At 64.5% G+C, this 55,585-nt stretch carries 54 protein-coding genes, 1 tRNA gene and 1 other RNA gene (2 of these 56 only partly in view); 31 read left to right on the top strand and 25 right to left on the bottom strand.

The window, feature by feature from the left end; all coding sequences use genetic code 11:
* The 11 genes from ASD94_RS17280 to gyrA all read right to left on the bottom strand — a co-directional run.
* Nucleotides 1-1,656, bottom strand: partial view of a monovalent cation/H+ antiporter subunit A gene (locus tag ASD94_RS17280; protein WP_056645425.1) — the 5' portion only. 1,290 nt of this gene lie to the left of the window's left edge; the window shows 1,656 of its 2,946 coding nt (coding positions 1-1,656); its start codon is at nt 1,654-1,656; the stop codon falls past the left edge of the window.
* A 340-nt stretch (nt 1,657-1,996) separates the two neighbouring features.
* Entirely contained in the window at nt 1,997-2,461 is a 465-nt protein-coding gene (locus ASD94_RS17275; RefSeq protein WP_056645423.1) for a helix-hairpin-helix domain-containing protein, read from the bottom strand.
* A 37-nt stretch (nt 2,462-2,498) separates the two neighbouring features.
* Nucleotides 2,499-3,656, bottom strand: a complete 1,158-nt coding sequence (gene lapB, locus ASD94_RS17270) for a lipopolysaccharide assembly protein LapB (protein WP_056645420.1) — start codon at nt 3,654-3,656, stop codon at nt 2,499-2,501.
* Nucleotides 3,646-3,969 carry a lipopolysaccharide assembly LapA domain-containing protein gene (locus ASD94_RS17265; RefSeq protein ID WP_056645417.1) on the bottom strand — a complete coding sequence of 108 codons (324 nt, stop codon included), beginning with the start codon at nt 3,967-3,969 and terminating at the stop codon, nt 3,646-3,648. The genes lapB and ASD94_RS17265 overlap by 11 nt, the downstream gene beginning before the upstream one ends.
* A gap of 132 nt (nt 3,970-4,101) precedes the next feature.
* A complete protein-coding gene (locus ASD94_RS17260) occupies nt 4,102-4,449 on the bottom strand; it encodes an integration host factor subunit beta (RefSeq protein ID WP_056645414.1) in 348 nt (115 codons plus the stop codon).
* A 123-nt stretch (nt 4,450-4,572) separates the two neighbouring features.
* Nucleotides 4,573-6,258, bottom strand: a complete 1,686-nt coding sequence (gene rpsA, locus ASD94_RS17255; protein ID WP_056063647.1) for a 30S ribosomal protein S1 — start codon at nt 6,256-6,258, stop codon at nt 4,573-4,575.
* Between the two features lie 195 nt (nt 6,259-6,453).
* The gene (locus ASD94_RS17250) at nt 6,454-8,484 is read right to left on the bottom strand and encodes a bifunctional 3-phosphoshikimate 1-carboxyvinyltransferase/cytidylate kinase (protein WP_056645413.1); all 2,031 of its coding nucleotides are present in this window, start codon (nt 8,482-8,484) and stop codon (nt 6,454-6,456) included.
* Between the two features lie 135 nt (nt 8,485-8,619).
* Complete coding sequence (locus ASD94_RS17245; RefSeq protein ID WP_056645410.1) at nt 8,620-9,492, bottom strand: prephenate dehydrogenase/arogenate dehydrogenase family protein; 873 nt, start codon at nt 9,490-9,492, stop codon at nt 8,620-8,622.
* 12 nt (nt 9,493-9,504) lie between these two features.
* Nucleotides 9,505-10,602, bottom strand: a complete 1,098-nt coding sequence (gene pheA / locus ASD94_RS17240; RefSeq protein WP_056645407.1) for a prephenate dehydratase — start codon at nt 10,600-10,602, stop codon at nt 9,505-9,507.
* A gap of 65 nt (nt 10,603-10,667) precedes the next feature.
* Nucleotides 10,668-11,777, bottom strand: coding sequence for a 3-phosphoserine/phosphohydroxythreonine transaminase (gene serC, locus ASD94_RS17235; RefSeq protein ID WP_056645404.1), 1,110 nt, complete (start codon nt 11,775-11,777; stop codon nt 10,668-10,670).
* 94 nt (nt 11,778-11,871) lie between these two features.
* The gene (gene gyrA / locus ASD94_RS17230) at nt 11,872-14,535 is read right to left on the bottom strand and encodes a DNA gyrase subunit A (protein WP_056645402.1); all 2,664 of its coding nucleotides are present in this window, start codon (nt 14,533-14,535) and stop codon (nt 11,872-11,874) included.
* A 223-nt stretch (nt 14,536-14,758) separates the two neighbouring features.
* Here gyrA and ompA point away from each other — a divergent pair, with 223 nt between their 5' ends.
* The 4 genes from ompA to ssrA all read left to right on the top strand — a co-directional run bounded on the left by ompA (nt 14,759) and on the right by ssrA (nt 17,280).
* Entirely contained in the window at nt 14,759-15,403 is a 645-nt protein-coding gene (ompA, locus tag ASD94_RS17225) for an outer membrane protein OmpA (RefSeq protein ID WP_056645400.1), read from the top strand.
* Between the two features lie 90 nt (nt 15,404-15,493).
* On the top strand, nt 15,494-16,204 hold the full coding sequence (ubiG, locus tag ASD94_RS17220; RefSeq protein WP_056645397.1) for a bifunctional 2-polyprenyl-6-hydroxyphenol methylase/3-demethylubiquinol 3-O-methyltransferase UbiG: 711 nt from the start codon (nt 15,494-15,496) through the stop codon (nt 16,202-16,204).
* A 1-nt stretch (nt 16,205) separates the two neighbouring features.
* Nucleotides 16,206-16,880, top strand: coding sequence for an HAD family hydrolase (locus tag ASD94_RS17215; protein WP_056645394.1), 675 nt, complete (start codon nt 16,206-16,208; stop codon nt 16,878-16,880).
* 13 nt (nt 16,881-16,893) lie between these two features.
* Nucleotides 16,894-17,280, top strand: a transfer-messenger RNA (tmRNA) gene (gene ssrA / locus ASD94_RS23355).
* A gap of 76 nt (nt 17,281-17,356) precedes the next feature.
* On the opposite strand, the gene ASD94_RS17210 is transcribed toward ssrA, so the two are convergent.
* Nucleotides 17,357-17,626: a hypothetical protein gene (locus ASD94_RS17210; protein WP_056645391.1), complete on the bottom strand. Its 270-nt coding sequence runs from the start codon at nt 17,624-17,626 to the stop codon at nt 17,357-17,359.
* A gap of 30 nt (nt 17,627-17,656) precedes the next feature.
* On the opposite strand from ASD94_RS17210, the gene ASD94_RS17205 reads away from it, so the two are divergent.
* The 20 genes from ASD94_RS17205 (at nt 17,657) to ASD94_RS17110 (ending at nt 36,532) form a co-directional block, all read left to right on the top strand.
* Entirely contained in the window at nt 17,657-18,124 is a 468-nt protein-coding gene (locus tag ASD94_RS17205) for a Spy/CpxP family protein refolding chaperone (protein WP_056645388.1), read from the top strand.
* Nucleotides 18,125-18,141: 17 nt separating this feature from the next.
* A complete protein-coding gene (locus tag ASD94_RS17200; RefSeq protein ID WP_056645960.1) occupies nt 18,142-18,468 on the top strand; it encodes a hypothetical protein in 327 nt (108 codons plus the stop codon).
* A 17-nt stretch (nt 18,469-18,485) separates the two neighbouring features.
* Nucleotides 18,486-19,172 carry a response regulator transcription factor gene (locus ASD94_RS17195; protein WP_056645387.1) on the top strand — a complete coding sequence of 229 codons (687 nt, stop codon included), beginning with the start codon at nt 18,486-18,488 and terminating at the stop codon, nt 19,170-19,172.
* The gene (locus tag ASD94_RS17190; protein ID WP_056645384.1) at nt 19,169-20,551 is read left to right on the top strand and encodes a cell wall metabolism sensor histidine kinase WalK; all 1,383 of its coding nucleotides are present in this window, start codon (nt 19,169-19,171) and stop codon (nt 20,549-20,551) included. Before ASD94_RS17195 ends, ASD94_RS17190 begins: the two co-directional genes overlap by 4 nt.
* A gap of 402 nt (nt 20,552-20,953) precedes the next feature.
* Nucleotides 20,954-21,919, top strand: a complete 966-nt coding sequence (locus ASD94_RS17185) for an ABC transporter substrate-binding protein (RefSeq protein ID WP_082576937.1) — start codon at nt 20,954-20,956, stop codon at nt 21,917-21,919.
* A 21-nt stretch (nt 21,920-21,940) separates the two neighbouring features.
* On the top strand, nt 21,941-22,777 hold the full coding sequence (locus tag ASD94_RS17180) for an ABC transporter permease (protein ID WP_056645381.1): 837 nt from the start codon (nt 21,941-21,943) through the stop codon (nt 22,775-22,777).
* Nucleotides 22,774-23,553 (top strand): ABC transporter ATP-binding protein, encoded by a 780-nt coding sequence (locus ASD94_RS17175; RefSeq protein ID WP_056645376.1) that lies wholly within the window; start codon nt 22,774-22,776, stop codon nt 23,551-23,553. The genes ASD94_RS17180 and ASD94_RS17175 overlap by 4 nt, the downstream gene beginning before the upstream one ends.
* Nucleotides 23,554-23,583: 30 nt before the next feature.
* Nucleotides 23,584-24,396, top strand: coding sequence for a histidine utilization repressor (gene hutC / locus ASD94_RS17170; protein WP_056645371.1), 813 nt, complete (start codon nt 23,584-23,586; stop codon nt 24,394-24,396).
* 200 nt (nt 24,397-24,596) lie between these two features.
* Nucleotides 24,597-26,135 carry a histidine ammonia-lyase gene (gene hutH / locus ASD94_RS17165; protein WP_056645369.1) on the top strand — a complete coding sequence of 513 codons (1,539 nt, stop codon included), beginning with the start codon at nt 24,597-24,599 and terminating at the stop codon, nt 26,133-26,135.
* A 39-nt stretch (nt 26,136-26,174) separates the two neighbouring features.
* On the top strand, nt 26,175-27,908 hold the full coding sequence (gene hutU / locus ASD94_RS17160) for a urocanate hydratase (RefSeq protein WP_056645366.1): 1,734 nt from the start codon (nt 26,175-26,177) through the stop codon (nt 27,906-27,908).
* Nucleotides 27,909-28,014: 106 nt separating this feature from the next.
* Entirely contained in the window at nt 28,015-28,761 is a 747-nt protein-coding gene (locus tag ASD94_RS17155) for an IclR family transcriptional regulator (protein ID WP_235510698.1), read from the top strand.
* A gap of 32 nt (nt 28,762-28,793) precedes the next feature.
* Nucleotides 28,794-29,543 (top strand): transporter substrate-binding domain-containing protein, encoded by a 750-nt coding sequence (locus ASD94_RS17150; RefSeq protein ID WP_056063596.1) that lies wholly within the window; start codon nt 28,794-28,796, stop codon nt 29,541-29,543.
* A gap of 29 nt (nt 29,544-29,572) precedes the next feature.
* Nucleotides 29,573-30,241 (top strand): amino acid ABC transporter permease, encoded by a 669-nt coding sequence (locus ASD94_RS17145; protein ID WP_056645362.1) that lies wholly within the window; start codon nt 29,573-29,575, stop codon nt 30,239-30,241.
* Nucleotides 30,238-31,032 carry an amino acid ABC transporter ATP-binding protein gene (locus ASD94_RS17140; RefSeq protein WP_304440045.1) on the top strand — a complete coding sequence of 265 codons (795 nt, stop codon included), beginning with the start codon at nt 30,238-30,240 and terminating at the stop codon, nt 31,030-31,032. Before ASD94_RS17145 ends, ASD94_RS17140 begins: the two co-directional genes overlap by 4 nt.
* 58 nt (nt 31,033-31,090) lie before the next feature.
* Nucleotides 31,091-31,984, top strand: a complete 894-nt coding sequence (locus ASD94_RS17135; protein WP_056645357.1) for a phytanoyl-CoA dioxygenase family protein — start codon at nt 31,091-31,093, stop codon at nt 31,982-31,984.
* Nucleotides 31,984-32,610: a HutD family protein gene (locus ASD94_RS17130; RefSeq protein WP_056645353.1), complete on the top strand. Its 627-nt coding sequence runs from the start codon at nt 31,984-31,986 to the stop codon at nt 32,608-32,610. The genes ASD94_RS17135 and ASD94_RS17130 overlap by 1 nt, the downstream gene beginning before the upstream one ends.
* A gap of 72 nt (nt 32,611-32,682) precedes the next feature.
* The gene (gene hutI / locus ASD94_RS17125) at nt 32,683-33,969 is read left to right on the top strand and encodes an imidazolonepropionase (protein ID WP_056645350.1); all 1,287 of its coding nucleotides are present in this window, start codon (nt 32,683-32,685) and stop codon (nt 33,967-33,969) included.
* The gene (locus ASD94_RS17120; protein WP_056645347.1) at nt 33,966-35,351 is read left to right on the top strand and encodes a formimidoylglutamate deiminase; all 1,386 of its coding nucleotides are present in this window, start codon (nt 33,966-33,968) and stop codon (nt 35,349-35,351) included. The genes hutI and ASD94_RS17120 overlap by 4 nt, the downstream gene beginning before the upstream one ends.
* A gap of 34 nt (nt 35,352-35,385) precedes the next feature.
* Nucleotides 35,386-36,201: an N-formylglutamate deformylase gene (gene hutG / locus ASD94_RS17115; RefSeq protein WP_056645345.1), complete on the top strand. Its 816-nt coding sequence runs from the start codon at nt 35,386-35,388 to the stop codon at nt 36,199-36,201.
* 121 nt (nt 36,202-36,322) lie between these two features.
* Entirely contained in the window at nt 36,323-36,532 is a 210-nt protein-coding gene (locus ASD94_RS17110; RefSeq protein ID WP_056645342.1) for a hypothetical protein, read from the top strand.
* Nucleotides 36,533-36,562: 30 nt separating this feature from the next.
* Here the strand turns inward: ASD94_RS17110 and asd are convergent, their stop codons facing one another.
* The 6 genes from asd to ASD94_RS17080 form a co-directional block, all read right to left on the bottom strand.
* Nucleotides 36,563-37,414 (bottom strand): archaetidylserine decarboxylase, encoded by an 852-nt coding sequence (asd, locus tag ASD94_RS17105; RefSeq protein ID WP_056645340.1) that lies wholly within the window; start codon nt 37,412-37,414, stop codon nt 36,563-36,565.
* Between the two features lie 64 nt (nt 37,415-37,478).
* On the bottom strand, nt 37,479-38,192 hold the full coding sequence (locus ASD94_RS17100; RefSeq protein ID WP_056645336.1) for an ABC transporter ATP-binding protein: 714 nt from the start codon (nt 38,190-38,192) through the stop codon (nt 37,479-37,481).
* Nucleotide 38,193: 1 nt separating this feature from the next.
* Nucleotides 38,194-38,967 carry an ABC transporter ATP-binding protein gene (locus tag ASD94_RS17095; protein ID WP_056645333.1) on the bottom strand — a complete coding sequence of 258 codons (774 nt, stop codon included), beginning with the start codon at nt 38,965-38,967 and terminating at the stop codon, nt 38,194-38,196.
* Nucleotides 38,960-39,958 carry a branched-chain amino acid ABC transporter permease gene (locus ASD94_RS17090; RefSeq protein WP_056645329.1) on the bottom strand — a complete coding sequence of 333 codons (999 nt, stop codon included), beginning with the start codon at nt 39,956-39,958 and terminating at the stop codon, nt 38,960-38,962. The genes ASD94_RS17095 and ASD94_RS17090 overlap by 8 nt, the downstream gene beginning before the upstream one ends.
* A gap of 85 nt (nt 39,959-40,043) precedes the next feature.
* Entirely contained in the window at nt 40,044-40,907 is an 864-nt protein-coding gene (locus tag ASD94_RS17085) for a branched-chain amino acid ABC transporter permease (RefSeq protein WP_056645325.1), read from the bottom strand.
* Between the two features lie 111 nt (nt 40,908-41,018).
* Nucleotides 41,019-42,206, bottom strand: a complete 1,188-nt coding sequence (locus ASD94_RS17080) for an ABC transporter substrate-binding protein (RefSeq protein WP_015014404.1) — start codon at nt 42,204-42,206, stop codon at nt 41,019-41,021.
* A 543-nt stretch (nt 42,207-42,749) separates the two neighbouring features.
* On the opposite strand from ASD94_RS17080, the gene ASD94_RS17075 reads away from it, so the two are divergent.
* From ASD94_RS17075 to ASD94_RS17060, 4 genes are all read left to right on the top strand, one after another.
* Entirely contained in the window at nt 42,750-43,919 is a 1,170-nt protein-coding gene (locus ASD94_RS17075) for an HPP family protein (RefSeq protein ID WP_056645323.1), read from the top strand.
* Between the two features lie 290 nt (nt 43,920-44,209).
* Nucleotides 44,210-44,461 carry a translation initiation factor IF-1 gene (gene infA, locus ASD94_RS17070; protein WP_015014402.1) on the top strand — a complete coding sequence of 84 codons (252 nt, stop codon included), beginning with the start codon at nt 44,210-44,212 and terminating at the stop codon, nt 44,459-44,461.
* 185 nt (nt 44,462-44,646) lie between these two features.
* Nucleotides 44,647-44,723 (top strand) — tRNA-Pro (locus tag ASD94_RS17065).
* Between the two features lie 221 nt (nt 44,724-44,944).
* The gene (locus ASD94_RS17060) at nt 44,945-45,760 is read left to right on the top strand and encodes a DUF1624 domain-containing protein (protein ID WP_255357451.1); all 816 of its coding nucleotides are present in this window, start codon (nt 44,945-44,947) and stop codon (nt 45,758-45,760) included.
* Between the two features lie 101 nt (nt 45,761-45,861).
* Here the strand turns inward: ASD94_RS17060 and ASD94_RS17055 are convergent, their stop codons facing one another.
* From ASD94_RS17055 to ASD94_RS17030, 6 genes are all read right to left on the bottom strand, one after another.
* Complete coding sequence (locus tag ASD94_RS17055) at nt 45,862-46,647, bottom strand: peptidylprolyl isomerase (RefSeq protein ID WP_015014400.1); 786 nt, start codon at nt 46,645-46,647, stop codon at nt 45,862-45,864.
* 66 nt (nt 46,648-46,713) lie between these two features.
* The gene (locus ASD94_RS17050; protein WP_056645320.1) at nt 46,714-46,974 is read right to left on the bottom strand and encodes a BolA family transcriptional regulator; all 261 of its coding nucleotides are present in this window, start codon (nt 46,972-46,974) and stop codon (nt 46,714-46,716) included.
* 15 nt (nt 46,975-46,989) lie between these two features.
* Nucleotides 46,990-47,529: a septation protein A gene (locus tag ASD94_RS17045; protein WP_056645317.1), complete on the bottom strand. Its 540-nt coding sequence runs from the start codon at nt 47,527-47,529 to the stop codon at nt 46,990-46,992.
* 24 nt (nt 47,530-47,553) lie between these two features.
* Nucleotides 47,554-47,967, bottom strand: coding sequence for a peptide-methionine (R)-S-oxide reductase MsrB (msrB, locus tag ASD94_RS17040; RefSeq protein ID WP_056645315.1), 414 nt, complete (start codon nt 47,965-47,967; stop codon nt 47,554-47,556).
* Nucleotides 47,964-49,445, bottom strand: a complete 1,482-nt coding sequence (locus ASD94_RS17035; protein ID WP_056645312.1) for a YdiU family protein — start codon at nt 49,443-49,445, stop codon at nt 47,964-47,966. Before ASD94_RS17035 ends, msrB begins: the two co-directional genes overlap by 4 nt.
* Before the next feature lie 79 nt (nt 49,446-49,524).
* A complete protein-coding gene (locus ASD94_RS17030; protein WP_056645309.1) occupies nt 49,525-50,592 on the bottom strand; it encodes an AraC family transcriptional regulator in 1,068 nt (355 codons plus the stop codon).
* Nucleotides 50,593-50,777: 185 nt separating this feature from the next.
* On the opposite strand from ASD94_RS17030, the gene ASD94_RS17025 reads away from it, so the two are divergent.
* Nucleotides 50,778-52,511, top strand: coding sequence for a carboxylesterase/lipase family protein (locus tag ASD94_RS17025; protein ID WP_056645306.1), 1,734 nt, complete (start codon nt 50,778-50,780; stop codon nt 52,509-52,511).
* Between the two features lie 46 nt (nt 52,512-52,557).
* Here the strand turns inward: ASD94_RS17025 and ASD94_RS17020 are convergent, their stop codons facing one another.
* Nucleotides 52,558-53,244 (bottom strand): Crp/Fnr family transcriptional regulator, encoded by a 687-nt coding sequence (locus tag ASD94_RS17020; RefSeq protein WP_056645304.1) that lies wholly within the window; start codon nt 53,242-53,244, stop codon nt 52,558-52,560.
* A gap of 288 nt (nt 53,245-53,532) precedes the next feature.
* On the opposite strand from ASD94_RS17020, the gene ASD94_RS17015 reads away from it, so the two are divergent.
* Nucleotides 53,533-55,176 (top strand): 3-(methylthio)propionyl-CoA ligase, encoded by a 1,644-nt coding sequence (locus ASD94_RS17015; RefSeq protein ID WP_056645300.1) that lies wholly within the window; start codon nt 53,533-53,535, stop codon nt 55,174-55,176.
* A 187-nt stretch (nt 55,177-55,363) separates the two neighbouring features.
* Nucleotides 55,364-55,585, top strand: the beginning of a protein-coding gene (locus ASD94_RS17010) for a branched-chain amino acid ABC transporter substrate-binding protein (protein ID WP_056645296.1). It continues 1,011 nt past the right edge of the window; only the first 222 of its 1,233 coding nucleotides appear in the window; its start codon is at nt 55,364-55,366; its stop codon lies off the right edge, out of view.

The following is a 55,585-nucleotide window of genomic DNA, read 5'->3' as shown; positions in this document are numbered from 1 at the left end:
AGCCAACGTGGCCTCAAAGGCCCGCTGGCCGCTGATGCGGCGCATGATCGGGGGCGCATCGATGATGCCCTTTTCGCGCTGCCAGCGCAGCAGTGCGTAGAGCGCGATGCCCCCGCCCAAAGCGACCAGGCTCATCACAAAGGGGGTGTTGAAGCCATGCCAGACCGCCAGGCTGTACGTGGGCAGCTCGCCGCCCACCACCGGCCGCGCGGCAGCGGCCAAGTAGGCCCCCATCGACCATGCGGGCAACGTGCCCACCACCAGGCAGGCCAGCACCAGCAGTTCGACTGGAACGCGCATCCAATGTGGGGGCTCGTGGGGCGGTCGTGGCAGGTCGGTGGCGGGCGGGCCAAAGAACACATCCACCGTGAAGCGCAGCGAGTAGGCCACGCTGAACATGCCGGCCACCGTGGCGGCGATGGGCAGCAGCCATTCGAGCAACGGCGTGGTGTTCACGTACACCGTCTCGGCAAAGAACATTTCCTTGGACAGGAAGCCGTTGAGCAACGGCACGCCCGCCATGGCCGCGCTGGCCACCATGGCCAGGGTGGCGGTGATCGGCATCATGGTGCGCAGACCCGACAGGCGCCGTATGTCGCGCGTACCGCTTTCATGGTCCACGATGCCCACGGCCATGAACAGCGAGGCCTTAAAGGTCGCGTGGTTCATGATGTGGAACACAGCGGCCACGGCCGCCAGCGGACTGTTCAGGCCCAGCAGCAGGGTGATGAGGCCCAGGTGCGAGATGGTCGAGTACGCCAGCAGCCCCTTGAGGTCGTTCTGGAACATGGCGGCGTAGCCGCCCACCAGCAACGTGCACAGCCCCGCACCGCCCACCAGCCAGAACCACTGCTCGGTGCCTGCGAGCGCCGGCCACAGGCGCGCCAGCAGAAATACGCCGGCCTTGACCATGGTGGCCGAGTGCAGGTACGCCGACACAGGCGTGGGCGCTGCCATGGCGTTGGGCAGCCAGAAGTGGAACGGGAACTGCGCGCTTTTGGTCAGCGCGCCCAGCAGAATCAGGACAAGCGCGGTGGTGTAGAGCGGGTGGTTCTGGATGAGCTGCCCCGCAACCAGCACATGGTCGAGGTCGTAGCTGCCGACGATGTGGCCCAGCACCAACATGCCCGCCAGCATGGCCAGTCCGCCCGTGCCGGTCACCGTCAGCGCCATGCGCGCACCCCGCCGCGCATCCTTGCGGTGGTGCCAGTAGCCGATCAGCAGGAATGAAAACAGGCTGGTCAGCTCCCAGAAAAACGCGATCTGGATGATGTTGCCCGACAGCACCACACCCGCCATCGCGCCCATGAACGCCAGGAAGAACGAGAAGAAGCGCGGCACCGGGTCTGCGGGCGACATGTAGTAGCGCGCGTACAGCACCACCAAGCTGCCCACGCCCAGCACCAGCATGCAGAACATCCACGCGAAGCCATCCATGCGGATGACGAGGTTCAGGCCCAGCGCGGGCAGCCAGGCCAGTTCTTGCCGGATCACGCCGCCGTCTGCAATCTCTGGAAAGTACAGCGCCGCCTGGGCTGTGCAGAACAAGGCGATAAGGCCCGCCAGGGTGGACTCGGTATTGCGGGCGTTGGACGGCAGAACCGCTGCCAGCAGGCTGCCGATGAAGGGGAGAAGAATGAGCGTGATCAGGGGCATGCGCAAACGATTCTAGGGCGTGTCCCCCTTCAATTCCCCCACGCGCTGGCGGTGCAATGCGGATGGAAGCCCGACAAAGCAGACGCCGCATTGCGCAGCCAGCCCGAAGGGAAAGCCAGCCAGGCCGCACACTGCGTCGTTGCCCTTCGCTTGTGTAGCCAAGCTACACGGCGCTCAGGGCGCCTAGCACTGCACGGCCTGGATGGCTTTCGCGTGGGGGAATTGAAGGGGGACACGCCCTGGGGGCAGCCCCTAAAAACCCTGCCCGACCCACGCTGTTGGGTAGCCATGCTGCAAAAAACAAGCCCGCTGCAGCGGGCTTGCTGCTTGTGAAGCGTGCTTAGTTTTTGCTAGCGCTGCTTGCTGGGGCTGGAGTAGCCGGTGCTGCCTTTGCAGTCGCAGGGGTGGCTGGTGCGACCGGTGTGACTGGCGTAGCCGGCTCCTTGTCAGCGCCGGCCTGGGTTCGGCGGTCTGCTGTCTGGGTATTGCCGTGCTTCTTGTTGTTTTTCTTGGCTTCAGCCTTGGCGGCTGCCGCCGCGCTGTACTTCTTGCCGTTGACCGTCAGGCCCTCTTTGGAGAAGTTGACGGCACTCTTGTTGCCCACGCCGCCCACACGGCCAATGAAGTCGGCCCAGTCCTTGAAGGGTGCGCTTTGGCGCTCTTGCAGGATGCGGCCCGACAGGCCGGGGCCAATGCCCTTGATGCCGTCGAGTTCGGCCTCGGTGGCGGTGTTCACGTCCACGGCGGCCCAGGCGGCGGAGGCAAGCAGCGTGGCAACAAGCAGGGTCAGCAGTTTCTTCAGCATGGCAAGGGTCCTACGGCGTAGCGGGGGAGGGCCGGGGTCAGAGTTCTTCGACCCGGCGCGCGGGGTAGCTGTCCCAGGTCTGACAGCCGGGACATTGCCAGAAATGCTGACGGGCTTCAAAGCCGCAGGCCGCGCAGCGGTAGCGGGTGAGGGGTTTGACGGCATGGTCCAGTGCACGTTGGACCTGGGGGTGGAATTCTTCGTGTTCCAGCTTTTCGGTGGCCAGCCATTTGGCGGCGGCGACCAGAGAGCGTTCCTTGTCCAGGTGCTCCACATAGCGTTGGCGGGCGGATGGGTGGGTGGCCTCGTCGGCGGCCTCCATGGCCACAATGCTTTCCAGCACGTCCAGCGAAGGCGCTTGTGCATAGTGGGCCTGCAGCAGGGCGTGCACTTCCTGCGTGCGGCCAGTGGCCGTTCCGGCCTCAACCATCAGCGGGGCCGCCAAGGGCAGTGCAGCGGGGTTGCGCTCGCCCAGCGTCTTCAGGGTGGACAGCACCGCCGCGGGCTGGCCCATGAGGCGTTGCAGGCGCGCCAGTTCAATGCGCGCACGCGCCGCCTCGGGGGCAGCCACCACAGCCTGCTCCAGCAGGGCCTGGGCGCCGGGCAAGTCGCCTTGCGCGCTCAGCGCCAGGGCCTGCTCGCACAGGTAGTGGGCCTGGCGGGTGCTGAAGTCGCCCTGGTCGGCGTCGTGCATCTTGCGGGCGATGCTGGCGGCATGGGGCCAGTCGCGCGAGCGTTCGTAGATGGCCAGCAGCGCCAGGCGGGCCTGGGCCTCGAACGGGGTGCCCTCCAGGCGCTGCAACGCGTCTTCGGCGCGGTCCAGCAGCCCGGCCTTCAGAAAGTCGAGCGCCAGTGCATGCTGGGCGCGCTCGCGGTCGGTGCGGGAGAGGTCGCCGCGCGAGAGCAGATGTTCGTGAACACGCACGGCGCGGTCGTACTCGCCCCGGCGGCGAAACAGATTGCCCAGGGCGAAGTGCAGCTCGGACGTATCCGGGTCGTTCTGCACGGCCTCGATGAAGGCGTCGATCGCCTGGTCCTGCTGCTCGTTGAGCAGGAAGTTCAGGCCCTTGAAGTACGCCTTGGGCGCCCGCCGGTTCTCTGCGCGCAGCTGGCGCAGGTCAAAGCGCGATGCGAGCCAGCCCAGCACAAAGGCCAGAGGCAGGCCCAGCAGTATCCAGCTCAGGTCAAATTCCATGGATTGAAGGCAGGTCAGGAGGTGGTGGAGGCGCGGCGGGTGTGGCGCTGGTGGCGGGCGCTACAGGGGTGGGGGCAATGACCGCGGCCTGGGCGCGGCGTGCAGCGGTGCGGTGCCGCCACCAGCGCGGCACCATGCCCAGGGCCCCAACGACCAGACCTGCGGCAAAGGCGGTCAGCACCACCAGCACCAGCGGCGCGCGCCATTGCGTGCCAAAGAAGAAATGCACGGTCGCGTCCTGCTGGTTGTTCAGCGCGAAGGCGAATAGCGTAAAAAAAATGGCTGCCTTGAGCAGCCACAGGAGGTATTTCATCGGTCTCCCCAGTGGTGGGGCGATTCTAAGAGCTTGGCGCTGCGGCCCCGTGTGGAGGTGCAGTCAGACCAGCACAGGCCAAAAACGCCGCAGGCGCATACAACTCATGCGCCTATTGCTATCAATTCGATATCAAGTACCCGTGGTGCCTGTGGCAGGCTGGGTGTTTTCTTCCATTTCGGCTGTGCGTTTGTCCACGGCTTCGCGCAGGGCCTTGCCCGGCTTGAAATGGGGAACGCGCTTTTCGGGGATGGCCACGGCCTCGCCGCTGCGCGGATTACGGCCCATGCGGGGAGGGCGATGGTTCACCGAGAAACTGCCAAAGCCCCGGATCTCGCTGCGGTGCCCGCGCACCAGGGCCTCGCCCACAGCGTCCAGAATGGTCTTGACCGCGTATTCGGCATCGCGGTGGGTGAGCTGGCTGAAGCGGGCGGCCAGTTCTTCGACGAGGTCTGAGCGGGTCATGGAATCTTGGGACATAGGCAAGTCTTGGCTGAAAAAAGAGCGGGCGCCGAGGCGCCCGCTGTCTGACCGTCCAAGAGGCCTCTGCATGAATCTTCGCGTGGGTCGATTCGCGCGGAGGCTCCCTGGTGGGTCAGCGCTTTACTTTTCCGAGTTGTCCAGCTTGGCGCGCAGCAGGGCGCCCAGGCTGGTCGTGCCGGCGCTTTCGCGGCTCGATTGCTGGCTCAGGTTGGCCATGGCGCCTTGTTCGTCAGCCATGTCCTTCTGCTTGATCGACAGCTGGATGTTGCGGGTCTTGCGATCCACGTTCACCACCACGGCCGTGACTTCGTCGCCTTCCTTCAGCACATTGCGGGCATCTTCCACGCGGTCGCGGGAGATTTCCGAAGCGCGCAGGTAGCCCACGATGTCTTCGCCGAGGTCGATTTCAGCGCCACGGGCGTCCACGGTCTTGACCTTGCCGGTCACCGTCTGGCCCTTATCGTTCACGGTCACGAAGGTCGTGAATGGGTCGCCGTCGAGCTGCTTGATGCCCAGCGAGATGCGTTCGCGGTCCACGTCCACGGCCAGCACGATGGCTTCCACTTCCTGGCCCTTCTTGTAGTTGCGAACAGCGGCTTCGCCGGGTTCGTTCCACGACAGGTCAGACAGGTGCACCAGGCCGTCGATGCCGGCAGCCAGGCCCACGAACACGCCGAAGTCGGTGATCGACTTGATCGGACCCTTCACGCGGTCGCCGCGCTTCGTGTCCTGTGCGAATTCTTGCCATGGGTTGGCCTTGCACTGCTTCATGCCCAGGCTGATGCGGCGCTTGTCTTCGTCGATTTCCAGAACCATGACTTCGACTTCGTCGCCCAGCGAAACCAGCTTGGCGGGAGCGATGTTCTTGTTGGTCCAGTCCATTTCGGAGACGTGCACCAAGCCTTCGATGCCGGGTTCGAGTTCGACGAACGCGCCGTAGTCGGCGATGTTCGTGATCTTGCCGAACAGGCGCGTGCCTTGTGGGTAGCGGCGGTTCACACCCATCCATGGGTCGTCGCCCATTTGCTTCAGACCCAGCGAGACACGGTTCTTCTCGGTGTCGAACTTCAGGATCTTGGCCGTGATTTCCTGGCCAGCGGTCACCACTTCGGAGGGGTGACGCACGCGGCGCCATGCCATGTCGGTGATGTGCAGCAGGCCGTCGATGCCGCCCAGGTCCACGAACGCACCGTATTCGGTGATGTTCTTGACCACGCCCTGAACGATGGAGCCTTCCTTCAGGGTTTCCATCAGCTTGGCGCGCTCTTCGCCCATGGAGGCTTCCACCACAGCGCGGCGGCTCAGCACCACGTTGTTGCGCTTGCGGTCCAGCTTGATGACCTTGAATTCCATGGTCTTGTTTTCGTACGGCGTCAGATCCTTGATCGGACGGGTATCGATCAGCGAACCGGGCAGGAATGCGCGGATGCCGTTGACCAGAACGGTCAGACCGCCCTTGACCTTGCCGCTGGTCGTGCCAGTGACGAATTCGCCGGATTCCAGGGCCTTTTCCAGGCTCATCCAGGAAGCCAGACGCTTGGCGGTGTCGCGCGACAGGATGGTGTCGCCGTAGCCGTTTTCGATGGAGCCAATGGCCACCGACACGAAGTCACCCACTTGGACTTCGACTTCGCCCTTGTCGTTCTTGAACTCTTCCAGCGGCACGTAGGCTTCGGACTTGAGGCCAGCGTTCACGACCACGAAGTTGTGCTCGACGCGCACGACTTCAGCGGTGATGACTTCGCCTGGTCGCATTTCCGTGCGCTGCAAGGATTCTTCAAAAAGGGCGGCAAAAGATTCGGACATGTGTTTCCTTGCCACAAACAGGATTCCGGTAGCACCATTGCTACCGTTTTTATAGCTGCTTGCGGTGGTTTTTTGCGGCAGAGCCGCGGGTTAGGTTATCGATCCACACAACCTGTGCGCTGACGCGCGAGAGGGGTTGCGTGGGCCTGTGGCAAGGCCTTTCGGCACTGCCTGGAGCCCGAGGGCTCCACATTGTCAGCGCTGCGCAGAAGCTGCGAAGGGCTGACGCTCCTGCCACCAGGCCAATACCTGTTCGACGGCTTGTTCAATCGTCAAATCGGAGTTGTCCAGGACCAGAGCGTCCTGCGCGGGCTTGAGAGGCGCAACGCTGCGGGAACTGTCCCGGGCGTCGCGCGCTTCCAGATCCGCACGAAGGTCTTCGATACTAGCCGAAAAACCCTTAGAAATCAACTGCTTATAACGGCGCTCCGCGCGGCAGGCGGCGCTGGCCGTGAGATACACCTTCAAGGGGGCCTCGGGGAAGATCACGGTGCCCATGTCGCGCCCGTCGGCCACCAGTCCCGGCAGGCGCTGGAAACTGTGTTGGAGGTCCACCAGCGCTGTGCGCACGGCCGGCAGGGCGGACACGCGGGACGCGTTCATGCCGGCTTCTTCGGTGCGGATGGCCTCGGTCACGTCGTCGCTGCCCAGCCACACCTTGCCGCCTTCAAAGCGCACGGGCAGGGTCTGGGCCAGGGTGGCGATACGGGCTTCGTGGTCAGCATCGATGGCGAGACCCGCCCGCAGAGCGGCCAGGGCGGTGATGCGGTACATCGCGCCTGAGTCGAGGAAGCGATAGCCCAGCCGCTGCGCCACCGCCGCGGCCACCGTGCCCTTGCCCGAGGCCGTGGGGCCGTCGATGCAGATCACCGGGATGTGGGCGGTCTCGACCTGGGCGACCGAGAACAGGGCCTCGAAGTAGTCCGGGAAGGTCTTGGCCACGCACTTGGGGTCTTCGATGCGCACCGGCAGACGCGCCGGGTTGAACGCGGCCAGCGAGAAGCACATGGCCACGCGGTGGTCGTCGTAGGTGTGGATGCTGGCGGCCTTCCAGTCAGCGGGTTGGGCCGGGGGCGTCACCCGGATGTAGTCCGCACCTTCCTCTACCGTGGCGCCGAGCTTGCGCAGCTCGGTGGCCATGGCGGCGATGCGGTCGGTTTCCTTCACGCGCCAGCTGGCGATGTTGGTCAGCGTGGTGATGCCTTGGGCATACAGCGCCATCACCGCCAGCGTCATGGCGGCGTCGGGGATGTGGTTGCAGTCCAGATCAATGGCCTTCAGGGGCCAGGCACCGCGTTCGATCTGCAGCCAGTTGGGGCCACCCGTGACCACAGCACCCATGGCGCGTGCGGCCTCGACAAAGCGGATGTCGCCCTGGATCGAATCCAGGCCCACGCCCTGAATCTTGATGCCTTTTTGGCTGCTAGTGCTAGAAGTAATTGCGCCAAGCGCTATGAAATAGCTAGCAGATGAGGCGTCTGCCTCCACATGGATGCTGCCGGGCGACTGGTAGCGGCTGCCTACCGGGATGGTGAAACGCTGCCAGTTCTGGTGCTCGACCACGATGCCAAAGCGCGCCAGCAGTTGCAGCGTGATGGCGATGTAGGGTTTGGAGATCAGCTCGCCCACCACCTCGATCACAATGGCCTGCGTGCCCGCCGCCAGCGGCAGTGCCATGAGCAGGGCAGTGAGGAACTGGCTGGACACATCGCCGCGCACGCGGATGGGCTCCGCTACCGCCAGCGGAGGCACGCCCTGACCATGGGCGATCTTGAGCGGCGGGTAGCCGTCGTTGCCCAGGTAGTCGATCTGGCAGCCCAGCTGGCGCAGCGCATCGATGAGGTCGCCAATGGGGCGCTCGTGCATGCGCGGCACGCCAGACAGCTCGAATTCGCCGCCCAGCAGCGCAAGTGCGGCCGTCAGTGGGCGCATGGCCGTGCCTGCATTGCCCAAGAACAGCTTGGCGGGGGATTGAGGCAGGCGGCCACCCAGGCCGGTGATGTGCACGGTGCTGCCCGCTTCATCCACTGTGCACCCGATCTGGCGCAGGGCGTCCAGCATCACGCGCGTATCGTCGGACGCCAGCAGGTCGTGCACGGTGGTGGTGCCGTTGCTCAGCGCGGCCAGCAGCAGCACCCGGTTGGAGATGCTCTTGGAGCCTGGCAGGTGGACTTCGCCTGCAGCGGCTTGCAAAGGGGGGAGATCGAGGAATGCGGTGCTGTACATCAGTGTCTTTCGTCCATTGGTGCAAGCGCCCGTCATGACTGGCGCAGGCCCATCCCAGTGCACCCGTGGAACTGGCTTTGCCAGGCCACCGGGTGCGTCCCCCTTGGGGGAAGACGCCGTAGGCGACTCAGGGGGTTATTTTCTCTTTGCGCCCATGCGCCAATGCGCACGGGTTTCGCTGGCCAGGGTCAGCATGTCTTCAAGCGCCTGGGCATTGCCTTTTTCCATGGCCTGCTCGATGTTGCGCAGGGCCTGCTGGAACAGCTTGGACTGGGCAATCAGCTCGTCGCGGTTGGACAGCAGGATGTCGCGCCACACCTTGGGGTCGCTGGCGGCAATGCGGGTGAAGTCGCGGAATCCGGGGCCTGCGAGGGACAGAAAGTCGTCACCGTGCGTCTGGCCGGTGATGCTGTTCATCATTGCGAACGCCAGCAAATGGGGTAGGTGGCTGACGGCGGCAAAGGCCGCGTCATGCGACTCCGGCGACATGCTGGTCACGCGGCAGCCCAGCGCAGTCCAGATCTTTTCAGCGTCCTGCAACTGGGCGGTGAGTGTGCGTTCGGTGGGCGTCAGGATCACCTGGCGCCCGCTGTAGAGGTCGGCTTCGGCATGTTCCACGCCCGACACCTCGCGCCCGGTGATGGGGTGCGCGGGCACGAAGGAGCCCACTTGGTCACGCAGCGAGCGCTGCGCTGCCTGGACCACGTCGGACTTGGTGGAGCCCACGTCCATGATGAGCATGCGGGGGGTGACCAGGTGTTTGATGGCCTTGAGGGTGGCTTCGGTGGCCGCTACCGGCACAGCCACCAGGACAACGTCGGCGCCTGCCACCGCCAGCAGAGCGGAGGGCGCCTCGACATCGATCACGCCCAACTGGCGCGCACGGTCGGTGGTGGAAGGCGACTTGCTGTAGCCCACCACACGCTTGACCAGTCCCGCCTTCTTCATGGCCAGGGCGAACGAGCCTCCCATGAGTCCGCAGCCGATCAGCCCCAATTGTTCGAACATGGCGACGGCTCCTTATGCCGAGACGGGGTAGGTCCCCAGGACCTTGTAGAACGCGCACAGGCTGCGCAGCTCTTCAAGGGCCCGCGCGACGTGGGGCTGGGCGGGGTGGCCGTCGAGGTCGATGTAGAAGTAATACTCCCACTGGCCCGTACGCGCGGGGCGCGATTCAAAGCGCGTCATGGACACGCCGTGCGTCTTGAGCGGCACTAGCAGGTCGTGCACTGCGCCAGGCTGGTTGGGCACCGACACCACCAGGCTGGTGCAATCCTTGCCCGAAGGGGGTGGCGTCTGCAGTGTGTGCGGCAGGCAGATGATCGCGAAACGCGTGCGGTTGTACGCGTCGTCCTGAATGGCATGGGAGACGATGTGCAGGCCGAACTGGGTGGCTGCACGCTCGCTGGAGAGGGCCGCCCAGGCGGGGTTGGTGGTGGCCAGGCGCGCGCCTTCGGCATTGCTCGACACCGGGCGGCGCTCGGCGTGCGGCAGGTGCTTGGACAACCAGGCCTGGCACTGGGCCAGGGCTTGCGGGTGCGCAAGCACCACCTCGATGCCGTCCAGCGAATTGCTGGTGCGCAGCAGGTTGTGGCGTACCAGCAGGCTGACTTCGCCCACCACGTGCGTGGGGGTGTGCAGGAACAGGTCGAGCGAGCGCGTGACCACGCCTTCGGTGGAGTTCTCCACGCCCACCACGCCGTATTGCGCGCTGCCCGCCGCCGTGGCGTGGAACACCTCGTCGAAATTGGCGCAGTACATGAGGTCAGCCGCACCGCCGAAGAATTCGATGGCGGCCTGTTCGCAGAATGTGCCCTCGGGACCGAGCACGGCCACGCGCTGCGGCGATTCGAGGGCGAGGCAGGCCGACATGATCTCGCGCCAGATGGCGGCCACATGCGGGCCCTTGAGCGGGCCGGGGTTGGCGTTGGTGATTTTGTCGATGACCTGGGCCACGCGGTCGGGGCGGAAGAAGGGCGTGCCCTCACGCTTCTTGACCTCACCCACCTGCTCGGCCACCAACGCTCTCTGGTTCAGCAGCGTGAGCAGTTGCTGGTCGATGCTGTCGATCTGCACGCGCAGGCTGGCGAGGTCGGGTGAGGCTTGCGGATTGTTCATGGACGGTGGGGTCGCGGTGCGTGCTCTGGGAGCCGTTTTCTGTTGTTGTCGTGTCGAATGCGCGCTCAGGCGTGCTTTTGCTCAAATTCTCGCATGTAGTCCACGAGCGCCTGCACACCCGCCAGTGGCATGGCGTTGTAGATGCTGGCTCGCATGCCGCCCACAGACTTGTGGCCCTTGAGCTGCAGCAGCCCGCGCTCCTTGGCCCCGGCCAGGAAGGCATCGTTACGGCTTTCGTCACGCAAGAAGAACGGGATGTTCATGCGCGAGCGGCAGTTGGCCGCCACTTTGTTCACATACAGCTGCGATTGGTCGATGGCGTTGTAGAGCAGCGTGGCCTTGGCAATGTTGCGCTGCTCCATCGCGGCCACGCCGCTCAAGCCGCCTTCCGTCTGGCGCTTGAGCCACTGGAAGGTCAGCCCGGCGATGTAGATACCCCAGGTGGGCGGCGTGTTGTACATGGACTGGTTGTCGGCCACGATTTTGTAGTCGAAGGCGCTGGGGCAGGCGGGCAGGGCGTGGCCCAGCAGGTCTTCGCGCACGATCACCAGCGTGAGGCCAGCGGGTCCCAGGTTCTTTTGCGCGCCGCCAAAAGCCAGGCCCACGCGGCTCCAGTCCACGGGCCGCGACGCCACATGCGACGAGAAATCGATCACCAGCGGCGCATCGCTGCCCAGCGCCTTGAGGTCGGGCAACTGGTGGAACTCGGTGCCGTTGATGGTTTCGTTGCTGCACAGGTGCAGGTAGCTCGCGCCCCGGCTGACCGTCCAGGCGGCCGGGTCGGGCACGGTGGTGAAGCCCGTGTCTTCGGTGGTGGCGACGATGTTGACTTCTGAAGCGTACTTGCGCGCTTCCTTTTGTGACTTCTGGCTCCAACTGCCCGTCACCACAAAATCGACCACCCCTGCACGCGACAGATTGAGTGGAACGATGGCGTTCTCGGCCAGGCCTCCGCCTTGCATGAAGAGGATTTTGAAATGTGAAGGTACGGCCAGCAGCTCGCGCAGGTCGGCTTCTGCCCTCTCGTAGATGGACAGAAACTCCTTGCCGCGATGGCTCATCTCCATCACGCCCATGCCACTGCCGTGCCAGTCCAGCATCTCGGAGGCGGCTTGTTGCAGGACTGCGGAGGGGATGGCGGCGGGGCCAGCGGAGAAGTTGTAAGGGCGTGTCATGTTCAAGGCTAAAAATGCATCAGGCGCTATTCAATAAGCGCCTGATGCTCCGCTTTTGATAGCGTTTTCGGGGCGTCTTCACGCCCTGCGGTGGTCAGGCGTCGGGGGCTTCAGGTGCGGAGGAGTCACCACTGTCAGCACCTCCTTCGCCATCGGTCTCTGCATCCGTCATATTGGCGTCGTTCTCAACAATGCGCTGCAAGCCGCTGAGCTTGGAGCCCTCGTCCAGCGCGATCAGCGTCACGCCCTGCGTGGCGCGGCCCAGCTCGCGAATCTCGCTCACGCGGGTGCGCACCAGCACACCCTTGTCGGTGATCAGCATGATCTCGTCGTCCGCGTGCACCAGCGTGGCGGCCACGACCTTGCCGTTGCGCTCGCTTTGCTGGATGGCGATCATGCCCTTCGTACCACGGCCGTGGCGGGTGTATTCGACGATGCTGGTGCGCTTGCCGTAGCCATTTTCGGTGGCGGTGAGCACGCTCTGCGTCTCGTCCTCGGCGACCAGCATGGCGATCACGCTCTGGCCGTCTTCCAGCATCATGCCGCGCACACCGCGCGCTGCACGGCCCAGGGGGCGCACGTCGTTTTCGTCGAAGCGCACGGCCTTGCCGCCGTCACTGAACAGCATCACGTCGTGCTTGCCATCGGTGAGGGCTGCGCCGATCAGGTAGTCGCCGTCATCCAGGTTGACGGCAATGATGCCGCCCTTGCGCGGATTGCTGAATTCGTCCAGCGCTGTCTTTTTGACGGTGCCCATGCTGGTGGCCATGAACACGAAGCGGTCGGCCGGGAAGCTGCGCATGTCGCCGGTGAGCGGCAGCACGACGTTGATCTTCTCGCCGTCCTGCAGCGGGAACATGTTGACGATGGGGCGACCGCGCGAGCCGCGCGAGCCTGCGGGCACTTCCCACACCTTGAGCCAGTACAGGCGGCCGCGGTTGGAGAAGCACAGGATGTAGTCGTGCGTGTTCGCGATGAAGAGCTGGTCGATCCAGTCGTCTTCCTTGGTCGCCGTGGCCTGCTTGCCGCGGCCGCCGCGCTTCTGGGCGCGGTACTCGGACAGGGGCTGGCTCTTGATGTAGCCGGTGTGCGACAGCGTCACCACCATGTCGGTGGGCGTGATCAGGTCTTCGGTGGAAAGATCCTGCGCACTGTACTCAACGATCGAGCGGCGCGCACCCAGCTTGTGCTGGCCGAATTCCTGTTTGATGGACGTGAGTTCGTCGCCGATGATGACCGACACGCGCTCGGGCTTGGCCAGGATGTCCAGCAGGTCTTCGATGACCGCCATGACTTCCTTGTACTCGGCCACGATCTTGTCCTGCTCCAAGCCTGTGAGGCGCTGCAGGCGCATTTGCAGGATTTCCTGGGCCTGCGTTTCCGACAGGCGGTACAGGCCGTCCTGGCCCATGCCGAATTCCTTTTCGAGGCCGTCGGGGCGGTAGTCGTCGGCATTGATCACACCACCGTCGGCGCGCGTGCGGGTGAGCATCTCGCGCACCAGCTTGCTGTCCCAGGGGCGGGCCATCAGTTCGGCCTTGGCGACGGGCGGTGTGGGTGCATTGCGAATGATGGCAATGAAGTCATCGATGTTGGCCAGGGCCACGGCCAGGCCTTCCAGCACATGGCCACGGTCGCGTGCCTTGCGCAGCTCGAACACCGTGCGGCGGGTGACCACTTCGCGGCGGTGCTGCAAGAAGACGCTGATCAGGTCCTTCAGGTTGCACAGGCGGGGCTGGCCGTCGATCAGCGCCACCATGTTCATGCCGAACGTGTCCTGCAGCTGCGTCTGCTTGTACAGGTTGTTCAGCACCACCTCGGGCACTTCACCGCGCTTGAGTTCGATCACCAGGCGCATGCCCGACTTGTCGGACTCGTCCTGGATGTGGCTGATGCCTTCGATCTTCTTTTCGTGCACCAGCTCGGCCATGCGCTCCTGCAGCGTCTTCTTGTTGACCTGGTAGGGCAGCTCGTCCACGATGATCGCCTGGCGCTGACCGCGATCAATGTCCTCGAAGTGGCACTTGGCACGCATCACCACCTTGCCGCGCCCGGTGCGGTAGCCATCCTTCACACCGTTGATGCCGTAGATGATGCCGGCCGTTGGGAAGTCGGGGGCCGGGATGATTTCCATCAGCTCGTCGATGGTCGTCTCGGGGTTGCGCAGCATGTGCAGGCAGGCATCGACCACTTCGTTGAGGTTGTGGGGCGGAATGTTGGTGGCCATACCCACCGCAATACCTGCCGATCCATTCACCAACAAATTGGGCAGCTTGCTGGGCAATACCAGCGGTTCTTTCTCGCTGCCGTCGTAATTGGGTCCGAAATCGACAGTTTCCTTGTCGATATCTCCCAGCATTTCATGCGCAATCTTGGCCAGGCGGATTTCGGTGTATCGCATAGCGGCAGCGTTATCGCCGTCCACCGATCCGAAATTGCCCTGTCCATCTACCAGCATATGGCGCAGCGAAAAATCCTGCGCCATCCGCACGATGGTGTCGTACACCGCCGAGTCACCATGCGGGTGGTATTTACCGATCACGTCGCCAACGATACGGGCCGACTTTTTATAAGGTCGATTCCAGTCGTTGTTGAGCTCATGCATCGCAAAAAGTACGCGACGGTGCACCGGCTTCAAGCCGTCGCGCGCGTCGGGCAGTGCACGGCCCACGATCACGCTCATCGCGTAATCGAGGTAACTGCGCCGCATCTCTTCTTCGAGGCTGATCGGCAGGGTTTCTTTGGCAAACTGGGTCATTGGGACGGCGGGGACGGCAAAGGAGAGCCATTTTAGGCGTAAGACCGTGTAGCGACGGCGCAACATATCGAAGCAATTCAGGTTTTGTCCTACGGGCCCCGACCAGCACGCGCAGCTTTTGCCCTGTTACGTATGGCACAATCGTTTGAACGCTTAGGGTGGTGGTCACCCCAGGCGTCCTGATTCGCAGCGCGGCTGCGGCTTTTTCCCCAAGAGGAGAACCATGAAGAAACTGAACAAAGTGGCGATGTTGTTTGCCTCTGCAGCGCTCGCAACCGCCGCTGGCGCACAAACCGTTGACAACTGGCGCGATGCTTCTGGCCAACTGGTCTGGAAGAACGGTACCAACGAATACTGCTGGCGCGATGCCAACTGGACGCCTGCTACGGCTGCCGCTGGTTGCGATGGCGCTATCGCTGCGCCCGCACCTGCCGCTGCACCAGCTCCTGCTGCTGCTCCAGCACCCGCTGCCGCCCCTGCACCCGCACCAGCACCAGCTCCTGCAGTCGCCACCAAGGTGACCTACGCCGCTGACGCCTTCTTCGACTTCGACAAGTCGGTCCTCAAGCCAGAAGGCAAGGCCAAGCTGGACGACCTGGTTTCCAAGGTCAAGGGCATCAACCTGGAAGTGATCATTGCCGTGGGTCACACTGACTCCGTCGGCTCCGATGCTTACAACCAGAAGCTGTCGGTGCGTCGTTCTGAAGCCGTGAAGGCTTACTTGGTGTCCAAGGGCATCGAAAAGAACCGCGTGTACACCGAAGGCAAGGGCGAAAAGCAACCTGTGGCTGACAACAAGACCGCCGAAGGCCGTGCGAAGAACCGTCGCGTGGAAATCGAAGTGGTCGGCACCCGCGCCGCGCAGTAATCTTCGGATTGCTTCACAAAAAAGCCCCGTTCGCGGGGCTTTTTTGCGTCTGGGGATTTTCATCCCCTACCTTCATGGACAATCAGCGACATGATCGAAACCGTCAATGCAGATCCGGCCGAACTGGCCAAGTTTTCGGAACTGGCCCACCGGTGGTGGGATCCCGATAGCGAATTTCGCCCTTTGCACCAAATCAACCCTTTGCGGCTTGACTGGATCCATGGACTGAGCGCCTTGACCGGCAAACGTGTGCTGGACGTGGGTTGTGGCGGTGGCATTTTGGCTGACTCTATGGCACGTAAAGGTGCCGATGTGGTCGGTATCGATCTGGCAACCAAGGCGCTGCGTGTGGCGCAACTTCATGCTCTGGAGGCCGGAACCCAAAACGTGCAGTACCGCGAAATCAGCGCTGAGGCGATGGCCCTGGAGCAACCCGCTGGGTTTGACGTGGTGACCTGCATGGAAATGCTGGAGCATGTGCCTGATCCCGCCTCGGTGGTTCGCGCTTGCGCCACCCTGGTCAAGCCCGGTGGCTGGGTGTTCTTCTCCACCATCAACCGCAATGCCAAAGCCTTTATGCTGGCCATTGTGGGTGCGGAGTACGTGCTCAATATGCTGCCGCGTGGCACCCACGAATACGCCAAGATGATCCGCCCCAGTGAGCTTGCCGGCCATTGCCGCAATGCGGGCCTGGACGTTCTGCACACCCGGGGGCTGGAGTACAACCCCCTGACACGTCGCTATTGGCTCAGCGCCAACACCAGCGTCAACTACCTGTTTGCCGCGCGTCGCGTGGGCTGATATGGCTACCGTTTTTCATGGCATTCGCGCAGTCCTGTTTGATCTGGACGGCACCCTGATCGACAGTGCCCCTGACTTGGGGGCGGCCGCAGACAAGATGCGTACCGACCGAGGCTTGCCTTCGTTGCCTCTGGATCGATATCGTCCCATGGCGGGGGCGGGGGCCCGTGGCATGCTCGCAGAAGCCTTTGGCATGGGGCCGGATCACCCTGAGTTTGCCGTTATGCGCGAAGAGTTTTTTGTGAACTACGAATCCCGCATGACAGCGCAGACCACCATTTTTGAAGGTGTGCCTGAATTGGTCCGTCAGATTCTCGGGCGGAACATGGCGTGGGGCGTGGTAACCAACAAGGCTGCCCGCTTTACCGAACCCCTGACCCAGGCCATTCCGCTGTTTGCCACCGCGTCGGCGGTGGTCAGTGGCGACACAACGCCACATGCCAAACCCCACCCTGCACCGCTGCTCGAAGCTGCTGCGCGCTTGAGCGTGCCCCCGGCGCATTGCATCTACGTGGGCGATGACGAGCGGGATATCGTGGCGGGCCTGGCGGCAGGTATGGGTACAGTGGCTGCCACCTACGGCTACTTGGGCGCCAAGGCCGACCCTGCGGAGTGGGGCGCGCACGCCGCAATTAAATCTCCAGCCGAGCTCTTGCAATTGCTCGCGAGCGCCTAAAATAGGAATCATGGGGGCTGTCCTGGTTTCGACGTGGGTTCGGGATCAGTGTGGTGCATGTCGAGCTTGAGTCACGCTCGTAAATCTCGATTTAACAAACTAACTGCAAACGACGAACGTTTCGCACTCGCTGCTTAATTGCCAGTGAGCCTTGCAACAGTTGGCCGATGGGCTGGGCAAGGGGGTTCTGAGCAATCAGTGCCTCCCGGCTGCAAGGATAATTACATGGGCTGGCTTCCATCCGGGTACCTTGGATGGGAGCGAGAAAATAGGGTGCTGGCGGCCCATGTAGCGTGCGACTGCGCGACATGGGTAGCGAGATCCAAATCAGACCGCTAAACATGTAGATCTGCCTGACGAAGGCTTGCGGACGCGGGTTCAATTCCCGCCAGCTCCACCAAATACAAACCCCCAACCGGTCACGGTTGGGGGTTTTTCTTTTCCCCAATTTTTCCTGCATAGCAAGGTTTTCGCCGTCATTCGCCTCGTTGGCACAGCGCAAATTGCTTTCTGCCTTCCAAAATGGCCTCGCCTGTGAGGCACTGGCTCCATATCGCAATGATGCTGTTGCCGTATATCCAGGGCGTCGCGCTGCGATCCCTGGGCGAAATCGGATAGCACTCTCCCATCTGCATGTCCGAATACCGGCCAGCGTATCTCGCCGGGGCGGCCAAGAAACAAAATGAAATAAACCGAAACTGGGTCGAGACGACGTTCTGGGCCGCCGCGGGCACCATCAGGGTCATGTTCCATACCGTCTTTGAAAGGACTGCATCATGAAACCCTGGATCAAGAAAACCCTGATGGGCATTTTTGGTGCGTCTATTGCGGTGGGGGGGCTGACGGCCTGCTCCAGCGGGCACCACCAGCGCGGCCCGATGAGCGCAGAAAGGATGGCGGAAGTGCGCGGCAAGGTGGTAGATCGGGTGAGCAGCAAGCTGGATCTGAACGAGGCGCAAAAGACCAAGCTCAATGCATTGGCTGACCAACTGGAAGCGCAACGTGCTGCGTTCATTGGCAAGACCGCAGACCCCAGAGCCGAGGTGCAGGCCATTGTGGCTGGCGACAAGTTTGATCGGGCGCGGGCGCAGTCTCTGCTCGAAGACAAGACGCGTGCGGTGCAGGCCCATAGTCCCGCCGTGGTCAATGCAATGGCTGACTTCTATGACAGCCTGAACCCGGACCAACAGCAAAAAGTGCGCGAGCTGATGCAGCGGCGCAAGGGCTGGATGGCCCGCGGGTGATGGGCGAGGAGCATCGCATGTCACCCACGCTGGAACCTATTCACCGCTTGGCCCAGGGCGTGCGTGTGCACGGGCCTGCGCTGCTGTCGGGCATGCCGGAGCCTCACGATGAGCTGATGTCGCTCGTATGGGGACCACGCTTTGACCGGGAGCATGCGATGGGCCTGGTGGCCCGCCAACCCTCCGTGGCGGCCCACACCCTGCCGGCCCTGCTGGCGGCCGCCGACCATTTTGATGCGCTCCACGCCGGCGCGCAGGGCCGTTTGCGCCGACTCATCGTGCGACACCGCGCATTGTGCGGGGTGGGCGCTCCGCTCGAGGTGGCGTATGGAGAGCGCGCCTGACGGTGTGAGAATGGCTCATGCACCGCATCTTGCTGATTGACGACGACGCGCAACTGGGCGCTCCCCTGGCCACGTATTTCCAGCGTTTTGAACTGGAACTGATCCACGCCCTGCGGCCCAGTGATGGCCTGGCTCAATTGACGGGGGGCGGCTTTGACGCCGCCATTCTCGACGTGATGCTGCCTGAAATGGATGGATTCGAGTTGTGCCGCACCATCCGCAAGCAGGGCGACCTGCCGATCGTGATGTTGACCGCACGCGGCGAGGTGATGGACCGGGTGGTGGGGCTGGAACTGGGGGCAGATGACTATCTGCCCAAGCCCTTTGAGCCGCGTGAGCTGGTGGCGCGCCTGCAGACGGTGCTGCGCCGCCGCAGGGCGCCAGGGCAAGGCGCTGCAGTTGGCGCGCTGGAGTTCGAGGGCCTGTCCATCGACGCAGCCCGCCGCAGCGTGCAGCGCCAAGGCGTGGTGGTGGAGCTGACAGGTACGGAGTTCGACCTGTTGCACCTGCTGGCGCGTGAGCCAGGCAAGGTCTTCAGCCGCGACGACATCCTGAACCAGCTGCGCGGCCATGAGGCCGAGCTATATACCCGCGCGGTGGACATTGTGGTGAGCCGGTTGCGCAAGAAGCTGGAGCCGCTCGACTGCATCAAGACGCTGCGCAACGTCGGCTATTCCCTGGCATTGCGCCGCGCTGCTCCATGAGAAAGATTTGTACCCCACCCCACGATCCGAACTGTCCCTGGCATCGCCGTGCGCGGCACGCTGTAGGGCATTCGCTGCGCATTCGGCTGGTGCTGGTGTTCATGGCGCTGGCAGTGACCGTGGCTGTGACCTTCATGGGGGGCGTGCAAAAGGCTGTGTCTGTGGGCTGGCGCGAGGCTGCGCGGCCGCTGCTGATGGACTATGTGGACCGCTTGGCGGCCGAGATCGGCAGCCCGCCGAGCATTGAGCGCGCGCAGGCAATTGCCAACCGCCTGCCGCTGACCTTGCGCATCGATGGCCCGCAGATCCATTGGGCATCGCACCCCGACCAGCAGAACCCCGACTGGATGAGCAACAAGTTCCGGCAGGAAGACCGCTGGGCTGGGGACGACAATGGGCACAGCCTGCTGCGCCGCACGACGGCCGATGGGCACCACATCGAGTTCGGACTGAACGCATTGTCGTGGGACAAGCGCCCGCGCATTGCGTGGGGCACGCTCACGGTGCTGCTGCTGCTCACGGCGCTGGCCTATGTATACGTGCGGCATCTGCTGCGGCCGCTGGACGACATTCGCCAGGGGGCGCAGCGTTTTGGCAACGGCAACTTTGCCCAGCCCATACCGGTGCGGCATGCCCACCGGCCGGACGAGCTGGGCCAGCTGGCCGAGACCATCAACACCATGGGGGACGACATCCACCAGATGCTGGAAGCCAAGCGTGCACTGTTGCTAGCCATGAGCCATGAGCTGCGCAGCCCGCTCACACGGGCCCGCCTGAACACCGAGCTGCTGCCCGAAACGGCCGATGTGCAACCCCAGCGCCTGGCGCTGATGCGCGACCTGGGCGAAATGGCGGGCCTTATCACCGACCTGCTGGAAAGCGAACGCCTGGCGGGCCGCCATGCAGCGCTGCACCGCGAGCCCACCGATGTCGCCGAGCTGGCGCGCGAAGTGGTGGCCGACCTGTGCTCCCGCCATGCGGGCGCCGCCGACATTGCCTTGCACGCAGCGCCGGACTTGCCTGCGGTACGGCTCGACCGGTCTCGCCTGCGGCTTTTGCTGCGCAACTTGCTGGACAACAGCCTGCGCCACAGCGAGTCGGGTGCCTTCCCGCCCGAGCTGCATCTGCGGCTGGTGGATGAGGGCAGGGTGCTGGAGCTGGAAGTGCGCGACCATGGGCGCGGTGTGCCCCCCGAGCACCTGCCCCACCTGGCCCAGGCGTTCTACCGCCCGGACACCGCACGCCAGCGCGCCACCGGCGGTGTCGGGCTGGGCTTGTACCTGTGCCGCCTGGTGGCGCAGGCGCACGACGGGCAGTTGAACATGCGCAATGCAGAGCCCGGCCTGTCGGTCACCGTGCGTTTGCCGGTGGTGGAATAGGTCGCTGGCCTGTGGCATAGACAGGCTGGCCTCTTGGCAGCCGGGTTGCGTTGCACCGGGCGGGTTCGGCCGGCGCACAGGCCTGGTGCAAGAGGAGGTGGCCGCGCCACGGCCATGGATGGCCTCTCAAGGTAAATCCACAGCCATTTTGCTCGGTAATGCCGATATTTATTGCCCTGATAGCTATCAAATCAGGAGTAATTTGCATCACCTGAGGCGACTGACGGAGTCGTCGTCTCCCCTGGCCCCGTTCTTGCTGAAGATGAGCACCCCTCGCATGAGTCGGCTTTTTAGTGTTTACCCTGTATATACAGGTATGCTGAAGCTGTCATCATGGCCCCCGGTACGCAGGCGCGTTCCAGTGGGCTGGGCCAAGGTACTTTCTTCAAACAGGAGCAGATGATGACTCGATCGGTTGTGAAATGGACGTCGCTGGCAGCGGCAACGGCATGCATGATGGCCCTGGCCGCACCGGCCCAGGCGCAGGACACCAAAATCGTGCTGGGCATGTCCGGCTGGACAGGTTTTGCACCGCTCACGCTGGCCGACAAGGCCGGCATCTTCAAGAAGAATGGCCTGGATGTGGAGATCAAGATGATCCCGCAGAAGGACCGCCACCTGGCCCTGGCCTCCAAGTCCATCCAGTGCGCCGCCACTACGGTCGAGACGCATGTGGCCTGGAACGCCAACGGCGTGCCGATCGTTCAGATCTTCCAGATGGACAAGTCCTATGGTGCTGACGGTATCGCGGTGCGCGGCGACATAAAGGGCTTTGCCGACCTCAAGGGCAAGACCATCGGCGTGGACGCGCCCGGCACCGCACCGTACTTCGGCCTGGCCTGGATGCTGAGCAAAAACGGCATGAGCCTCAAGGACGTGAAGACCACCACGCTGTCGCCCCAGGCGGCCGCACAGGCCTTCGTGGCGGGGCAGAACGATGCGGCCATGACGTACGAGCCTTACCTCTCCACCGTGCGCGACAACCCTGCGTCGGGCAAGATTTTGGCCACTACGCTCGACTACCCCATGGTGATGGACACCGTGGGCTGCGACCCCACCTGGCTCAAGGCCAACGGCAAGGCCGCACAGGCGCTGGCCAACTCGTACTTCCAGGCGCTCGACATGATCAAGGCCGACCCCGTCAAGTCCAACGAGATCATGGGCGCTGCGGTCAAGCAGACGGGCGAGCAGTTCGCCAAGTCCTCGTCCTTCCTGCGCTGGCAGGACAAGGCCGCCAACCAGAAGTTCTTTGCGGGCGAGCTGACCACGTTCATGAAGGACGCCACGGCCATCCTGCTGGAGGCCGGCATCATCCGCAAGGCGCCTGAGGACCTGGCCGTCACGTTCGACGCGAGCTTCATCAAGTAATAGCAGGAAGAAGAACGCGCCATGTCTGCTGTGCAACCCCTGTCTGTGACCACGCCCAAAGCCCCGGTGCGCCGGCGCTCGCTCGCTCCGCTGGAGCCTGTGAGCGCCCGTGCACGCTGGCTGCTGGGTTTCGGGTTTTTTGTGTTGTTCGTGCTGGTGTGGGCGTTCTTTACGCTGGGCGGCTTCGTGTCGCCCACGTTCCTGGCCAGTCCCGTCACCATGGCCAAAGAGGGCTGGTTGCTGTTCAGCGAGTACGGCTTTCACAAGGACATCGGCATGACGGTGTGGCGCGTCTTCGGCGGCTTCATCCTGGCCGCCGTCATCGCCGTGCCCCTGGGCATCGCGATGGGTGCGTACAAAGGCATCGAAGCCTTCTTCGAGCCCTTCGTCTCGTTCTGCCGCTACCTGCCTGCGTCGGCCTTCATTCCGCTGCTGATTCTGTGGGCCGGCATCGGCGAGACGCAGAAGATCCTGGTCATCTTCATCGGCTCGGTCTTCCAGATCACGCTGATGGTGGCCGTGACGGTGGGCGGTGCGCGGCGCGACCTGGTGGAGGCCGCCTACACGCTGGGCGCGGGTCACCAAGGCATCGTCACGCGCGTGCTGATCCCGGGCGCAGCGCCCGAGATCGCCGAGACCCTGCGCCTGGTGTTGGGCTGGGCCTGGACCTATGTGATCGTGGCCGAGCTGATCGGCTCGTCCAGCGGCATCGGCCACATGATCACCGACAGCCAGTCGCTGCTTAACACCGGCCAGATCATCTTCGGCATCATCATCATCGGCCTCATCGGGCTGGTGTCCGACTTCGCCTTCAAGGCGCTCAACCACCGTCTGTTTGCCTGGAGTTTTGTGCGATGAGCAGCGTATCCATCCAAGCCGTCTCGCGCGTCTTCGAGACCGCCAAGGGCCAGCGAACGCAGGCGCTGCAGCCGGTTGATTTTGAAGTGCGTGATAACGACTTCGTGACCATCCTCGGCCCCTCGGGCTGCGGCAAGTCCACGCTGCTGCGCATCGTCGCGGGGCTGGACCACGCCACCAGCGGCCGAGTGCTGCTGGACGGTGTGCCAGTGGAAGGCCCTGGCGCCGACCGCGGCATGGTGTTCCAGAGTTACACGCTGTTCCCCTGGCTCACCATCGAGCAGAACATCCGCTTCGGCCTGCGCGAGCGCGGCATGCCCGAAGCAAAGCAAAAAGAGCGCGCCGCGTACTTCATCGCCAAGGTGGGCCTGCGCGGTTTCGAGCAGCATTTCCCTAAGCAGCTGTCGGGTGGCATGCAGCAGCGCACCGCCATTGCGCGTGCGCTGGCCAACGACCCCAAGATTTTGCTGATGGACGAGCCCTTCGGCGCGCTCGACAACCAGACCCGCGTGCTCATGCAAGAGCTGCTGCTGGGCATCTGGGAGGCCGAGCGCAAGACGGTGCTTTTCGTCACCCACGACATCGACGAAGCCATCTTCATGGCCAACCGCGTGGCCGTGTTCAGTGCCCGGCCCGGCCGCATCAAGACCGAGCTGGCAGTGGACTTGCCGCACCCACGCCATTACACGATCAAGACCAGCCCCGAGTTCATGGACCTCAAGGCGCGCCTCACCGAAGAGATCCGCGCCGAATCCATGGCGGCGGACCTGCACTGATCTGAACCTGCACCAGCCCCGCATCCACCCATGAGCGCCCGTCCATCCCGCCGTACCACCGCTGCTGCACCGCGCAGCACCACGCCCGCCAAGGCAGTGGCCGCAGTGACGGCGCCCGCGCAGGCCATGGCGCTGTACGAGCAGGTCAAGGACCACATCTCGCGCAAGATCCAGGAAGGCATCTGGCGCGCGGGCGACCGTCTGCCGTCCGAAAACGAGCTGGTCACCCAGTTCGGCATCTCGCGCATGACGGTGAACCGCGCGCTGCGTGAGCTGGTGGAGCAGGGCCGCATCGTGCGCGTGGCGGGCGTGGGCAGTTTTGTGGCCGAAGACAAGCCTCAGTCCACGCTGCTGCAGATTGCCAACCTGGCGAGCGAAATCCGCCAGCGTGGGCACGACTACCGCTGCGACGTGCTCGCGGTGGAGCGCACCTCTGCCACGCTGGAAGTGGCGGCCGCGCTGGACCTGCGCACGGGCGAGTCGGTGTTCCACTCGCTGTGCATCCACCGCGAAGACGGCTTGCCCGTGCAGCTGGAAGACCGCCACGTGAACCCACGCCAGGTGCCCCAGTTCGCCGCGCAGGACTTCACGCAACTGCAACCTTCCGAATACCTGGTGCGCAACGTGCCCTTCGACCAGATCGAGCATGTGGTCGATGCCGTCATGCCCACCGCCGAGCAGGCCGCGCTGCTGGAGATGTCTCCGCAGGAGCCTTGCCTGCTTCTTACCCGCCGCACCTGGTCGCGCGGCGTGCCGATCACCGTGGTGCGCTGCCTGCACCCCGCCACCCGTTACCGCCTGGGCAGCCGCTTCCGAGCCGACGGCAACCCCGTCGCCGGTTGAATATGAAGCACCCCCTGAGTCGCTTCGCGCCTTCCCCCTCAAGGGGGACAACACCCTCGCTGCGGGCGGCTCTTGCTCGGTGTCTCTCGCGGAGGCACTGGCAGTTGCAACCGCAGCGGGATTGACAGTCCGCATCTGACGAACAAACTGACGCTCGCTATTTTTTGCTTGTACCTACTTGTATATACAGGATCAACGCCATGACACAGAACGCATCACCCATCACCCTGCACCCCGGCCGCGTCACGCTGACCGAGCTGCGCCGCATCCACGCTGGCCCCGTGCAACTGGTTCTGGATGCTTCGGCGCGCGCGGGCTTGCAGAAATCCCTGGCCACGGTGCAGCGCATCGTCGATGAAGACCAGGTGGTCTATGGCATCAACACTGGCTTTGGCAAGCTGGCCAGCACCAAGATTGCGCACGACCGCCTGGCCGAGCTGCAGCGCAACTTGGTGCTGTCGCACAGCGTGGGCACGGGCGACCCGCTGTCCGACGATGTGGTGCGCCTCATCCTGGCGACCAAAGCCGTGAGCCTGGCGCGCGGCCACTCGGGCGTGCGGCCCGAGCTGGTGGATGCCTTGCTGGCGCTGGCCAACGCCAACGTGCTGCCCGTGATCCCGGCCAAGGGCTCGGTAGGTGCATCCGGCGACCTGGCGCCGCTGGCGCACATGGCCTGCGTGCTGATCGGCGAAGGGCAGGCCAAGGTGGACGGCAAGGTGGTGCCGGGTGCCGAGGCCATGCGTTCTATCGGCCTGCAGCCCTTTGTGCTGGGCCCCAAGGAAGGGCTGGCGCTGCTCAATGGCACGCAGGTGTCCACCGCGCTGGCGCTGGCCGGGTTGTTCGGCGCCGAGAGCGTGTTTGCTGCCGCGCTGGTCGCAGGCTGCCTGTCGCTCGAAGCCATCAAGGGCTCGGTCAAGCCGTTTGATGCGCGTATCCACGAAGCGCGCGGCCAGGTGGGGCAGATTGCCGTGGCAGCGGCCGTGCGCGCGCTGCTCAACGGCAGCGCCATCGACCCCTCGCACCCGAACTGCGGCCGTGTGCAAGACCCGTATTCCATCCGCTGCGTGCCGCAGGTAATGGGCGCGTGCCTGGACAACCTGCACCACGCCGCCCGCGTGTTGACCATTGAGGCGAACGCGGCCTCTGACAACCCCCTGGTGTTCGACAACGGCGACGTGATCTCCGGCGGCAACTTCCATGCCGAGCCCGTGGCCTTTGTGGCCGACATCATCGCGCTGGCGGTGGCTGAGATCGGTGCCATCTCGGAGCGCCGCCTGTCGCTGCTGCTGGACCCGGGCCTCTCCGGTCTGCCCGCGTTCCTAATCCGCGACAGCGGCGTGAACTCCGGCTTCATGATCGCGCAGGTGACGGCCGCCGCGCTGGCCGCCGAGAACCAATGCCTGGCCAACCCCAGCAGCGTGACCAGCCTGCCCACCTCGGCCAACCAGGAAGACCATGTCTCCATGGCCACCTATGGCGCGCGCCGCTTGGGTGACATGGTGCGCAATGCAGCGGTGATGGTCGGCATTGAAGCCATGGCCGCCGCCCAGGGCATGGAGTTCGACCGAAGCCTGAAGTCTTCACCTTTGGTGGAGGAGCAATTCGCCGCCATCCGCGAGCGCGTGGCCTATCTGGAGCAGGACCGCTACCTCGCCCCCGACATCGAAGCCATGCGCGCCTGGGCCCAGCAGTCCACATGGCCTGCAGCGCTCACGCAATGCCTGCCCAGCTTCGCCTGATTTTTTCCACGCACACCCACTGATTCACAGGAGCCCACCATGAACGCCAACGACGCCATCATCGCTGCCGCCACTTCGTCCGCCAGCACCGCCCCCCGCCACGACGCCAGCCGCGTGATCCGTGCGCCACGCGGCAGCCAGCTCACCTGCAAGAGCTGGCTCACCGAAGCCGCCTACCGCATGATCCAGAACAACCTCGACCCCGAGGTGGCCGAGCGCCCGCAAGACCTGGTGGTGTACGGCGGCATCGGCCGCGCCGCGCGCAACTGGGAATGCTTTGACCAGATCCTCGCGTCGCTCAAGGACCTGAACGACGACGAGTCGCTGCTCATCCAGTCCGGCAAGCCCGTGGGTGTGTTCAAGACCCACGCCAATGCACCCCGCGTGCTGCTGGCCAACTCCAACCTGGTGCCCAAGTGGGCCAACTGGGAGCACTTCAGCGAACTGGACCAGAAGGGCCTGTTCATGTACGGCCAGATGACCGCCGGCAGCTGGATCTACATCGGCACCCAGGGCATCGTGCAAGGCACCTACGAGACCTTTGCCGAGGCAGGCCGCCAGCACTTTGGCGGCTCGCTGGCGGGCAAGTGGATTCTCACGGCGGGCCTGGGCGGCATGGGCGGCGCGCAGCCGCTGGCGGCCACGTTTGCGGGCGCGGTGTCGCTCAACATCGAATGCCAGCAAAGCAGCATCGACTTTCGTCTGCGCACGCGTTACGTGGACAAGCAGGCGCGCGACATTGATCACGCCATCGAACTCATCCAGCAACACACGGCGGCCAAGGAGGCCATCTCCATCGCGCTGCTGGGCAACGCGGCCGAGGTGTTGCCCGAACTGGTCAAACGTGCCAAGGCAGGCGGCTTGAAACCCGACCTGGTGACGGACCAGACATCGGCCCACGACCTGGTCAACGGCTACCTGCCCGCTGGCTGGACGGTGGCGCAGTGGCGTGCCGCGCAGCAGGACGTGGGTCAGCATGAAGTGCTGAAGAAGGCCGCCGCCAAATCCTGCGCCGTGCACGTTCAGGCCATGCTCGACTTCCAGGCCATGGGCATCCCTACCGTGGACTACGGCAACAACATCCGCCAAGTGGCGTTTGACGAAGGCGTGAAGAACGCGTTCGACTTCCCTGGCTTCGTGCCTGCCTACATCCGCCCGCTGTTCTGCGAAGGCAAGGGCCCGTTTCGCTGGGTGGCGCTGTCTGGCGACCCAGAAGACATCCGCAAGACCGACGCCAAGATCAAGGAGCTGTTCCCCGAGAACAAGCACGTGCACCGCTGGCTCGACATGGCGAGCGAACGCATCGCCTTCCAGGGCCTGCCCGCACGCATCTGCTGGCTGGGCCTGGGTGAGCGCCACATCGCGGGCCTGGCCTTCAACGAGATGGTGAAAAACGGCGAGCTGAAGGCACCCATCGTGATCGGCCGCGACCACCTGGACACGGGCAGCGTGGCCAGCCCCAACCGCGAGACCGAAGCCATGAAGGACGGCACCGACGCCGTGAGCGACTGGCCGCTGCTCAACGCGCTGCTTAACACCGCAGGCGGCGCCACCTGGGTCAGCCTGCACCACGGCGGTGGCGTGGGCATGGGCTACTCGCAGCACTCGGGCATGGTCATCGTGGCTGACGGCACCGACGCCGCAGCCGAGCGCCTGGCGCGCGTGCTGGTCAACGACTGCGGCAGCGGCGTGATGCGCCATGCCGACGCGGGCTACGAACTGGCTGTGGAAACGGCCAAGAAACAGGGTCTGAAGCTGCCCATGGTGAAGTGACCCGTCGAAAGTGAGGAAATGACAGGGATGTGAAAAAGGGAACTGCATTCCCATTCCGTGGGAATGCAGGGTTTGAATGCCGCAGCAATCCTTTGATACTGAGTCCATGCCCACCCGTGGACCGACTTCCGTTGCCGCCGCCGACCGTGTTCTGCACGTGCTGGCGGTACTGGCGCAGCACGGCCAGCCCATGTCGGCGGCTGAGCTGATGGAGGCCACGGGTCTGGCGCGCAGCACGTTGTACCGGCAGCTCGCGCGGCTCAAGCTGTGGGGTTTTGTGCTGGAGGGCAGTGGGCACTACGCGCCCGGCCCACTCAGCCTGCAGCTGGCTCTGGGCTTTGACATGGCGTCGCACCTGGTGCACCACGCACGGCCAGACATGCAGGCGCTGGCCCGGCAGTCCCACGAAAGCGTGGGGCTGGTGGTGGCCGTGAACGACAGCGTGGTGTGCCTGGACATGGTGGACAGCACGCAGGCCCTGCGCTGCTCGTTTGAAAAAGGGCGCAGCGTGCCGCTGCGCGCGGGGGCCTCCGCCAAGTGCCTGCTTGCCCATGTGGCCCCGGCCACGCGCAATGCCATTCTGGACCTGCACTACGGCGCAGACACTGCTGAGCGCCAGGCGGCGCTGACCGAGCTTGAAGGCATTGCCAAGGCGGGTTACGCCGTCAGCTCCGGCGAAGTGGATGCCGGTGTCTGGGGCGTCAGCGTGCCCGTGTTCGGTTCTCCCCGGCAGGCCGCCGGAGCCATCACCCTGATGGCCCCGATCTTGCGAGCCCAGGGGCAGGAGGCCGCGCTCACCGGCATGACCGTCGTCGCCGCAGCGCGCATCTCCCGCCAGCTCACCCCTCCCTGAATTCCCTCACCCCTCCCCAAGGAGCTTTCCCCATGAACCTTCGTCGCAATCTTCTTCTGGCCAGCCTGGCCGCCGCAGCCTTTTGCACCACGGGTGCACAGGCGCAGGACAACGTGCTGCGTGTGGGCACCGATGCCACGTTCCCGCCCATGGAGTTTGTCGAGAACGGCAAGCGCACGGGTTTTGACGTCGAACTGGTGGAGGCGATTGCCAAGACCATGGGCAAGCAGGTCGAGTGGGTGGACATCGACTTCAAGGGCCTGATCCCCGGCCTGATCTCCAAGCGCTTTGACATGGCCGTCTCGGCCATCTACATCACGGACGAGCGCAAGAAGGTGGTGGACTTCACCGATTCGTACTACGCCGGTGGCCTGGTGGTGATGGTGAAGGCCGACAACAAGGCCATCAACAAGCTGGCCGACCTGGATGGGAAGAAAGTCAGCGTGCAGGTGGGCACCAAGTCGGTGGCGTACCTGACCGAGAAATTCCCCAAGGTGCAACGTGTCGAGGTCGAGAAGAACCAGGAGATGTTCAACCTGGTGGACATCGGCCGTGCCGATGCCGCTGTGACCGGCAAACCCGCCGCCTTCCAGTATGTGCGCACCCGCCCAGGCCTGCGCGTGCTCGATGAGCAGCTCACCACTGAAGAGTACGGCATGGCCCTGCGCAAGGATACGCCCGAGCTGACGAAGGCCGTGAACGGCGCCATCACCAAGCTCAAGGCCGATGGCACGTACGCGGCCATCGTCAAGAAGTGGTTCAGCAACAGCGCTGCCAAGTAAACAACAGCCTCCCGTAGCCGAACTGAGCCATGGAACTCGATTTTTCTCCTGTCTGGGCCGGATTGCCCCAGTTGCTGGCGGGCGCGCTGGTCACCGTGGAAATCACGGCCGCCTCGCTGCTGCTGGGCTGCGTCATGGGCCTGCTGGTGGGCATTGGCCGCCTGAACCCCAAGCGCCGCGTGGTCTACGCCCTGTGCACCGCCTACGTGGCTGCGATCCGCGGCACGCCGTTGCTGGTGCAGCTGTTCATCCTGTTCTTTGGCTTGCCGCAGTTCGGCATCTTGCTGCCCGCGTTTGTGTGCGGCGTGATTGGCCTGGGCATTTACTCGGGTGCCTATGTGTCCGAGGTGGTGCGCGGTGCCATCCAGTCCATCGACAAGGGGCAGATGGAGGCTGCGCGCTCCATCGGCATGTCCTCAGGTCTGGCCATGCGCACCGTGGTGCTGCCGCAGGCAGTGGTGCGCATGATTCCGCCGCTGGGCAATGAGTTCATCGCGCTGATCAAAAACTCCGCGCTGGTGTCGCTGCTCACCATCCACGATCTGATGCACGAGGGGCAGAAGATCATCAGCGTGTCTTACCGCTCGCTGGAGGTGTACCTCGCGATTGCGGTGGTGTATTTCATCCTCACGGGTGTCACGACGCTGGTGCTGCGTCGCATGGAGTTGCGCCTGCGTGCCGGAGGGATGGTGCAATGAAAAAAGAATCTGCAATGAACGGAGCAGGCCAGTCCGCCGAGCCCATCGTGCGCATCCGGGGGCTGCGCAAGTCGTTTGGCAGCCATGTGGTGCTGAACGGCATCGACTTTGATGTGCTGCCTTCGCAGGTGGTGGTGGTCATCGGGCCCAGTGGCTCAGGCAAGAGCACCTTCTTGCGCTGCTGCAATGGGCTGGAGCAGCCAGAGGGCGGCACGGTCGAGATCTGTGGCCGCACGCTGGTGCAGGACGGCCGCATGCTGCCCGACCATGACCTCAACGCCCTGCGCGAAGAGGTGGGCATGGTGTTCCAGTCGTTCAACCTGTTTCCGCACCTGTCGGTGCTCGACAACGTCACGCTGGGCCCGCGCAAGCTGCGCGGCCTCTCGCGCGAGGACGCCGAGGAGCGTGCGCAGGCCTTGCTGGCCAAGGTGGGCCTGGCGCACAAGGCCGCGGCCATGCCCGCCAGCCTGTCGGGCGGGCAGAAGCAGCGGGTGGCCATTGCCCGCGCGCTGGCCATGGAGCCGCGCGTGATGCTGTTCGACGAGCCCACCTCGGCGCTGGACCCGGAGCTGGTGGGCGAGGTGCTGCAGGTCATGAAACTGCTGGCCAGTGAAGGCATGACCATGATGGTCGTGACCCACGAAATGGACTTTGCGCGCGAGGTGGGCGATGTGGTGGTCGTGATGGATGGCGGCGGCATCATCGAATCCGGCCAGCCCGCCACCATCTTCACCAACCCTACGCAGGAGCGCACGCGTTCTTTCCTGCAGGCGGTGCTGACCCGCGCCTGAGCCAGGGGGCGGCATGGTGCACGACAACGGTCAACAACCTACAAGGAGACAGCCTCGCATGCCCCCGTTCTCACCCGGCAATGACCGGCGCCAGCGACAGCACTTTCAACAGCGTTTGCAAGAGCGCCTGACCGCAGACCACATTGCCCGCTTTGATCGGGATGGTGCGCTCTGCATCAAGCAACTGCTCACGCCTGAAGAGGTTGCGCTGCTGCGCGATGGCATCGACGCCAACCTGGACGCGCCCAGCCCGCGCGCCAAGGTGGCCAGCCGGCCGGATGACCCGGGCCGTTTCTTCGAGGACTTCTGCAACTGGCAGGACATCCCGCAGTTTGGCCGCTTTGTGCGCGACACGCCGCTGGCCTTGGCTGCGCAGCGCCTGATGCAGTCGCGCACCGTGCGGCTGTACCACGACCATGTGCTGGTCAAAGAGCCGGGCACGCGCCAGCGCACGCCCTGGCACCAGGACCAGCCGTACTACAACATCGACGGCATGCAGAACATCAGCATGTGGATTCCGGTGGACCCGGTGTCCCGCGCTGCGACGCTGGAGTTTGTGGCCGGTTCGCACAAGGGGCCGTGGCTCATGCCGCGCACCTTCATGGACAACCAGGCCAAGTGGTTCCCCGAGGGCAGCCTGCAGGACTTGCCCAACGTCGAGGCCGACCGCAACGCCTTCCCCATCGTGGGCTGGGAGATCGAGCCGGGTGACGTGGTGTGTTTTCACATGCTCACGCTGCATGCGGCCGGCGGGGTGGAGGGCAGCAACCGCCGCCGTGTGTTCTCGGTGCGCTTTCTGGGCGACGACACGCGCCATGCGCCCCGGCCGTGGAAGACCTCGCCCGAGTTTCCGGGCCTGGCCGACGAGCTGCCTGCCGGGGCTGAGATGGACCACCCGCTGTTCCCGCTGCTGGTGGACGGAAACGACGTGCCACAGGGGGAACGGGCGTGATGCAGTTTCTGGACCTGGCCGCCACACCTTCGGTGCCATGGAAGAACGGGGGCGGCAGCACGCGAGAACTGGCGTGCTGGCCGCCCGGCGCGGGCATGGACGGTTTTGGGTGGCGCGTGAGCGTGGCCACCATTGCGCACCCTGGGCCGTTCTCGGCCTTTCCGGGCGTGGACCGGCAGATCATGCTGCTGGAGGGCGATGGCGTGCACCTGCAGGGCGCCGCAGGGCATTGGCAGCACGCGCTGGAGCGCTGCTGGCAGCCGTTTGCTTTCTCTGGCGACGAGCCGGTGGACTGTCGCATGCTGGGCGGTGTTTCCACCGACTTCAACCTCATGCTGCGCCGGGGTGCGTGGAACGGCAAGCTAGAGGTGGTGCACGATGTGCCGCCGCCCGCTGGAGGGGCTGCGGCCGGCCTGTGCATGGTGTTGCAAGGCGCCTGGCGGTGCGAGGCTGGCGACACGCACCCCGCGCAGGTGCTGACGGCAGGTCAGGGCGTGTGGTGGGTGAACGAGGGCACCGCAGTGGCGCCGTCGATCACCCCTGCGCGCGCCACCAAAGGCGCAGGGTCTGCCGACGATGCACCGGTGCTGGCCTGGGTGGCCCTGCACACGGTCTCCGCACCATAATTCGAATCAAATAGGCTGTATGCGCTAGTGGAATATGCGCTGACAGCTATAGAAAATATAGCAAATCAACCCATGGACACAACAGCAGACGGCAACAGGCAGGGCGTGGTCCCGAAGATGTCTTGCGCGCCCAGCGCCGATGGCGTGTGGCTGAACCTGCGGCCCGTGGCCGCGTTGTGGGTGGCGGATGTGCCGGTGCCCGAGGGCGCGCCGGCATGTGTGGTGGTGCAGGGCGGCGCCGTGCAGTGGGTGGGCCCGCAGGCCCAGGTGCCAGCGGCCTTTGCCGCCTTGCCCCGCTTTGATGGCAGGGGTGCCATCACCACCCCCGGCCTGGTCGATTGCCACACCCATCTGGTGTACGGCGGGCAGCGCGCCAACGAGTTTGCGATGCGGCTCGCAGGCGCCACGTATGAAGAGGTCGCGAAGGCGGGCGGGGGCATCGTGTCGTCTGTTCGCGCTACGCGCGAGGCGTCTGAGGACGAATTGTTCGCGCTGGCCGCGCCGCGCCTGCAGGCGCTGCTGGATGAAGGTGTGTGTGCCATCGAGATCAAGTCTGGCTATGGCCTGGCGCTGGAGCATGAACGCAAGCAGCTGCGCGTGGCCCGTCGCCTGGGCGAGGCCTTTGGCGTCACGGTACGCACCACCTTCCTCGGCGCGCATGCGCTGCCGCCCGAGTATGCAGACCGCAGCCAGGACTACATCGACCTCGTCCGCTACGAGATGCTGCCCGCACTGGCAGCCGAAGGGCTGGTGGATGCGGTGGACGTGTTTTGCGAGCGCATCGCCTTCACGCTGGCCGAGACCGAGCAGGTCTTCCAGGCCGCGCGCAAGCTCGGCATCCCCGTCAAGCTGCATGCCGAGCAGCTCTCGGACATGGGCGGTTCGGCACTGGCTGCGCGCTACGGCGCGCTGTCGTGCGACCACATCGAGCACCTGTCGGCCGACGGCATCGCCGCCATGAAGGCCGCAGGCACCGTGGCCGTGCTGCTGCCCGGCGCCTACTACACACTGCGCGACACGCACCTGCCACCCATTGCGCAACTGCGCGCGGCGGGCGTGCCCATGGCCGTCTCTACCGACCACAATCCCGGCACTTCACCCGCGCTCAGCCTGCTGCTCATGGCCAACATGGCCTGCACGCTGTTTCGCATGACGGTGCCCGAGGCGCTGGCGGGCATCACCACCCACGCTGCGCGCGCGCTGGGCCTGCAAGATACCCACGGCCTCATTGCCTCCGAGCGGCCCGCCAATTTTGTTCTCTGGCCGGTGGGTGAGGCGGCCGAGCTGGCCTACTGGCTGGGCCACAAGCCCGCTTGCACCATCGTGCGGCAAGGTCACATTCACGGAGTCTTGGCATGATGAACCAGTTGTTCGCCACCGATGCATTGCTGCCCACCGGCTGGGCGCGCAACGTGCTGGTCGCGTGGGATGGGGCAGGGCGCATTACCCAGGTCACCCCCAACAGTGCCGTCCCTGCCGGGGTCGCGCAGGCGCCTGGCCCGCTGCTGCCCGGCATGCCCAACCTGCACTCGCACGCGTTCCAGCGCGCGTTTGCGGGCCTGACCGAATACCGCGCTGAGAGCCAGGACAGCTTCTGGAGCTGGCGCAACCTGATGTACCGCTTTGCCGCGCGCATCACGCCCGCGTCGCTGGAGGCCATCGCCACCTGGCTGTACGTGGAGATGCTGGAGGCGGGCTACACCAGCGTGTGCGAGTTCCACTACGTGCACCACGACCAGGGGGGCGCACCGTATGCCGACGATGCCACCTTGTCGCTGGCCCTGCTGCGCGCTGCGCGCAATGCGGGCATGGGCATCACGCTGCTGCCCGTGCTGTACCAGACCAGCGGTTTTGGTGCCAAGCCACCCCGTGCGGACCAGGCACGCTTCATTCGCAGCACGGACAACATGCTCTCGTTGTTGGAGCGCCTCGCGCCCTTGGCGCAGGCGCAAGGAGCGAGTTTGGGCCTGGCACCGCACTCGCTGCGCGCGGTACCGCCCGACAGCCTGACCGCCGCCGTGCGGGGCCTCACGGCGCTCAACCCCCAGGCGCCCATCCACATCCACATTGCCGAGCAGACGCAGGAGGTGGACGACTGCTTAGCCTGGAGCGGCCAGCGCCCCGTGCAGTGGCTGCTGGAGCACGCACCCGTGGACGAGCGCTGGTGCCTGGTGCATGCCACCCACATGACGCCGCAGGAATACCAGGACGCAGCCCGTACGGGCGCCGTGGCGGGCATCTGCCCCACCACCGAGGCCAACCTGGGCGACGGCATCTTCGACATGCCGCTGTGGCTGCAGCATGGCGGGCGCTGGGGCGTGGGCTCGGACAGCCATGCCTGCGTGAACGCAGCGGAGGAATTGTTGATGCTGGAATACGGCCAGCGCCTGTCGCTGCGGCAGCGCAATGTGCTGGCCACCCCAGCCCAGTCCGAGGTGGCCGCTGCCATGACCCTGCAGGCCGTGCACGGCGGGGCGCAGGCTGCAGGCCGCGCCATTGGCGGCCTGGCCGTGGGCCAGCAGGCCGATCTGGTGGCGCTGGATGCGCAGCATGTGGCTCTGCGCGATCTGCCTGCGCACAGCATGTTGTCGGCCCATGTGTTTGGCAGCCACCGCACTTCTGCCATCGACAGCGTGTGGGTAGCGGGCCAGCGGCGCATCACGGGCGGCCGGCACACGCTGCATGATGCGGCGGCCCAGGCGTTTGTGGCCGCGCGCTCGGCCACCATTGCACCCGATTGAAGCACCCGATTGAATTCATACCCGTGAGCTCGTGATGACCGATACCTCTCCACCCCCCTTTGTGTTTTATCCCGGCACTGCGCCGCTGCTGGTGTCCATGCCTCATGCAGGCACCTACGTGCCGCCCGCGCTGGCCGCGCGCTTTACCGATGAGGCACGCCAGGTGCCCGACACCGACTGGCACATGGAGCGCCTCTATGCATTTGCCAAAGACTTGGGCGCGTCCATCCTCGTGGCCACGCACTCGCGTTATGTGGTCGACCTGAACCGCCCGCCGGATGGCGCGAGCCTGTACCCCGGGCAGAGCGTCACAGGCCTGTGCCCGGTCGATACGTTCGACGACACGCCCATCTACGCTAAGGGCGACGTGCCCGATGACGCCGAGATCGCCGCGCGCCGCGATGCCATCTGGGCGCCGTACCACGCGCAGCTGCGTGCCGAGCTGGATCGCATCCGCGCCCAGCATGGTTTGGCCGTGCTGTGGGACGCTCACTCGATCCGCTCAGTGCTGCCGCGCTTTTTTGAAGGCAAGCTGCCCGACCTGAACCTGGGCACGGCCAACGGCGAAAGCTGCGACCCCGCACTGGCGCAGGAGCTGCTGGCGATTGCCCAGTCGGCGCCGGGCTACACCGCCGCGCTCAATGGCCGCTTCAAGGGCGGGCACATCACGCGCCACTATGGGCAGCCCGCGCAGAATATTCACGCGGTGCAACTGGAGATGACCCAGTGCAGCTACATGCAGGAGGCTTTGCCTTTTGACTACCTGCCCGATGTGGCAGCTGGTGTGCAGCCGCACCTTCAGCGCATGCTGCAGGCCGCGCTCGCCTTTGCGGCAGCGCAATCGGTGTGAATCGGGCGCCACGCCCCCTTCGGGGTTATCGGTGCTAGTATGGGTCGGTCGGTCCGCCATGGACCGCCGTCTGGGCCAGCATTCACGCATGAGCCCGTTGTAGCGGGAGGAGCCGCGCCCCATGGACCCCACCGCTTATTACTACATGCCCTTGTTCAAGCCCGGTGCCTTTGTGCAATGGAACCACCAGCGCGAGACCGTGAGCCATGTGGTCGTGCGCCGCAACTCTCTCATGGTGTATCTGGTGGGGCATGAGTCCCCGGTGCACCCCGACGCGCTGCATCTGGCGCCTACCGCCTTTCAGCTCACGCGCGCGCCAGACCGTCTTTGAACGCGGGCAGCCCCGCCGATGGAATGAGCGTTAACCGCCAGCGCGCTGCGCCATGGCTTCACCCAGCTGGATGGGCCGTGTGGGCGACCATTGCGGGTTGAACTGCAAAGGCCCCTGCGGGAACAACATCACGACGGTAGAGCCGAGCAAGAAGCGGCCCATCTCCTCGCCTTTTTGCAGGCGGACCTGGCCGGGTGCGTAGTCCCACTGCCGCAGCGTGCCCGTGCGCGGCGGGTTCACCTGCCCATGCCACACGGTGGCCATGCTGCCCACAATGGTGGCACCTACCAGCACCAGCACGAAGGGGCCCTGGGCCGATTCAAAAAAGCACACCACGCGCTCGTTGCGCGCAAACAGGCCGGGTACACCGCGTGCCGTGGTGGGGTTGACCGAGAACAGATCACCGGGCACATGGACCATGCGCGTGAGCTCGCCCCCGCAAGGCATGTGGATGCGGTGGTAGTCGCGCGGGCTCAGGTACAGCGTGGCGAAATGTCCGTTGTCAAAACGGGCAGCGGCAACGGCGTCGCCACCCACCAGGGCTGTGGTGGAGTACGTGTGTCCCTTGGCCTGGAAGACCTGGTCTTTGGCGATGGGGCCGAACTGGCTGATGGCGCCGTCCACAGGGCAGATCAGGTCGGCTTGGGCCAGCGGGCGCGCGCCGTCTTTCAGCGCACGTGTGAAGAAGTCGTTGAAGCTGGTGTAGCTGGCGATGTCGGGGTTGGCTGCCTCGGCCATGTTGACGTTGTAGCGGCCCACGAACCAGCGGATCACCGAGGTGGTGAGGCCGCCGAGGCGGGCCGATGCGAACTTGCCAGCCAGGGTGGTCAGTGCCTGCTTGGGCAGGAGGTATTGCGGCAGAACTGCCAGGCGATCAGACACGGGCGAACCCCTCAAAGACGAAAGCGGACGATTCTATCGGCGGGGCGCCGTTGCCCGCACGGGGTCATACCCCGAGGTATTGCTCTAGCAGCAGGGGCTGCGCATGCAGGGCGTCCGAGCTGCCCTCAAACACCACCTGGCCCTTGACCAGGATGACGTTGCGGTCGGTGATCTGCGTGACGTGCTTCCAGTTCTTGTCCACGATCACGCTGCTGATGCCGCTGTCCTTGATGAGGCTGCAGATGCGCCAGATCTCGCGCGCGATCAGGGGCGCCAGGCCTTCGGTGGCTTCGTCGAGGATGAGCACGTCGGGGTTGGTCATCAGCGCGCGGCCGATGGTCAGCATCTGCTGCTCGCCGCCGCTGAGCTGCTGGCCGCCATGGCCCAGCCTTTCCTTCAGGCGCGGGAAGGTCTCCAGCACGCGCTCGTAGGTCCAATCGCGCTGGCCGCGTGTGCCGGCGCGGGCGGCCATCTGCAGGTTCTCGACCACGCTCAGGTTGCCGAAGATGCCCCGGCCTTCGGGCACGTAGGCAACGCCCAGCCGGGCCACCTCGTAGGGCGGTTTGCCGGTCATGTCGCGGCCCGCCACGGCCACGCTGCCCGAGCGGGGTTTGACCAGGCCCATCAGCGACTTGAGCAGGGTGCTCTTGCCCATGCCGTTGCGGCCCATGAGGCCGATGGTCTCGCCCTGGCCCACGGTGAAATCAATGCCGTGCAGGATGTGGCTGCTGCCGTAGAAAGTGTGGATGCCCTTGGCATCGATCCATGGAGTGGTCATCTCAGTGGTCCTCCCCCAGGTAGGCGGCCTGCACGGTGGCATCGGCGCGCACCTCGGGCGGTGTGCCCTGCGCAATCACCTCGCCGTTGACCATTACCGTCAGGCGGTCGGCCAGCGCAAACACGGCATCCATGTCGTGCTCGACCAGCATCATGGCGTGGGCGGGCTTGAGGCGCTGCAGCAGCTCGACCATGCGCTCGGCCTCTGCCACGCCCATGCCGGCCAGGGGCTCGTCGAGCAGCAGCACCTGCGGCTCGGTGGCCAGGGTCATCGCAATTTCGAGCTGGCGCTGCTCGCCGTGGCTCATGGCCCCTGCAATCGCGGTGCGCCGGTCTTTGAGGCCAGATAGCTCGATAGCGCTTTCAAGACGTGCGCTGGTTGCTCTGTTTTTGATAGTGCCAGAGCGGGTGTCCTGCCACCAGCGCAAGGGGTTCCAGGGCTGCCGTGCATCGCGCGACTGGGCCGCCAGGCGCACGTTCTCGTGCACGGTGAGCGGCAGGAAGATGTTGGTCTTCTGGTAGCTGCGGCCCAGGCCCTGGCGCGAGATGCGTTCGGGCGCCCAGCCGGTCACATCGGTGCCGCCCAGCAGCACCTGGCCCGAGCTGGGTGGCAGGTCGCCCGAGAGCAGGTTGGTCAGCGTGGACTTGCCCGCGCCGTTGGGGCCGATCACCGCATGGATCTTGCCCCGCCACAGGTCCACCGAGACACCATTGACAGCGGCCAAGCCGCCAAAGCGCTTGGTCACCTTCTGCGCGGACAACAGGACTTCAGCCATGGTGCAAGCCCTCCGAGGCCTGGGCCGCACGGCGCTGGGCAAACATGCCCAGCAGCCCGCGCGGCGCGGCCACCACCACCAGCACGATGAAGCAGCCCATCAGCAGTTGCCAGTGTTTGCTGATGTCCTTGAATGCGTGCAGCAGGTACTCGAAGGCAAATGCACCCACGATGGCGCCCGCAAAGTTGCCCATGCCGCCCAGAATGACCATCATGATCGCGTGTGCGCTCATGTGAAAGCCCATGAGTTCCGGGTTCACATAGCCGGTTTGTGCGCCCCACAGGTACCCCGCCAGGCCAGCCAGCGCCCCGGCGATGGTGAAGGCGGTGAGTTTGTAGCCCCGTGTGCCAAAGCCCATGGCGCGCATGCGGTGTTCGTTGATGCGGATGCCAGCCAGCGCGCGGCCCAGCGGGCTCCACAGCAGGCGGCGCAGCAGCGCGTACACCAGCACCACCAGCGCCAGCGTGAAGTAGTAGAAAGTCTTGCGTCCCTCCAGATCGAACGGCAACCAGCCGAGGATGGAGGCATCGGGCCGGAAGTTGATGTACAGCCCGTCCGAGCCGCCCAGCACCTTGTTGTCGAAGAACAGGTAGAACACCATCTGCGCAAAGGCCATCGTGACCATGATGAAGTAGATGCCGTGGGTGCGCACCACAAAGAACCCGATCACCAGCGCTACTAGGCCGGATGCGGCCACTGCCAGCGGCAGCGACCACCACAGGCTCACAGGCATGTCGGCGGGCGTGAGAAAGGCGAGGGCGTAGCCCGCTACGCCAAAGTAGGCGGCGTGGCCCAGCGAGACGAGCCCGGTCACGCCCTGCAGCAGATCCAGGCTCATGGCAAAGATGGCCATGATCATCATGCGGGTGACCATCTGCACATAAAAGTCGCTGCCCACCACAGGGAACAGCAGCAACGCAGCCAGCCCCAGTGCCAGGGCGAACTGCACGCTGCGTGGCAGCACTTCGATATTGGCGCGCGGGGTACTCATGAGCGGCCGCCGGGCCGCCCCAAGGCGGTGAAGGCCCCCTTGGGGGGCAGCGAAATACACGAAGTGATAAGCGTGGGGGGCTTTGTCATTGCTTAAAGAGGCCTTCAGGTTTCCACAGCAGCACGGCTGCCATCAGCATATAGACCAGCATGCCCGCCACCTGCGGCAGCAGCACCTTGCCAAACGTGTCGACAAAGCCCACCAGCAGCGCAGCAATGAGCGCGCCTCGCACGGAGCCGATCCCACCAATCACCACCACCACAAAGCACATGATGAGCACCGAGGAGCCCATGTTGGGGTAGACGCTCGACACGGGCGCAGCCACCATGCCCGCGACCGCCGCCAGGCCCACGCCCAGCGCGAACACGATGGCATGGATGAGCTTGATGTTCACGCCCAGCGACTCGGCCATGTCGCGGTTGAAGGCGCCCGCGCGGATCTTCATGCCCAGGCGGGTCTTGGAGATCAGCAGATACAGGGCCACGGCCAGCGCGATACAGACGCCCGATATGAACAGCCGGTACACCGGATAGGAGAGGGTGTCGGTGAGAGGAATGGACCAGTCCAGCAACTTGGGGATAGCCACGCCGTGCACGTCGTCGCCCCACAGGATGGAGCGCAGCTCTTCAAAGATGTAGATCAGCCCGAAGGTCAGCAGCACCTGGTCCAGGTGGTCGCGATGGTAGAAGTGGCGAAACAGCAGCCATTCCAATACCAGGCCAAACACCACAGCAAGCGCGGCGCCCCCCAGGATGGCCAGCGTCAGGCTACCGAACTGGCCGGAGAGCGAGTACCCCAGGTATGCGCCCAGCATGTAGAAGCTGCCATGCGCCAGGTTCACCACGCCCATGATCCCGAAGATCAGCGTGAGCCCGGCCGCCAGCATGAACAGCAGCAGGCCGTATTGCACGCTGTTGAGCAACTGGATCAGGAACGTGGCGAAATCCATGGAGGGCTGGGTTTGGAGTGCAAAAAATCAACCCGCGCAGCACGAGACCGGCGGAAGAAGCCCGGCATCCAAGCCGGGCGGTCGGGTCGGAAAATGGGCTGACCGAACGGTTTAGCCCATGCGGCAACCGGCGCCGCTGTCGGCCAGCGCCTTGGCGGCCACGCCGATCACCTTGTTTTCCTTGTTCTCCACGCGGCGCAGGTAGATGTCCTGCACGGGGTTGTGCGACTTGCTCATGGTCCACTTGCCGCGTGGGCTGTCGATGACGGCGCTTTCCATCGCCTTGATGACGGCCGGCTTGGCAGACAGGTCTCCCTTGACGGCGTTGGCACCCTGCACCAGCAGCAGGCCGGTGTCGTAGCCTTGCACAGCGTACACGTCGGGCTGGCTGCGGAAGGCCTTGGCGTATTCCAGGCGGAACTGCTTGTTGCGCGGCGTATCCAGCGAGTCGCTGTAGTGCATGGTGGTGATGATGCCGTCGGCCGCTGGGCCTGCAGCGTCCAGCACGCCTTCGGTCAGGAAGCCCGAGCCATACAGCGGAATCTTGTCCTTGAGGCCGGCCGCCGCGTAGTCCTTGATGAACTTGGCCGCGCCGCCACCGGCAAAGAAGCAGGCCACGGCATCGGGCTTGAGCGCGGCAATCTCGGTCAGCAGCGCCTGGAATTCGACGTTGGGGAAGGGCAGGCCCAGTTCCTTGACGATGGTGCCGCCCGCCTTGGTGTAGCTTTCCTTGAAGCCCTCAAACGCTTCGTCACCAGCCGCGTACTTCCAGGTGATCCAGACGGCCTTCTTGTGGCCCTTTTCGACCATGGCCTTGCCAAGCGCCAGTGTGGGCTGCGAATTGCTGAACGAAGTGCGGAACACGTTGGGAGCGCAGAGGGCGCGGGTGGCTGCGTGTACGCCTGCGTTGGGGATGAGGTTGAGCACGCCGGTGTCGCGCGCCACTTTCTGGATACCCATCTGCACGCCGGAGTGCACGGTGCCGATCAGCACGTCCACCTTGTCGCGCTGCACCAGCTTGCTGGCGTTTTCCACACCCTTGCTGGGCTCGGATTCGTCATCGACCTTGAACCACTCGATCTCACGGCCGCCAAGCTTGCCGCCTTGCTGGTCGATGGCCAGACGCACGCCATTCTCGATGGCCACGCCCAACTGGGCAAAAGTGCCGGTGTAGGGCAGCATGAATCCCACGCGCACCTTGCCGCTCTGAGCGCGCACGATGGAGGGCAGCAGCAGGCCCGTGGATGCTGCGCCGACGAGGGCGGCACTGCGGCTGATGACGAGGCGGCGGGTGGTCATGGGGCTTGTCTCCTTTGTTTAGGCTTAAAGTAATTTACTGCAAGCGTTCGGTGGTGAATACCTATGGGTTACCCGTACCGGAGGTAGGACTGGGTTCAGAGCACAATCACTGCCCATGTCCTGGGGCTATGCCGTCAACGCGCGGCAGGTTGAGGGCATGGCAAGAAGCTGCTTCTGACTCCGGTGGAAAAGGGGGTGAATTCGCAGATGAATTAAAATGCATGTTTTTATTTTTTGTGCAGTATAGAGCGTGTTTTTGGATTGAGGTGGTCGATTCTGTTCTGCCTCGTAGGTAGTTTCCAGCAGGGAGCTGTTGCGACGCCTCCAACCGAGGGCTGGCTCGCTCCAGGCGGCTGATGCCCCTCGGCGCACCTGCACCATGGCACTGGCGGCACAATGGCGTCGGATTCTTCAATCGGTTGCGCCATGTAGCGGCATCCCGGCAGGCCCGTCGCGATGGGCGCTGCACAGCGGCCCGCAACTCTCCAGTTTGCCGGTTGAGCACTGATGTAGCTTGCGGCGGCCTCCGTCCTTTCGTCCTGTATGTCTTCTTCCCCCCCCGACCTCTCTTCTTCAATGCCTTCCCGCCAGCCATTGGCCGAGCGCTTGGTCGAGTGGCTGCGGCATTTCTGGCCCGCCCCGCTGGGCATCGATGGCCGGGAGCGCCTGCGCTTTGTGGTGGGGGCGATGATGGGCATGCTGCTTACCGCGTGGCTCAGCCGCTGGTGGGCCCAGGGCAGTGGCTCCGGCCCGTGGATGGTGGCGTCGTTGGGGGCCAGTGCCGTGCTGGTGTTTGGCATGCCTTCCAGCCCTCTGGCCCAGCCCTGGCCCGTGCTTGGCGGCAGCACCCTGTCGGCATTGGTGGGTGCGGTCTGCTCGACACTGATTCCAGACAAGGTTTTGGCGGGCGCCATTGCCGTGGGCCTGGCCATTGCGCTCATGGTGCCGCTGCGGTGCCTGCACCCGCCTGGGGGGGCCATGGCGTTGTACGTGGTGTTGACCTCGGGCGATGGGTGGCACCTGGCCACATTCCCGGTGTTGTTCAACGTCGTGCTGTTGTTGATCGCTGCTGTGGTCTACAACGGGTTGACGGGCCGCCGTTACCCCCATCCTCAGCGCGTCGTTTCGCGGGTGGCAGCAAGCCAGGGGGCTTTCACCGCCTCGGATGTGGACGCGGCACTGGCCCATTACAACCAGGTGCTCGACGTGAGCCGCGCGGACCTGGAGGGGCTGTTGCATCTGGCGGGACGTGCGGCGTTCCAGCGGACGCTGGGAGAGCTGCGGTGCGCGGACATCATGTCCAGCCCGCCTCACGCCGTGGAGATGGGGGTGTCGCTCAAGGAGGCGTGGGCGCTGATGCGTTTGCAGCAGATCAAGGCACTGCCGGTGGTGGATACCCAGCGCCAGGTCATCGGGATCGTGACAGTGGCCGACTTCATGCGGCTGGCCAACCTCGATACCCACGAAGGGCTGGGGCAGCGGTTGCGCACGCTGGTCATGGGGCGTGGCGGGCAACCGCAGGCCGTGGGCGAGATCATGTCCCACCCGGTCCAGGTGGCGCGCGCCACGCAGCATGCGATGGATCTGGTGCCCCTGTTCTCGCAGGGCGGCCACCATCACATTCCCATAGTGGATGACGTGGACCACCTCGTGGGCATCATCACCCAGACCGACCTGGTGCGCACCCTGGCCACCGCAGTGCAAGGCCGATAGCGGGCGGCAGGTGTGACGCAGCGCCCGCGCCACAGAGCACACCGTGCGCCCATAGGCAAAACAATGCGTGTCGCGGTACAATTGATGGGCTTTGCACAGCGCTGACGCCTGTTCATTGAAGCCGTCTCCCCGGCCCTCTGCCTGATCTGCGCCCTGGGTGCAGCCGACTCCCACCGCCCGCCATGCACCGTGTGTCGAGTTTCGACAACACTGCAGCTGCCGTGGTGAACGCAAAAATCCCGCTCAGGCGCCGACCACAGAACATTTGCTTAGAAGAGATAGAGAAACACATGGCCAAAGAAGAACTCATTGAAATGCAGGGCTCCGTCACGGAAGTCTTGCCTGACTCGCGCTTTCGCGTCACGCTGGACAACGGTCACCAACTGATTGCCTACACCGGCGGCAAGATGCGCAAGCACCACATCCGCATCCTGGCGGGTGACAAGGTGTCGCTCGAGATGTCGCCTTACGATCTGACCAAAGGCCGCATCACGTTCCGCCATCTGGCCGGTCGCGGCCCTGGTCCGTCGTCCAGCCGCTGATCCCTTCTTTCTCGGTCCGTGGCAGACCGAGGAAGGTGTTTGATTTTTCTGGTTCGTCTCTTGTCACGTCGCAGCCCTTGGGCTGTCTCCCTGTCATCGCTTCGCCTCGCCACTTTCTAAAAAAAGTCAAAAAAGCGGGCGTTGAACCAAAAACAGGGGATTTGGCGGGTTAGAATACGAGCTGTCGGAGCGTAGCGCAGCCTGGTAGCGCATCTGCTTTGGGAGCAGAGGGTCGCGAGTTCGAATCCCGCCGCTCCGACCAATGTTTGAAGGCCTTGCAGCACATGCTGCAAGGCCTTTTTTCTTGCCCGTCCGTGCCTTGCACATGGTGCGGCCAAGCCTCGCCTTCGTCGGGCCAACGGCATGCGCAGCAGTCCATTCCGGCAGGCTCGTGGAATCTACGTACCATTGGGTTCATCGTTGGTGGGCGTTTGTCCGCTTCGATCCTGCCGTGTGCCATGCACGGTGCTTGCTGGTATCGCCATGACATTCTCCGCACCTCCTGCAGCCATCTCTGCGCCGTCACCGCCCTCCAAAGCGCTGGCATTGCCCGCGGCGCACCGTTACGACGCAGTCGATGCCCTGCGGGGGCTGGCCATGGTGTGGATGACGGTGTTCCACTTTTGTTTTGATCTGAGCCACTTTGGCCTGTGGCCGCAGAACTTCCGCGTGGATCCCTTCTGGACCACACAGCGCACTGTCATCGTGAGTCTGTTCCTGTTCTGTGCGGGGCTGGGTCAGGCCATTGCCTTGCACCAGGGGCAGGGCTGGCGCCGGTTTGGGCGCCGCTGGGTGCAGATTGCCGGGTGTGCGCTGCTGGTATCTGCCGGGTCGTTGGTGATGTTTCCGGCAAGCTTCATCTACTTCGGTGTGCTGCACGGCATGGCGGTGATGTTGCTCGTTGCGCGATGTACCGCTGGTTGGGGGCGCTGGCTCTGGCTGACCGGGCTGGTGGCCATGGCCTTGCCGTGGGCGGCGCAGCAGCTTCTGACGGGGATATGGGCAGATGCCGCGCCCTGGTTCAACGGGCGGGCTTTGAATTGGCTGGGGCTGGTGTCCCGCAAACCGTTCACGGAAGACTATGTGCCGGTGCTGCCTTGGTTGGGCGTGCTCTGGTGGGGGCTCGCCGCGGGGCAATGGGCGACGCGTGCACACAAGAGTTGGCTGCAATGGCGGTTACCCGCCGGACTCACTCTCCTGGCGACGCTGGGGCGGTGGAGCCTGAGCTACTACATGGTCCACCAGCCGGTGATGATTGGCCTGCTGATGGCTGTGGTGTGGGTAATGGGGCGGACTTGAGCCTTGTTGATCCAGGGGGCATTGCGACACAGCCCAAGCCCATAAAAAAACGCGACCGAGGTCGCGTTTTTTGTTGCCAGAACGACTGAGTTCCCGTTGGCTTATTCCACTTTGGCCTTGGCGCGCAGGTCTTCCTGGAACTTGGCCAGCTTTTGCTGTTGCAGCTGCTGTGCCACTTGTGGCTTGACTTCTTCAAGCTTGGGCAGCTCGGCCTGGCGCACATCGTCCAGGCGGATGATGTGCCAGCCAAACTGGCTCTTCACGGGCGTTTCGGTCATCTTGCCCTTTTCGAGCTTGACCAGCGCTTCGGTGAACTCGCTCACGTAGCTCGATGGGTTGGCCCAGTCGAGATCGCCACCCTTGGCGCCGGAGCCTGGGTCCTTGGATTGCTTCTTGGCGATGTCTTCAAACTTGGCGCCCTTCTTGATGGACGCAATGATGGCCTTGGCGTCGGCTTCCTTTTCCACCAGGATGTGGCGGGCCTTGTATTCCTTGCCGCTGTTGGCGGCCACGAACTTGTCGTATTCGGCCTGGATTTCAGCGTCGGTGACGGGGTTTGTCTTCTGGAAGTCGGCGAACAATTCGCGGATCAGAATGGCCTGGCGGGCCAGTTCCAGTTGGGACTTGTAGTCGGCCGAGGTTTCCAGGCCGCGTTTTTGGGCTTCCTGCATGAAGATTTCACGGGCGATGACTTCTTCCTTGATCTGGCCTTCGATGTCGGGCGTCACGGGGCGGCCCGAGCGTTCGACCTGCTGCTTGAGCGCTTCGACACGCTCCTTAGGAACTGCCTTGCCGTTGACGATGGCGACATTCTGGGCGGAAACGGGCAGGGCCAACGTGCCCAGCACGGCAGCGGCCACGAGGCCGGACAGGAGCTGTTTCTTCATGCGGAATCCAAAAAAATGAGGGTTGTTTGCCAGCTGAAATCCGGCAGGTATTGACTTGGGGCCGGCTCAGAGAACTTCAATGGCGAGGGCGTGAACGCCTTGGTCAATAAATTCTTGCAGCGCATCATACACAAGGCGGTGTTGGGCCACGCGGGTGCGTCCTGTAAAGAAAGGTGACGCGATCCGCACCCGAAAATGGGTGCCAAATCCGGTGCCGTTGGCACCTGCATGGCCGGCGTGGGCCGCGCTTTCATCCACCACTTCCAGGTGGCTGGGGGTGAGGCGGTCGGCCAGGGTCTGGTGCATCTGATCAGCAAGGGTAGTCATGGGCTTCGCGCTCGTTCAGGTAGTGGGCTCGTCGCCCTTGAGGTGGGGGGCGATGTAGATGCCCTGGGCCACCAGGAAGACCAGCGGAAACGCATAGCCCCAGAGCTTGAAGTCCACCCAGGCCTCGGTGCTGAAGTTCATCACCACGTAGGCGTTGATGGCCGACATGAAGGCACAGTAGATGATCCAGGCCACGTTCAGGCGCTGCCAGACGGTGTCGGGCAGATCGAGCTGGCTGCCCAGCAGCATCTTGAGAAAGTTCTTCTTGAGCGCCCACAGCGCCACCGCCAGGGCAATGGACATCGCGCCGTACAGCACGGTGGGTTTCCACTTGATGAACCGGTCGTCCTGCAGCACCAGCGTGAGCGTGCCAAACAGCAGGATCAGCACCAGGGTGACCTTGTGCATGGTCTGCAGCCGCCGGTCGATGGCATAGATGATGGCCATCTGCAAGGCCGTGGCCGCCATGAGCACAGCGGTGCCTACGTAGATGCCGTAGAACTTGTAGGCCCCGAAGAACAGCAGGATGGGGAAGAAGTCGATCAGAATTTTCATGGAGTCAGCAAGGAGTCCCGGGCTTCAGCGGTCGCCGGACTCGAAGTCCAGCGATGCCGAGTTCATGCAATACCGCAGCCCCGTGGGCGCTGGGCCGTCTTCAAACACATGGCCCAGGTGCGCCCCGCATTGTGCACACACCGTTTCGGTGCGGACCATGCCATGACTACGGTCCACGATTTCGGTGATGGCGCCCGGGAGGGCTTCCGAAAAGCTGGGCCAGCCGCAACCCGCATCGAATTTGGTGACCGAGTCGAAAAGTTTGGCGCCGCAGCAGATGCAGTGGTAGCTGCCGTCAGCCCAGTGGGCTTCGTATTTGCCGGTGAAAGGACGCTCGGTGGCGGCATGGCGCGTGACCTGGAAGGCCACGGGCTCGGCGCCTTTCTCGCGCAGCACGGCTTGCCATTCGGTGTCTGTCTTCTGGATGGGATGGGTCATGATGAACAGCTGATCTCGATGGAAGACGCCCAGTCGGGCGGGAAGGCGGCGTAGGCGTCATGCCCCGGGTGCTCGTCAAACGGGCGCTCCAGCAGCCGCTGCAGGGTTTGGAGTTCGCCAAAGTCGCCAAGTTTCGCCGCACGGATCGCCTGTTCGCCCAGGTGGTTGCGCAGTACGAATTTGGGATTGGTTTTGAGCATCAAATCGGCTTGATGCGCCACATCCATATGCCTTGAATGCTCTGAATATAGTAGCAACCACTGGTCAAGGCCAGCGCGGTCCGCAAACAGGTCGCGCACGGGCTCCATGTCTTGGGTGCCCACGGCGTGCGACAGGCGGCGCCAGAAGATGGGGTAGTCCACCCCGTTCTGGGCCAGCAGCAGCAAGATGCCGTCGAGGAGTGCACCGTCGGCGTCGTTGGCCTCCACCAGCCCCAGCTTGGCACGCATTTGGGCCATGAAGGCTTCTGGGAAAACCGTCTTGTAGGATTCCAGTGCCTGTTTGGCCAAGTCCTGGTCGCCGATCAGGGGCAGCAGCGCTTGCGCCAGGCAAAACAGGTTCCAGTACGCCACATTGGGCTGGCGGTTGTAGGCGTAGCGGCCTTGCGAGTCGCTGTGGTTGCACACGTGGCCGGGCACAAAAGCATCCAGAAACTGGAAGGGCCCGTAGTCAATCGTCAGGCCCAGGATGCTCATGTTGTCGGTGTTCATCACCCCGTGGCAAAAGCCCACGGCCTGCCATTGCGCCATGAGGCGCGCGGTGCGCTCGCTCACGGCCTGCAGCAGGGCGGCGTAGGGGTTGCCCGCGAGGTCCGCGCCGTCCCGGCATTCGGGGTAGTAGCGGTCGATGACGTAGTCGGCCAGTGTTTGCAGCGCGGCCTCCTGGCCGTTGGCAGCAAAGTGCTCAAAGTGGCCAAAACGCACAAAGCTCGGGGCCACGCGGGTGACGACGGCAGCGGTTTCGACCTCCTCGCGGCGCACCGGCCCGGGGGAGCCGGTGATGCACAGCGCGCGCGAGGTCGGCACACCCAGGCCGTGCATGGCTTCGCTGCACAAAAACTCGCGGATGCTGGAGCGCAGCACCGCACGGCCATCGCCCATGCGTGAGTAGGGTGTGCGGCCTGCGCCCTTGAGCTGGACTTCCCACCCCGTGGCCGTCTCCCCGAGCAGGATGGCGCGCCCATCGCCCAGCTGACCGGCCCAGACGCCAAATTGGTGCCCGCTGTAAACGCTGGCCAGGGGGCGTGAGCCTGCCAGCAGGCGGTTGCCGGTGAAGGCCTGCAGGGCCTCGTCGCTGCGCAGGGCGGACTCATCCATCCCCAGCAGTTGCGCTACGGCGGGGCTGGTCCCTACCCAATGGGGCGAGGGCAGAGGGGTAGGGCGCAGTTCAGTGAAAAAGTCGGGGCCCAGCGCGGCAAAGCCGTGGTCCCAGGCCAGGCCGAGGTCGGTGCGGGTGTCGCTGTCGGCAGTCAGGGTCATGGGCTGGATTGTCTCGCAGGCCGGATGCCCCGGTGCCCACAGGGCCATGGCAGGGTGTGGCGGGTCGACACTGCAACCGCTATAGCGACGCTGCCGCTGCCAGGAAGGCCGCGCTGGGTGCAGGCTGCAGCAGCTGCTGGCGGTACTGGCCTGGCGGCATGCCGAACCAGCGCTTGCAGGCCCTGAAGAGGTTGCTCTGGTCGCTGAACCCCAGCTGGTCGGCCACCTCGGCCAGGCTGCGGCGTGGGGCAGCCAGGTACTGGCGGGCCAGCTCGCTGCGGGTGTCGTCCAGTAGTTGCTGAAAACTCACCGACTCTGCCTGCAGCCGGCGCTGCAGGGTGCGGTCGGTCAGGTGCAGGCGCGCCGCCACGTCCTCACGGCGCGGTTCGCCCAGGTGCAGCATGCGCGATATCTCGGTGCGCACCTTGGCGCTGACCAGCGACTGACCCAGCGGGCCCAACTGCCCCAGCTCGGCCTCCACCAGTTGTTCGTGCAGCGCCCACAGGCTGGGGTTGTGGGTGGGAATGGGTTGCAGCAGGTCGGCTTCGGCCATCAGAAAGCGGTTCACCGGCTGGCCAAACCGGGGCGGCACACCAAACGCGGCGCGGTGGCAAGCGTCGTCGGTCGGCGCTGGGGTGACCAGCTCCACCGCCAGGGGTGTGAAGTCGCGCCGCGTGAGCCAGTCGCACAGCGTGATGAGAGTCAGCACCGCAAATTCCACGCGCTGGCGAGGAATGGGACGCGACGCGCCGATGTGGTTGACCACCAACCAGTAGCCACGCGGGTCCCGCTCCATCGAGAACGTGGTGGCGTCCGAGATCAGCGCCATGTGCCGGTCCAGGTGCTTGAAACCTTCGAGGAGGTTGGGGCCCGAGGCCAGAGCGTGGCCCACCAGGTCCAGCTTGCCGTAGCGCGCGGCCAGTTGGCGGTCCAGGCCCAGCCCCGGGCGGTCGTAGTGCTGGGCTGCGGCCTCCCACAAGCGGCTGACGCGGTCCACATCCACGCGGGTGTGGGGGTGCTGCAGGCTCTCCAGATCGATGTCGGCCTGCGCGCACAGGGCTTGCACCGGCAAGCCTTCGGCCGCAAACAGCTCGGCAATGCCGCGCACCCAGGCGGCAGAGCTGGTGCGCTGCGGCAGCGGGTTCATGGGCAAGCCCCTGCCTCAGGGTTTACGCGCGGGTGGTGTTCTGAAGTCACTGTTTTGGTGTGGTTGCGATAGTGGGTTGTGGGCCTGGCGTTTCCACAATCGGCGCCGAGGTCGGGCCCAGCCGCGAGTGTGATGCGTTCTGCAGGCCCGCCCCATTCCTGAAAACCCCGAAGGAGACAAACAACATGGCCTATTTTGCAAAGAGCCTGCGCTGGGGCGCAGCCTGTCTCGCCGCTGTAATGACCACGGCGTGTGGTGGCTCTGGCGGTACGCCGCCCGAACTGCGCGAAACCCGCTACGGTATGGTGCGCGGCACGGACGACAGCGCCACCAGCGGCACTTATGCGTGGAAGGGAGTTCCCTACGCACAACCCCCCGTGGGGGCCCTGCGCTGGCAACCGCCTGCAGAGCCTGCCGCCTGGACGGGCGAACGCAGCGCCAGCCGCTTTGGCAGCGCCTGCCTGCAGATGGGCCGCATTTACGGACCAGGGGCCAACAACCGCTTTGACGACACGATTGGCCAGACGCTCAACACCCCGCTGGGCAGCGAAGACTGCCTGACCCTCAACATCTGGCGCCCGGCCAACGCGCAAGACAACCTGCCGGTGCTGGTCTTCATCCACGGCGGCAGTGCCATCTCGGGCTACACCGCCGACCCGGTGTACGACGGCGCGGCACTGGCCAAGTCGGCCAATGCCATCGTGGTCACTGCCAACTACCGGCTTGATGTGCTGGGGTATCTGCAGTTGCCCGCCCTGCATGCAGGCAACAACGGCAGTGGAGGCAACGCGGGCAGCAGCGCCTATACCGGCAACTATGCGCTGCTGGACGTGGTGCAGGCGCTGCGGTTCGTGCAGGGCAACATCGCCCGGTTCGGCGGCAATGCGGGCAACGTCACGTTGATGGGGCAGTCGGCGGGGGCCATCAATGCCCTGGCGCTGCTGACGGCGCCGCAGGCCAGCGGTCTGTTCCACAAACTGGTGCCGATCAGTGGGGGGATCTCCTTGGCGACCAACTTGCCCGCCGGGTCCATTCCCACGCTGAACCCGGTCGCCCGCTACGCCACGCAGGCCAGCCAGCTGCTGGCGCATCTGGCTGTGGCCGATGGCCTGGCGCCCGCATTGCCAGAAGCCCAGACCCTGGTGGCCGGCTGGCCCCCCGCGCAGGTGGCCAGCTACCTGCGCGGCAAGGATGCGCGGGTCATCTTGCAGACGGTGCTGGCGAAGGGGCTGACAGGCTCCGGTCCCATCCCGGACGGTGTGGTGGTGCCGTCCGATCCGATTGCCGAGATCGGAGCCGGGCGCTATCAGAAGGTGCCCGTGCTGTCCGGCTACACCGCCGAGGAGGGCAAGCTGTTTGCCCCCTTCCTGGTGCTGCTGGGCGGCAAGCCTGGCATGAAGATCAGCGATGCCGACCGCTTTGCGATGATGCAGCGCTTTGACCCCGATGCGCCCGCCACCCTGACGGCGGCGGACATTCTGGATGCGTCCTACCTGCCGGTGACAGCCCCCGGCACGGGCTACAACGCACGCACCCAGCTGCTGGGCAACGTGTTCATTGGCGCCAGCCGCGACAACCTGCTGAACGCCCTGCGCAGCCAGCAGAGCAATGTGTGGAACTACCAGTTCAACTGGGCCCAGCAGCCTGCGCCGTGGAACGATGTGTACGGCGCGGCCCATGCGTTCGACCTGCCGTTTGTGTTTGGCAACTTCGGTCCCTCGGTGTTTGCGAAGGCGACCAACAGCACCGCCAACCAGCCGGGGCGCCTGGCCCTGTCGCGGGCCATGATTGACAGCCTGCGGGCGTTTGTGCACACCGGTGATCCCAACAACGCCACGCTGGGCCAGACCTGGCAGCCCTGGCCCCGCAAGTTCATCTTTGACGCGGACCAGAAGGCGGTGCGCCTGAGCGTTCAATGACCCTCGCGCTGCAGATGTTGAACAGCCCTTGGCCGAGTGCGGTTGTTCAGTGTGCGGCCGTGGCGGCGAGGTATGCGTTCAGTGCCTCGTCGTCCACGATGGCCACCCGCCCGAAGTCCAGCGACACGATGCCCATGCCCTCCAGCGAGCGCAGCACCTTGTTCACGGTCTGCCGCGACAGGCCCACCAGTTGCCCCAGCTCTTCCTGCGTGAGGTTGAGCCGCCGCGTGCTGCGCCAGAACAGGCGGCTGAGGTACAGCGCCACGCGGTGCTCGGTGGACTGGGTGCGTCCGGCTTCGATGATCGTCATGGCCTGGCCCAGCCGCATGTTCAGGTGCAGCACCAGGAACTGGTTGAACGCCAGACTGGTCTCGCGCAGCGTGGCAAACAGCGGCAGTGGCAGGCACAGCAGGGTGGTGGGGCGCAGTGCCACCACGTGGTACCGGCGGGGCTCCGGCTTCATGGCCGAGCCTTCGCCAAACCATTCACCATCGGGCACTCCGATGAAGGCGGACGACCGGCCCTGGCTGGTGGGGCTCTGCAGCATCACCAGGCCCGACAGCACGGCATGCCAGCCCTGCACGGCGCTGCCGGCGGGCATCATCACCGCGCCCTTGTCGGCTTGCTCCGCAAACACCTCTTCGCGCAGCCGCTCCTGCATGGCGGCAGGCAGGCCCGCAAACCATGGCTGGGCGGCAATGAATCGTGGGGCAGAAGGGGCGGCGCAGAGCATGGGCCTGATTGTCGCCGCAGAGGTGCCTGCGGTTCAGGGTATTCCCTTGCCCTTTGTCAGTGGGACGACAAGTGTTGGCAGCCATGCCCGCCGGGCGCACACTCCGCTGCGGTTCACGGGGTTCAGCGACTGCGCAGCCATGCCGCCGCCCATGCCACGCCAGTGCGGTGGTGCGGCTTGCGTGGGTTCATCCCAGTGGCGTGCGGGGGCACGACGCGGGCGACACCCGGACGCCGATACGCGCGCTACGATGACCGTTCCATTCACTACAACATCCAAGGAGTATTCATGCTGGGCTTGATGCAGAGTCAACCGTTGCTGATTTCGTCGCTGATCGAATTCGCAGAGCGCCACCACGGCGACGCCGAAATCGTGTCCCGACGGGTGGAGGGTGACATCCATCGCTACACGTACCGCGACCTTGCCGCACGTGCCCGCCGCCTGGCCAATGCGCTTGACGAACTGAAGCTCCAGTTCAGTGACCGGGTGGCCACATTGGCCTGGAATGGCTACCGCCACATGGAGATGTATTTCGGTGTGAGTGGCTCGGGCCGCGTGCTGCACACCGTCAACCCGCGCCTGCACCCCGACCAGATCGCCTGGATCATCAATCACGCTGAAGACCAGGTGCTGTGTTTTGACACCACCTTCCTGCCCCTGGTGCAGGCGGTGCATGCCAGGTGCCCCACCGTCAAAAAGTGGGTGGCCTTGTGCGACGCGGACAAGTTGCCTGCGGATTCCGGTATCCCGGGCCTCACGAGCTACGAGGCCTGGATCGGTGCCCAGTCTTCCGACTATGCCTGGCCTGAGTTTGACGAGAACTCCGCATCCAGCATGTGCTACACCAGCGGCACCACGGGCAACCCCAAGGCCGCGTTGTACAGCCACCGCTCCACCACGCTGCACGCCTACGCTGCGGCGCTGCCCGATGTGATGTGCCTCTCGGCCCGCGACTCCGTGCTGCCGGTGGTGCCCATGTTCCACGTCAATGCCTGGGGCATTCCGTACTCGGCCGCGCTCACGGGCTGCAAGCTGGTGTTCCCCGGCCCGGCGATGGACGGCAAGTCCATCTACGAACTCATCGAAGCGGAGAAGGTGAGCTATGCCGCAGGCGTGCCCACCGTGTGGCAGATGATGCTGGGCCACATGAAGCCTGCAGGCCTCAAGTTCTCCACCCTGCGCCGCACGGTCATCGGCGGCTCGGCCTGCCCGCCCGCCATGATCCACGCGTTCAAGGAAGACTACGGCGTGGAGGTGTTGCACGCCTGGGGCATGACCGAGATGAGCCCGCTGGGCACGCTGTGCACGCTCAAGAACAAGCACCTCGCCATGTCGAAGGACGAGCAGATGAAGATCCTGCAAAAGCAGGGCCGTGCGATCTATGGCGTGGACATGAAGATCGTGGGTGGCGACGGCAACGAGCTGCCCTGGGACGGCAAGACCTATGGCGACCTGCTGGTCAAGGGCCCCTGGATTGTGGGCAGCTACTTCAAGGGAGAGGGTGGCGACCCGCTGGTGCGCGACGCGCAGGGCCGGGGCTGGTTCCCCACCGGTGACGTGGCCACCATCGATGCCGACGGCTTCATGCAGATCACGGACCGCAGCAAGGACGTGATCAAGTCCGGGGGCGAGTGGATCAGCTCCATCGACATCGAGAACATTGCAATGGCCCATCCCGCCATTGCCATGGCAGCGTGTGTGGGTATGCCGCACCCCAAGTGGGACGAACGCCCCATCGTGGCCGTGGTCAAGCGCCCCGGTGCGGAGGTCACGCGCGAAGAGTTACTGGCCTTCTACGAAGGCAAGACGGCCAAGTGGCAGATCCCCGATGACGTGGTGTTTGTCGATGCCATTCCGCTGGGTGCCACCGGCAAGATGCTCAAGACCAAGCTGCGTGAGCAGCTCAAGGATTACAAGCTTCCCGGCCTGTGATCAAGGTGGGGCAATGCATGTGTGAGCGTCGCTTGCGAACGCCATTTTTTGCACTGCCCCAGGCTGGTGCGCGCTCGGGGGAGCGCTGCGCCAGTCACGTGTGCGACGCTGGTAGGGGCAATCCCTGAGCATCGCTTTGTTGCAACGCGGTACGCTGCGTTGTGTCGATTTACAAGGAGACAAAACCATGAAGTTCGCTATTAAGGCTGTAGCAGCCTCGGTAATCTTGGCAAGCGCTGGCGGGGCCTTCGCTCAAAAGGGCGAGACGGTGAAAATCGCCTGGCTCGACCCCCTGTCTGGCCTGATGGCAGCCGTGGGAACGAACCAGCTCAAGAGCTTCCAGTTCATCGCTGAAGAGTTCAACAAGAAGAACCCTGCTGGCGTCAAATTCGAAATCATCGGCATCGAC

It is taken from the genome of Acidovorax sp. Root70 (assembly GCF_001428225.1).
Classification (GTDB): domain Bacteria; phylum Pseudomonadota; class Gammaproteobacteria; order Burkholderiales; family Burkholderiaceae_C; genus Acidovorax.
The sequence above is the reverse complement of the archived record's forward strand: the minus strand, read 5'-3'. Positions and strand labels throughout refer to the sequence as shown.

What these genes read in the sequence shown, in the direction of transcription:
- ASD94_RS17045 (WP_056645317.1), bottom strand. Translation starts at nt 47,529, where the DNA reads ATGAAAATTCTGATCGACTTCTTCCCCATCCTGCTGTTCTTCGGGGCC.
- ASD94_RS17030 (WP_056645309.1), bottom strand. Translation starts at nt 50,592, where the DNA reads ATGAACCCGCTGCCGCAGCGCACCAGCTCTGCCGCCTGGGTGCGCGGC.
- ASD94_RS17205 (WP_056645388.1), top strand. Translation starts at nt 17,657, where the DNA reads ATGAAACCCTGGATCAAGAAAACCCTGATGGGCATTTTTGGTGCGTCT.
- ASD94_RS17100 (WP_056645336.1), bottom strand. Translation starts at nt 38,192, where the DNA reads ATGACCACTCCATGGATCGATGCCAAGGGCATCCACACTTTCTACGGC.
- ASD94_RS17190 (WP_056645384.1), top strand. Translation starts at nt 19,169, where the DNA reads ATGAGAAAGATTTGTACCCCACCCCACGATCCGAACTGTCCCTGGCAT.
- rpsA (WP_056063647.1), bottom strand. Translation starts at nt 6,258, where the DNA reads ATGTCCGAATCTTTTGCCGCCCTTTTTGAAGAATCCTTGCAGCGCACG.
- ASD94_RS17050 (WP_056645320.1), bottom strand. Translation starts at nt 46,974, where the DNA reads ATGACTACCCTTGCTGATCAGATGCACCAGACCCTGGCCGACCGCCTC.
- ASD94_RS17055 (WP_015014400.1), bottom strand. Translation starts at nt 46,647, where the DNA reads ATGAAGAAACAGCTCCTGTCCGGCCTCGTGGCCGCTGCCGTGCTGGGC.
- hutH (WP_056645369.1), top strand. Translation starts at nt 24,597, where the DNA reads ATGACACAGAACGCATCACCCATCACCCTGCACCCCGGCCGCGTCACG.
- ASD94_RS17025 (WP_056645306.1), top strand. Translation starts at nt 50,778, where the DNA reads ATGGCCTATTTTGCAAAGAGCCTGCGCTGGGGCGCAGCCTGTCTCGCC.
- ASD94_RS17015 (WP_056645300.1), top strand. Translation starts at nt 53,533, where the DNA reads ATGCTGGGCTTGATGCAGAGTCAACCGTTGCTGATTTCGTCGCTGATC.
- serC (WP_056645404.1), bottom strand. Translation starts at nt 11,777, where the DNA reads ATGACACGCCCTTACAACTTCTCCGCTGGCCCCGCCGCCATCCCCTCC.
- hutU (WP_056645366.1), top strand. Translation starts at nt 26,175, where the DNA reads ATGAACGCCAACGACGCCATCATCGCTGCCGCCACTTCGTCCGCCAGC.
- ASD94_RS17060 (WP_255357451.1), top strand. Translation starts at nt 44,945, where the DNA reads ATGACATTCTCCGCACCTCCTGCAGCCATCTCTGCGCCGTCACCGCCC.
- ASD94_RS17145 (WP_056645362.1), top strand. Translation starts at nt 29,573, where the DNA reads ATGGAACTCGATTTTTCTCCTGTCTGGGCCGGATTGCCCCAGTTGCTG.
- ASD94_RS17035 (WP_056645312.1), bottom strand. Translation starts at nt 49,445, where the DNA reads ATGACCCTGACTGCCGACAGCGACACCCGCACCGACCTCGGCCTGGCC.
- pheA (WP_056645407.1), bottom strand. Translation starts at nt 10,602, where the DNA reads ATGAACAATCCGCAAGCCTCACCCGACCTCGCCAGCCTGCGCGTGCAG.
- ASD94_RS17140 (WP_304440045.1), top strand. Translation starts at nt 30,238, where the DNA reads ATGAAAAAAGAATCTGCAATGAACGGAGCAGGCCAGTCCGCCGAGCCC.
- ASD94_RS17215 (WP_056645394.1), top strand. Translation starts at nt 16,206, where the DNA reads ATGGCTACCGTTTTTCATGGCATTCGCGCAGTCCTGTTTGATCTGGAC.
- ASD94_RS17245 (WP_056645410.1), bottom strand. Translation starts at nt 9,492, where the DNA reads ATGTTCGAACAATTGGGGCTGATCGGCTGCGGACTCATGGGAGGCTCG.
- hutG (WP_056645345.1), top strand. Translation starts at nt 35,386, where the DNA reads ATGACCGATACCTCTCCACCCCCCTTTGTGTTTTATCCCGGCACTGCG.
- ASD94_RS17265 (WP_056645417.1), bottom strand. Translation starts at nt 3,969, where the DNA reads ATGAAATACCTCCTGTGGCTGCTCAAGGCAGCCATTTTTTTTACGCTA.
- ASD94_RS17135 (WP_056645357.1), top strand. Translation starts at nt 31,091, where the DNA reads ATGCCCCCGTTCTCACCCGGCAATGACCGGCGCCAGCGACAGCACTTT.
- ASD94_RS17090 (WP_056645329.1), bottom strand. Translation starts at nt 39,958, where the DNA reads ATGAGTACCCCGCGCGCCAATATCGAAGTGCTGCCACGCAGCGTGCAG.
- ASD94_RS17275 (WP_056645423.1), bottom strand. Translation starts at nt 2,461, where the DNA reads ATGCTGAAGAAACTGCTGACCCTGCTTGTTGCCACGCTGCTTGCCTCC.
- ASD94_RS17175 (WP_056645376.1), top strand. Translation starts at nt 22,774, where the DNA reads ATGAGCAGCGTATCCATCCAAGCCGTCTCGCGCGTCTTCGAGACCGCC.
- ASD94_RS17195 (WP_056645387.1), top strand. Translation starts at nt 18,486, where the DNA reads ATGCACCGCATCTTGCTGATTGACGACGACGCGCAACTGGGCGCTCCC.
- ASD94_RS17095 (WP_056645333.1), bottom strand. Translation starts at nt 38,967, where the DNA reads ATGGCTGAAGTCCTGTTGTCCGCGCAGAAGGTGACCAAGCGCTTTGGC.
- ASD94_RS17210 (WP_056645391.1), bottom strand. Translation starts at nt 17,626, where the DNA reads ATGACCCTGATGGTGCCCGCGGCGGCCCAGAACGTCGTCTCGACCCAG.
- infA (WP_015014402.1), top strand. Translation starts at nt 44,210, where the DNA reads ATGGCCAAAGAAGAACTCATTGAAATGCAGGGCTCCGTCACGGAAGTC.
- ASD94_RS17260 (WP_056645414.1), bottom strand. Translation starts at nt 4,449, where the DNA reads ATGTCCCAAGATTCCATGACCCGCTCAGACCTCGTCGAAGAACTGGCC.
- ASD94_RS17200 (WP_056645960.1), top strand. Translation starts at nt 18,142, where the DNA reads ATGTCACCCACGCTGGAACCTATTCACCGCTTGGCCCAGGGCGTGCGT.
- ASD94_RS17080 (WP_015014404.1), bottom strand. Translation starts at nt 42,206, where the DNA reads ATGACCACCCGCCGCCTCGTCATCAGCCGCAGTGCCGCCCTCGTCGGC.
- hutI (WP_056645350.1), top strand. Translation starts at nt 32,683, where the DNA reads ATGGACACAACAGCAGACGGCAACAGGCAGGGCGTGGTCCCGAAGATG.
- ompA (WP_056645400.1), top strand. Translation starts at nt 14,759, where the DNA reads ATGAAGAAACTGAACAAAGTGGCGATGTTGTTTGCCTCTGCAGCGCTC.
- ASD94_RS17020 (WP_056645304.1), bottom strand. Translation starts at nt 53,244, where the DNA reads ATGCTCTGCGCCGCCCCTTCTGCCCCACGATTCATTGCCGCCCAGCCA.
- ASD94_RS17185 (WP_082576937.1), top strand. Translation starts at nt 20,954, where the DNA reads ATGACTCGATCGGTTGTGAAATGGACGTCGCTGGCAGCGGCAACGGCA.
- ASD94_RS17155 (WP_235510698.1), top strand. Translation starts at nt 28,015, where the DNA reads ATGCCCACCCGTGGACCGACTTCCGTTGCCGCCGCCGACCGTGTTCTG.
- ubiG (WP_056645397.1), top strand. Translation starts at nt 15,494, where the DNA reads ATGATCGAAACCGTCAATGCAGATCCGGCCGAACTGGCCAAGTTTTCG.
- ASD94_RS17120 (WP_056645347.1), top strand. Translation starts at nt 33,966, where the DNA reads ATGATGAACCAGTTGTTCGCCACCGATGCATTGCTGCCCACCGGCTGG.
- ASD94_RS17110 (WP_056645342.1), top strand. Translation starts at nt 36,323, where the DNA reads ATGGACCCCACCGCTTATTACTACATGCCCTTGTTCAAGCCCGGTGCC.
- ASD94_RS17130 (WP_056645353.1), top strand. Translation starts at nt 31,984, where the DNA reads ATGCAGTTTCTGGACCTGGCCGCCACACCTTCGGTGCCATGGAAGAAC.
- ASD94_RS17085 (WP_056645325.1), bottom strand. Translation starts at nt 40,907, where the DNA reads ATGGATTTCGCCACGTTCCTGATCCAGTTGCTCAACAGCGTGCAATAC.
- ASD94_RS17075 (WP_056645323.1), top strand. Translation starts at nt 42,750, where the DNA reads ATGTCTTCTTCCCCCCCCGACCTCTCTTCTTCAATGCCTTCCCGCCAG.
- ASD94_RS17150 (WP_056063596.1), top strand. Translation starts at nt 28,794, where the DNA reads ATGAACCTTCGTCGCAATCTTCTTCTGGCCAGCCTGGCCGCCGCAGCC.
- ASD94_RS17180 (WP_056645381.1), top strand. Translation starts at nt 21,941, where the DNA reads ATGTCTGCTGTGCAACCCCTGTCTGTGACCACGCCCAAAGCCCCGGTG.
- hutC (WP_056645371.1), top strand. Translation starts at nt 23,584, where the DNA reads ATGAGCGCCCGTCCATCCCGCCGTACCACCGCTGCTGCACCGCGCAGC.
- ASD94_RS17250 (WP_056645413.1), bottom strand. Translation starts at nt 8,484, where the DNA reads ATGTACAGCACCGCATTCCTCGATCTCCCCCCTTTGCAAGCCGCTGCA.
- msrB (WP_056645315.1), bottom strand. Translation starts at nt 47,967, where the DNA reads ATGACCCATCCCATCCAGAAGACAGACACCGAATGGCAAGCCGTGCTG.
- lapB (WP_056645420.1), bottom strand. Translation starts at nt 3,656, where the DNA reads ATGGAATTTGACCTGAGCTGGATACTGCTGGGCCTGCCTCTGGCCTTT.
- gyrA (WP_056645402.1), bottom strand. Translation starts at nt 14,535, where the DNA reads ATGACCCAGTTTGCCAAAGAAACCCTGCCGATCAGCCTCGAAGAAGAG.